At 72.9% G+C, this 56,396-nt stretch carries 54 protein-coding genes (1 of these 54 running past the window's edge); 32 read left to right on the top strand and 22 right to left on the bottom strand.

Annotation, left to right across the window (positions count from 1 at the left end):
* The 5 genes from ABD811_RS21455 to ABD811_RS21435 form a co-directional block, all read right to left on the bottom strand.
* On the bottom strand, positions 1 to 90 hold the start of the coding sequence (locus ABD811_RS21455) for a DinB family protein (protein WP_344950449.1). Its footprint begins 441 nt before the window's first position; 90 of the gene's 531 nt are visible here — the first part of the coding sequence; the start codon lies at positions 88 to 90; its stop codon lies beyond the left edge, outside the window.
* A 92-nt stretch (positions 91 to 182) separates the two neighbouring features.
* On the bottom strand, positions 183 to 830 hold the full coding sequence (locus tag ABD811_RS21450) for a TetR/AcrR family transcriptional regulator (RefSeq protein WP_344950446.1): 648 nt from the start codon (positions 828 to 830) through the stop codon (positions 183 to 185).
* A gap of 107 nt (positions 831 to 937) precedes the next feature.
* Entirely contained in the window at positions 938 to 1,570 is a 633-nt protein-coding gene (locus tag ABD811_RS21445; RefSeq protein WP_344950443.1) for a TetR/AcrR family transcriptional regulator, read from the bottom strand.
* A gap of 41 nt (positions 1,571 to 1,611) precedes the next feature.
* Entirely contained in the window at positions 1,612 to 2,241 is a 630-nt protein-coding gene (locus ABD811_RS21440; protein WP_344950441.1) for an aggregation-promoting factor C-terminal-like domain-containing protein, read from the bottom strand.
* Between the two features lie 351 nt (positions 2,242 to 2,592).
* On the bottom strand, positions 2,593 to 3,108 hold the full coding sequence (locus tag ABD811_RS21435) for a MarR family winged helix-turn-helix transcriptional regulator (RefSeq protein WP_344950438.1): 516 nt from the start codon (positions 3,106 to 3,108) through the stop codon (positions 2,593 to 2,595).
* A 209-nt stretch (positions 3,109 to 3,317) separates the two neighbouring features.
* Here ABD811_RS21435 and ABD811_RS21430 point away from each other — a divergent pair, with 209 nt between their 5' ends.
* The 10 genes from ABD811_RS21430 (at position 3,318) to ABD811_RS21385 (ending at position 13,428) form a co-directional block, all read left to right on the top strand.
* Positions 3,318 to 4,133: an MlaE family ABC transporter permease gene (locus tag ABD811_RS21430; protein ID WP_344950435.1), complete on the top strand. Its 816-nt coding sequence runs from the start codon at positions 3,318 to 3,320 to the stop codon at positions 4,131 to 4,133.
* Positions 4,134 to 4,988: an MlaE family ABC transporter permease gene (locus tag ABD811_RS21425; protein WP_344950432.1), complete on the top strand. Its 855-nt coding sequence runs from the start codon at positions 4,134 to 4,136 to the stop codon at positions 4,986 to 4,988.
* Between the two features lie 43 nt (positions 4,989 to 5,031).
* Complete coding sequence (locus ABD811_RS21420; RefSeq protein WP_344950430.1) at positions 5,032 to 6,096, top strand: MlaD family protein; 1,065 nt, start codon at positions 5,032 to 5,034, stop codon at positions 6,094 to 6,096.
* Complete coding sequence (locus tag ABD811_RS21415; RefSeq protein ID WP_344950428.1) at positions 6,093 to 7,226, top strand: MCE family protein; 1,134 nt, start codon at positions 6,093 to 6,095, stop codon at positions 7,224 to 7,226. The genes ABD811_RS21420 and ABD811_RS21415 overlap by 4 nt, the downstream gene beginning before the upstream one ends.
* Positions 7,226 to 8,281, top strand: a complete 1,056-nt coding sequence (locus ABD811_RS21410; protein ID WP_344950426.1) for an MCE family protein — start codon at positions 7,226 to 7,228, stop codon at positions 8,279 to 8,281. The genes ABD811_RS21415 and ABD811_RS21410 overlap by 1 nt, the downstream gene beginning before the upstream one ends.
* Entirely contained in the window at positions 8,281 to 9,339 is a 1,059-nt protein-coding gene (locus ABD811_RS21405; protein ID WP_344950424.1) for an MCE family protein, read from the top strand. Before ABD811_RS21410 ends, ABD811_RS21405 begins: the two co-directional genes overlap by 1 nt.
* Complete coding sequence (locus ABD811_RS21400) at positions 9,336 to 10,493, top strand: MCE family protein (protein WP_344950422.1); 1,158 nt, start codon at positions 9,336 to 9,338, stop codon at positions 10,491 to 10,493. The genes ABD811_RS21405 and ABD811_RS21400 overlap by 4 nt, the downstream gene beginning before the upstream one ends.
* Complete coding sequence (locus ABD811_RS21395; protein WP_344950419.1) at positions 10,490 to 11,797, top strand: MCE family protein; 1,308 nt, start codon at positions 10,490 to 10,492, stop codon at positions 11,795 to 11,797. Before ABD811_RS21400 ends, ABD811_RS21395 begins: the two co-directional genes overlap by 4 nt.
* 24 nt (positions 11,798 to 11,821) lie before the next feature.
* Positions 11,822 to 12,871 carry a hypothetical protein gene (locus ABD811_RS21390; protein ID WP_344950417.1) on the top strand — a complete coding sequence of 350 codons (1,050 nt, stop codon included), beginning with the start codon at positions 11,822 to 11,824 and terminating at the stop codon, positions 12,869 to 12,871.
* An 89-nt stretch (positions 12,872 to 12,960) separates the two neighbouring features.
* On the top strand, positions 12,961 to 13,428 hold the full coding sequence (locus ABD811_RS21385; protein WP_344950415.1) for a MarR family winged helix-turn-helix transcriptional regulator: 468 nt from the start codon (positions 12,961 to 12,963) through the stop codon (positions 13,426 to 13,428).
* A 10-nt stretch (positions 13,429 to 13,438) separates the two neighbouring features.
* Here ABD811_RS21385 and ABD811_RS21380 read toward each other — a convergent pair whose 3' ends face one another.
* Together ABD811_RS21380 and rpsD are read right to left on the bottom strand one after the other, a co-directional pair.
* Positions 13,439 to 14,326: a TauD/TfdA dioxygenase family protein gene (locus tag ABD811_RS21380; protein WP_344950412.1), complete on the bottom strand. Its 888-nt coding sequence runs from the start codon at positions 14,324 to 14,326 to the stop codon at positions 13,439 to 13,441.
* A 91-nt stretch (positions 14,327 to 14,417) separates the two neighbouring features.
* Entirely contained in the window at positions 14,418 to 15,023 is a 606-nt protein-coding gene (rpsD, locus tag ABD811_RS21375) for a 30S ribosomal protein S4 (protein ID WP_344950409.1), read from the bottom strand.
* A 67-nt stretch (positions 15,024 to 15,090) separates the two neighbouring features.
* On the opposite strand from rpsD, the gene ABD811_RS21370 reads away from it, so the two are divergent.
* Both ABD811_RS21370 and ABD811_RS21365 read left to right on the top strand, forming a co-directional pair.
* Positions 15,091 to 15,969 carry a DUF2470 domain-containing protein gene (locus tag ABD811_RS21370; RefSeq protein ID WP_344950406.1) on the top strand — a complete coding sequence of 293 codons (879 nt, stop codon included), beginning with the start codon at positions 15,091 to 15,093 and terminating at the stop codon, positions 15,967 to 15,969.
* Between the two features lie 330 nt (positions 15,970 to 16,299).
* The gene (locus ABD811_RS21365; protein ID WP_344950403.1) at positions 16,300 to 17,532 is read left to right on the top strand and encodes a trans-sulfuration enzyme family protein; all 1,233 of its coding nucleotides are present in this window, start codon (positions 16,300 to 16,302) and stop codon (positions 17,530 to 17,532) included.
* A gap of 61 nt (positions 17,533 to 17,593) precedes the next feature.
* Here the strand turns inward: ABD811_RS21365 and ABD811_RS21360 are convergent, their stop codons facing one another.
* Complete coding sequence (locus ABD811_RS21360; RefSeq protein ID WP_344950400.1) at positions 17,594 to 18,772, bottom strand: DUF5925 domain-containing protein; 1,179 nt, start codon at positions 18,770 to 18,772, stop codon at positions 17,594 to 17,596.
* 126 nt (positions 18,773 to 18,898) lie between these two features.
* On the opposite strand from ABD811_RS21360, the gene ABD811_RS21355 reads away from it, so the two are divergent.
* Positions 18,899 to 19,756, top strand: coding sequence for a hypothetical protein (locus ABD811_RS21355; protein ID WP_344950397.1), 858 nt, complete (start codon positions 18,899 to 18,901; stop codon positions 19,754 to 19,756).
* 36 nt (positions 19,757 to 19,792) lie between these two features.
* On the opposite strand, the gene ABD811_RS21350 is transcribed toward ABD811_RS21355, so the two are convergent.
* Positions 19,793 to 20,470, bottom strand: a complete 678-nt coding sequence (locus ABD811_RS21350; RefSeq protein ID WP_344950394.1) for a uracil-DNA glycosylase — start codon at positions 20,468 to 20,470, stop codon at positions 19,793 to 19,795.
* A gap of 244 nt (positions 20,471 to 20,714) precedes the next feature.
* Here ABD811_RS21350 and ABD811_RS21345 point away from each other — a divergent pair, with 244 nt between their 5' ends.
* Entirely contained in the window at positions 20,715 to 22,421 is a 1,707-nt protein-coding gene (locus ABD811_RS21345; protein ID WP_344950391.1) for a WS/DGAT/MGAT family O-acyltransferase, read from the top strand.
* Positions 22,422 to 23,227: 806 nt separating this feature from the next.
* Here the strand turns inward: ABD811_RS21345 and ABD811_RS21340 are convergent.
* Complete coding sequence (locus ABD811_RS21340; RefSeq protein ID WP_344950388.1) at positions 23,228 to 24,403, bottom strand: GH12 family glycosyl hydrolase domain-containing protein; 1,176 nt, start codon at positions 24,401 to 24,403, stop codon at positions 23,228 to 23,230.
* 229 nt (positions 24,404 to 24,632) lie between these two features.
* Between ABD811_RS21340 and ABD811_RS21335 the strand changes: the two genes are divergently transcribed.
* Complete coding sequence (locus ABD811_RS21335; protein ID WP_344950386.1) at positions 24,633 to 26,072, top strand: MFS transporter; 1,440 nt, start codon at positions 24,633 to 24,635, stop codon at positions 26,070 to 26,072.
* A gap of 3 nt (positions 26,073 to 26,075) precedes the next feature.
* Here the strand turns inward: ABD811_RS21335 and ddaH are convergent, their stop codons facing one another.
* Entirely contained in the window at positions 26,076 to 26,978 is a 903-nt protein-coding gene (gene ddaH / locus ABD811_RS21330) for a dimethylargininase (protein WP_344950383.1), read from the bottom strand.
* A 232-nt stretch (positions 26,979 to 27,210) separates the two neighbouring features.
* Positions 27,211 to 28,614, bottom strand: coding sequence for a dihydrolipoyl dehydrogenase (gene lpdA / locus ABD811_RS21325; protein WP_344950380.1), 1,404 nt, complete (start codon positions 28,612 to 28,614; stop codon positions 27,211 to 27,213).
* A 577-nt stretch (positions 28,615 to 29,191) separates the two neighbouring features.
* Here lpdA and ABD811_RS21320 point away from each other — a divergent pair.
* Both ABD811_RS21320 and ABD811_RS21315 read left to right on the top strand, forming a co-directional pair.
* A complete protein-coding gene (locus tag ABD811_RS21320) occupies positions 29,192 to 29,653 on the top strand; it encodes a hypothetical protein (protein ID WP_344950377.1) in 462 nt (153 codons plus the stop codon).
* A gap of 66 nt (positions 29,654 to 29,719) precedes the next feature.
* The gene (locus ABD811_RS21315; RefSeq protein ID WP_344950374.1) at positions 29,720 to 31,147 is read left to right on the top strand and encodes an MFS transporter; all 1,428 of its coding nucleotides are present in this window, start codon (positions 29,720 to 29,722) and stop codon (positions 31,145 to 31,147) included.
* Between the two features lie 45 nt (positions 31,148 to 31,192).
* Here the strand turns inward: ABD811_RS21315 and ABD811_RS21310 are convergent, their stop codons facing one another.
* From ABD811_RS21310 to ABD811_RS21300, 3 genes are all read right to left on the bottom strand, one after another.
* Entirely contained in the window at positions 31,193 to 31,795 is a 603-nt protein-coding gene (locus ABD811_RS21310) for a hypothetical protein (RefSeq protein ID WP_344950371.1), read from the bottom strand.
* A gap of 9 nt (positions 31,796 to 31,804) precedes the next feature.
* A complete protein-coding gene (locus tag ABD811_RS21305; protein WP_344950368.1) occupies positions 31,805 to 32,197 on the bottom strand; it encodes a hypothetical protein in 393 nt (130 codons plus the stop codon).
* A 181-nt stretch (positions 32,198 to 32,378) separates the two neighbouring features.
* Positions 32,379 to 33,509 carry an epoxide hydrolase family protein gene (locus ABD811_RS21300; RefSeq protein WP_344950365.1) on the bottom strand — a complete coding sequence of 377 codons (1,131 nt, stop codon included), beginning with the start codon at positions 33,507 to 33,509 and terminating at the stop codon, positions 32,379 to 32,381.
* Positions 33,510 to 33,789: 280 nt separating this feature from the next.
* Here ABD811_RS21300 and ABD811_RS21295 point away from each other — a divergent pair, with 280 nt between their 5' ends.
* The 3 genes from ABD811_RS21295 (at position 33,790) to ABD811_RS21285 (ending at position 37,840) form a co-directional block, all read left to right on the top strand.
* On the top strand, positions 33,790 to 35,181 hold the full coding sequence (locus ABD811_RS21295; RefSeq protein WP_344950363.1) for a family 2B encapsulin nanocompartment shell protein: 1,392 nt from the start codon (positions 33,790 to 33,792) through the stop codon (positions 35,179 to 35,181).
* Between the two features lie 125 nt (positions 35,182 to 35,306).
* Entirely contained in the window at positions 35,307 to 36,677 is a 1,371-nt protein-coding gene (locus tag ABD811_RS21290) for a family 2B encapsulin nanocompartment shell protein (RefSeq protein ID WP_344950360.1), read from the top strand.
* Positions 36,674 to 37,840, top strand: a complete 1,167-nt coding sequence (locus ABD811_RS21285; protein WP_344950357.1) for a polyprenyl synthetase family protein — start codon at positions 36,674 to 36,676, stop codon at positions 37,838 to 37,840. Before ABD811_RS21290 ends, ABD811_RS21285 begins: the two co-directional genes overlap by 4 nt.
* Positions 37,841 to 37,988: 148 nt before the next feature.
* On the opposite strand, the gene ABD811_RS21280 is transcribed toward ABD811_RS21285, so the two are convergent.
* A complete protein-coding gene (locus ABD811_RS21280; RefSeq protein ID WP_344950355.1) occupies positions 37,989 to 38,120 on the bottom strand; it encodes a hypothetical protein in 132 nt (43 codons plus the stop codon).
* 294 nt (positions 38,121 to 38,414) lie between these two features.
* On the opposite strand from ABD811_RS21280, the gene ABD811_RS21275 reads away from it, so the two are divergent.
* Positions 38,415 to 39,200 (top strand): esterase/lipase family protein, encoded by a 786-nt coding sequence (locus ABD811_RS21275; protein WP_344950353.1) that lies wholly within the window; start codon positions 38,415 to 38,417, stop codon positions 39,198 to 39,200.
* A 9-nt stretch (positions 39,201 to 39,209) separates the two neighbouring features.
* Here the strand turns inward: ABD811_RS21275 and ABD811_RS21270 are convergent, their stop codons facing one another.
* The 5 genes from ABD811_RS21270 to ABD811_RS21250 form a co-directional block, all read right to left on the bottom strand.
* Complete coding sequence (locus ABD811_RS21270; protein ID WP_344950350.1) at positions 39,210 to 40,040, bottom strand: ABC transporter permease; 831 nt, start codon at positions 40,038 to 40,040, stop codon at positions 39,210 to 39,212.
* Positions 40,037 to 40,960, bottom strand: coding sequence for an ABC transporter ATP-binding protein (locus ABD811_RS21265; RefSeq protein ID WP_344950347.1), 924 nt, complete (start codon positions 40,958 to 40,960; stop codon positions 40,037 to 40,039). The genes ABD811_RS21270 and ABD811_RS21265 overlap by 4 nt, the downstream gene beginning before the upstream one ends.
* Positions 40,957 to 42,069, bottom strand: coding sequence for a hypothetical protein (locus tag ABD811_RS21260; RefSeq protein WP_344950344.1), 1,113 nt, complete (start codon positions 42,067 to 42,069; stop codon positions 40,957 to 40,959). The genes ABD811_RS21265 and ABD811_RS21260 overlap by 4 nt, the downstream gene beginning before the upstream one ends.
* A 49-nt stretch (positions 42,070 to 42,118) precedes the next feature.
* Complete coding sequence (locus tag ABD811_RS21255) at positions 42,119 to 43,876, bottom strand: glycoside hydrolase family 3 protein (RefSeq protein ID WP_344950341.1); 1,758 nt, start codon at positions 43,874 to 43,876, stop codon at positions 42,119 to 42,121.
* A gap of 96 nt (positions 43,877 to 43,972) precedes the next feature.
* Positions 43,973 to 44,635, bottom strand: coding sequence for a DUF5701 family protein (locus ABD811_RS21250; protein WP_344950339.1), 663 nt, complete (start codon positions 44,633 to 44,635; stop codon positions 43,973 to 43,975).
* A 98-nt stretch (positions 44,636 to 44,733) separates the two neighbouring features.
* On the opposite strand from ABD811_RS21250, the gene ABD811_RS21245 reads away from it, so the two are divergent.
* Positions 44,734 to 44,985 (top strand): hypothetical protein, encoded by a 252-nt coding sequence (locus ABD811_RS21245; protein ID WP_344950336.1) that lies wholly within the window; start codon positions 44,734 to 44,736, stop codon positions 44,983 to 44,985.
* Positions 44,986 to 45,119: 134 nt separating this feature from the next.
* On the opposite strand, the gene ABD811_RS21240 is transcribed toward ABD811_RS21245, so the two are convergent.
* The gene (locus ABD811_RS21240; protein ID WP_344950333.1) at positions 45,120 to 46,304 is read right to left on the bottom strand and encodes a zinc metalloprotease; all 1,185 of its coding nucleotides are present in this window, start codon (positions 46,302 to 46,304) and stop codon (positions 45,120 to 45,122) included.
* Positions 46,305 to 46,680: 376 nt separating this feature from the next.
* Between ABD811_RS21240 and ABD811_RS21235 the strand changes: the two genes are divergently transcribed.
* The 10 genes from ABD811_RS21235 (at position 46,681) to ABD811_RS21190 (ending at position 56,334) form a co-directional block, all read left to right on the top strand.
* The gene (locus tag ABD811_RS21235) at positions 46,681 to 47,442 is read left to right on the top strand and encodes a GntR family transcriptional regulator (protein ID WP_344950330.1); all 762 of its coding nucleotides are present in this window, start codon (positions 46,681 to 46,683) and stop codon (positions 47,440 to 47,442) included.
* Positions 47,443 to 47,531: 89 nt separating this feature from the next.
* Positions 47,532 to 48,935 carry a hypothetical protein gene (locus ABD811_RS21230; RefSeq protein WP_344950327.1) on the top strand — a complete coding sequence of 468 codons (1,404 nt, stop codon included), beginning with the start codon at positions 47,532 to 47,534 and terminating at the stop codon, positions 48,933 to 48,935.
* 8 nt (positions 48,936 to 48,943) lie between these two features.
* Positions 48,944 to 50,398 carry a PTS ascorbate transporter subunit IIC gene (gene ulaA, locus ABD811_RS21225; RefSeq protein WP_344950324.1) on the top strand — a complete coding sequence of 485 codons (1,455 nt, stop codon included), beginning with the start codon at positions 48,944 to 48,946 and terminating at the stop codon, positions 50,396 to 50,398.
* A gap of 29 nt (positions 50,399 to 50,427) precedes the next feature.
* The gene (locus tag ABD811_RS21220; RefSeq protein WP_344950321.1) at positions 50,428 to 50,727 is read left to right on the top strand and encodes a PTS sugar transporter subunit IIB; all 300 of its coding nucleotides are present in this window, start codon (positions 50,428 to 50,430) and stop codon (positions 50,725 to 50,727) included.
* 38 nt (positions 50,728 to 50,765) lie between these two features.
* The gene (locus ABD811_RS21215) at positions 50,766 to 51,500 is read left to right on the top strand and encodes an SIS domain-containing protein (RefSeq protein ID WP_344950317.1); all 735 of its coding nucleotides are present in this window, start codon (positions 50,766 to 50,768) and stop codon (positions 51,498 to 51,500) included.
* Positions 51,501 to 51,524: 24 nt separating this feature from the next.
* Positions 51,525 to 52,121, top strand: a complete 597-nt coding sequence (locus ABD811_RS21210; protein WP_344950314.1) for a TetR/AcrR family transcriptional regulator — start codon at positions 51,525 to 51,527, stop codon at positions 52,119 to 52,121.
* 53 nt (positions 52,122 to 52,174) lie between these two features.
* A complete protein-coding gene (locus ABD811_RS21205) occupies positions 52,175 to 53,374 on the top strand; it encodes a geranylgeranyl reductase family protein (protein WP_344950312.1) in 1,200 nt (399 codons plus the stop codon).
* A gap of 941 nt (positions 53,375 to 54,315) precedes the next feature.
* Complete coding sequence (locus ABD811_RS21200; RefSeq protein ID WP_344950309.1) at positions 54,316 to 55,353, top strand: C2 family cysteine protease; 1,038 nt, start codon at positions 54,316 to 54,318, stop codon at positions 55,351 to 55,353.
* A gap of 2 nt (positions 55,354 to 55,355) precedes the next feature.
* Positions 55,356 to 55,622, top strand: a complete 267-nt coding sequence (locus ABD811_RS21195) for a DUF6406 domain-containing protein (RefSeq protein ID WP_344950306.1) — start codon at positions 55,356 to 55,358, stop codon at positions 55,620 to 55,622.
* A 343-nt stretch (positions 55,623 to 55,965) separates the two neighbouring features.
* Positions 55,966 to 56,334, top strand: coding sequence for a phage holin family protein (locus tag ABD811_RS21190; RefSeq protein WP_344950303.1), 369 nt, complete (start codon positions 55,966 to 55,968; stop codon positions 56,332 to 56,334).
* Positions 56,335 to 56,396 lie beyond the last annotated feature (62 nt).

The raw sequence follows: 56,396 nt of genomic DNA, 5'->3' as shown, positions 1-56,396 counted from the left end.
CGCGTCGTCGAGGTCCTTCAGGTGGTATTCGAACAGCGCCCAGGCGATGTCGAGCTGGCGCAGCAGAAGTTCGGTACGGGGTACGGACATCCGCGCAGTGTTCCATCGCGCCCGTGGGCAGGCGCAACAGGTTTTCGCGGCCCCACACGGGGCGCCACGCGGGGCGCCACCGGAGCGGGGTGCTACTTGAGCGGCGCGAAGACGGGGCGGAGGCCGGAGATGAGGCGGCGGATGATGGCGCGCTGCTCGGCGGGGGTGCGGCCGCGCAGGCCGAGGACGGGGTCGAGTCCGTCGTAGTACGGGGCCAGCGCCAGGTGCGGCAGCGTCATCAGCATGATCGTCGCCAGTACGTCCAGGTCGGCGTCCTCGCGGATGTCGCCGCGCTCCTGCCACAGCTTCAGCACCGGGTGGAGGACCTGGAGGTAGTGCTGGTTGGCGGTGTCGCGCACCACCGAGCGCACCGCGTTGTCGAGCTCGAAGTTGGTGGCCGCCGTGACCGCGCGTTCCAGCGGATGGTCCGCCATGTACTCGGTCCACTCGCACAGGACGTCGAACAGCCAGTCGTCGAAGGGCTGGTCGAAGTCCAGGCGGGCGATGCGGCGTTCCATCTCCTCGCGGATGCGGCGGGACGTCTCGTCGCACACGAACGCGAAGAACTCGAGCTTGTCGGAGAAGTACTGGAACAACGAGCCCTTGGCGATGCCGGCCTCGCGGGCGATGGTGTTCAGGCTGCCGGTCGAGTACCCGTGCTCGCCGAACTCGCGCATCGCCACTTCGAGGACCCGTTCGCGCTTGGCGACGTTGAGCCGGAACCACGTGGAGGTGGGCATGTGGGGTCACGTCTCCTGTCAGCGTGCGCGTGGCCGACGGTCAGGCTATCGGTACGCAGCGGGGTCGGGCAGGCGAATTGGCGGCGGACCCGCGGCCGGAGCGCCGGTCAGCCCGCCAGGCGGATCAGGATGCGGCAGACCTCTTCGATGATCTCGGTGGCGTCCGACTCGTCGTCGGCGAGCGCGATCTCGCGGCCCGCCTCGCCGATCACGGTGGTCAGCACCAGGCTGAGCACCTGCTCGGGACGTCCGGTGCCGGCGATGCCGCGCAGCAGCTTGGTGTTCTGCCCGATCCACTGGCGGGCGCGGGTGCGGCGCATCAGCGAGAAGCCGGACGGGCCCTCGCCGCCGTGGAACAGCCGGGCGGCCTCCCGCCGCTCCCAGCAGACCCGGAGGTAGGCGCGGGCGCCGGCGATGAACAGCGCGATCGGGTCGCGCTCGCCGTCCCTGCGGGCGGTGGCCACCGCCTCGGCGGCGCTGCGCTCCTGCTCGGCGCTGAGGTCCTCCCACAGCGCCAGGTACAGGCCGGCCTTGCCGCCGTAGTGGTGGTAGAGACTGCCCACGCTGATGCCGGACCGCTCGACGATCTCGGCGATGCCGGCGTCGGCGTAGCCCCGGTCGGCGAAGACCTCCAGGGCGGCCGTCAGCAGCGCCTGGCGGGTGGCGTCCGCCCGCGCCCACTGCCGTCCCGTGCCCTCGCCCGCGCCGTTGCCCCCGGTCCGGGCCCTGCTCGTCCGCATGCTCACATGGTGCCTCACGGAGCCGCCGTGAACCGAGCCGTTCAGTACCAGTGGTTGCGCTGCCAGAAGGCCCACGCCCCGCAGGGGTCCTTGTAGCGGGCCTTGATGTAGCCGAGCCCCCAGGCGATCTGGGTGGGGGAGCTGGTGCGCCAGTCCGCGCCCGCGCTGGCCAGCTTGGAGGCGGGCAGCGCCTGGGGGATGCCGTACGCGCCGCTGGACGGGTTCACCGCGCGCTCGTTCCAGCTGCTCTCGTGCGTCCAGAGGGTCTCCAGGGACGGCCAGCAGCGGCCCCAGCCCTTGAGGGCGTTCATCTTCTTGCCGTACGCCTTGTTCTGCGCGGCGCTGGGGTTGGACCGGGCCAGCCGTTCGCGTTCCTGCTCGGCCTTGAGCTTGGCGCGGGCGGCGGCGTCCCGCTCGGCCTTCTCGCGCAACGCCTTCAGGTCGCGCTGGTGCTGCTCGTAGGCCCGCTTCTTGGCCTGGGCGATGGCGTCGGCGGCGATGGGGTCCATGTCGGACGAGGTCATCATCGCCAGCATGTCGTTGGTCGACAGGTCCTCGGTGCCCGGCGGCGGCTCGGGGTCGCCGGCGAAACGGTGCCAGTCGACCGCCACGACGGCCGTCATGATCGCCGCGAGGGCCACGACGGTGATGGTGACGTTGCTGGTCAGCACCCGCAGAAGTCGGCGCCGTCCCCGCCGCCGTGGCGGGGCCGGGGGCTCGGCGTGAACGTCGTGGGGCGGGTGATCGTCGTACGGGCCCGTGCCGTAACCGCCCGTCTCGTACGGGGGCGCGGGCGGGAGCCCGGACTCGCGCTGCGCGCCTCCTGCGCGGCCTGCCGCCCGTCCCGTCCGTCCGCGCCGGGAGCGCCCCTGCGGACGTGACGCGGGAGTACGTCTGCGCGTGCCGTGACTTTGAGGCATGGGAGTACTTTGCCTTATCGCCCGTCGGTTTTGGCCTTCGCTGACCCTGTACGCGTGCGGCGTCCCGTCCGGTTCACGCCATCGCGAGCGGACGGGACGGGGTCACAGGTCGGCGTCCCCGGCCGCCAGGCGGGCCGGCTGCAGGGCGTCGAAGATCTCACGGTGCCGTCCGGCGAACGCGCCGAGGGCGCCGTCGGGCGACTCCAGCGCCTCGTTGGCCGCGGCGGCGCGCTCGCGTCCCTCCTCGGTGATGGACACCAGGGTGGCGCGCCGGTCGGTGGGGTGCGGGCGGCGCGCGACCAGGCCCGCCGCCTCCAGCTGGTCGACGGTCAGCTTGACCGTGGTCGGGTGGAGCATCATCAGCCTGCTGAGCGTGCTGAGCCGGGCCTGGCCCTCGCGGGTCAGCGCCAGCGTGGTCAGCAGGAAGTAGCCGGTACGGCCGAGATCCAGCCGTTTCAGCTCCGCCTCCAGGGCCTTGGTGAGGAGGTGGTGGAGCCGGGCCACCGAGCACATCGCCATGAACGGCCAGGGCGCGCCGGGCAGTCCGCGTTCGGTCCAGCGCTCCTGTACACCGCTGACCAGCGGATCGTCTACGCACCTCGGTGTGGGTGTTCGCACCGGTCGATCGTAGCCGCCGCACATTTCGGATGTAAGTACTCGCTTCTTAGAGCTTTCTGGCATAGAGTGCTCCAGATCACACCGGTGCTTCCAGGGCTTCGTGCGGCGGGAGGGAACCGGGTGAGGTATCGGATGGGCGCCAACGTCCGAGAACGAAGGAGGGCTGGAATGTTCCTTCCCCCCACCCCCGAAGGGAAGGGATCCGGCTGATGGCCCCCTCGGTCGTCACGGGCCTGGCGAGGGCACCCGACCTGGCCCGGCGGCGCGTCGGGCGGGCGCTCGACGAGACCGGGCTGCTGTGCGTGACGTTCCTGGAGGGGCTGCGCCGCACCTGGGACCTGCGTCAGTGGTGGGGCGAGTTCATCGAGCAGTGCTGGTTCCTGGCGCGGGTGACCAGCGTCCCGGTCATGCTGATCGCCATCCCGCTGGGCGCCACCATCTCGCTGCAGGTCGGCGACATCGCCCGGCAGCTCGGCGCGCAGTCGGGCACGGGCGCGCTCCTGGTCGCCGCGATGATCCAGCAGGTCGCGCCGCTGGCCGCGGCGCTGCTGGTGTCGGGGGTGGGCGGCTCGGCCATCACCTCCGACATGGGGGCGCGCAACATCCGCGACGAGCTGGCCGCGCTGGAGGTCATGGGCATCAACCCCGTCCACCGCCTGGTCACGCCGCGGCTGTGGGCGGCCAGCACGGTGTCGGCGCTGCTGTGCTCGGTGGTGATCCTGGCGGGGGTGCTCGGCGGCTACTACTTCAACGTCGTCCAGCAGGGGGTCAGCCCCGGCGCGTTCTTCGACGGCGCCACCACGCTGCTGCAGTTCTCCGACCTGGCGGTCACCCTCTTCAAGGCGTGGATCTTCGGGTTCATCGCCGCGGCGGTGGCCTGCTACATGGGCATGAACTGCGACTACGGGCCGGTCGGCGTGGGCCGCGCGGTCAACCGGGCGGTGGTGGTCACCTCGATCGTGGTGTTCGCCGCCAACTACGTGATCACGATGATCTACCAGGTCCTGTTCCCCCCGAGGTTCTGAATGGTCGCGATCTCCCCCGTACGCAGGCTCGGCCGCGCGGTGCGCGGGCGCACCGCCGGGCTGGGCGCCTCGCTGAACCTGCCGGTGTTCCTCGGCCGGGTGCTGTACCACCTGGTGGTCGACATCGTGCTGCGGCGCAAGTACGGCAGGACGCTGGCCCGGCAGGTCAGCGACATCACCGTCGGCGTGGGCGCGCTGGTGATCGGCGGCGGCATGATCTTCGTGATCGCCACCATGTCGCTGGCCACCGGCGCCATGGTGGGCCTGCAGGGCTATCCGGGGCTGGAGCGCATCGGCGCCGAGGCGTTCACCGGCCTGGTGGCCAGCTACTCCAACGTCCGCGAGGTCACCCCGATCATCGCCGGGGTGGCGCTGGTGGCGCAGGTGGGCACCGGGTTCACCGCCGAGATCGGGGCGATGCGCATCTCCGAGGAGATCGACGCCCTGGAGGTCATGGGCATCAACTCGCTGGCCTACCTGGTGTGCACCCGGGTCGCCGCCGGGGTGATCGCGCTGGTGCCGCTGTACCTGGTGTCGCTGTTCATGGCGTTCGCCGCCACCCGGCTGATCACCATCGAGTACTTCGGGCTGTCGCCCGGCATCTACGACTACTACTTCAACCTCTACCTGCCGCCGATCGACGTGTTCTACAGCGCCATCAAGGTCGCGGTGTTCGCGTTCATCGTGATGTTCGTGCACTGCTACCGCGGCTACTACGCGGCCGGCGGGCCGGTCGGCGTCGGGGTGGCGGCGGGCCGCGCGATCCGGGAGTCGACCATCCTGATGATCCTGACGAACCTCGTCCTGTCCTACATCTTCTGGGGCCACGGCGGCACCGTGAGGCTGACCGGATGAGCGGCGCCCAGACCAGCGGGGCCCCGGCGAGCGGGGGGCGCCGATGAGCGAGGAGACCCTGTCGGGCCGGTCACGGCTGATGTTCGGCCTGGTGGGCGCCGGGGTGCTCGCCGCCGCGGCGGTGGCGGTGGCCGCCGGGTCCCGGGAGGACACCTCCGGCTCGACGTACTACACCGCCTCGTTCGGCCGCGCGGGGCAGGGCCTGGACCCCGGCCGGTCGGACGTGAAGATCCGCGGCATCACCGTCGGCACCGTCGACCGACTCACCCTGGAGCGCGACGGCCGGGTGACGGTGCGGCTGCGGCTCGACGAGGGGGTGCGCGTCCCCGGCACCACCAGCGCCCGCATCGAGCCGGTGTCGGTGTTCGGGCCCAAGGACCTGGCGCTCGACCTCGGCCGGGACGAGGGCAGGGGCCCCTACCTGGCCGACGGCGGACGCATCGCCCGCACCGAGGACCCGCGCGAGCTGTCGGAGACCGCCTGGCCCGCGTACCGGCTGACCCGGGCCATCAACCCCGACGAGGTGACCACGATCCTGCGCACGTTCGGGGCGGGGCTGTCCGGGGAGGGGCCCGCGCTGCGCCGCACCATCGACAACGGCGCCAAGGTGATCGACGCCGCGCACGCCAACCGCGCCGTCATCCGCCAGTTGATCGGCGACCTGGACGGCCTGTCCGGCGAGTTCGCCGACAGGGGCGACACCGTGATCGCACTGTCCCGCGACTTCAACCGGGTGTCGCCCGCGCTCAGCGGCCGCCCCGACAAGGTGTCGCAGCTGCTCGCCCAGTCCTCGGAACTGGCCGCCAAGGTCGGCACGTCCCTCGAAGGCCACGGCGCCAACCTCGGCAAGGTCGTCGACGGGGCGGGCGACACCGCGTCCGTGCTGGCCTCCCGCCGCCGCTACATGCCGCTGATGCTGGACAACCTCAACGGGTTCTTCGGCCTGCTGTCGCAGGTCATCCGCGTGCCCGGCCCGCAGGGGACCATGCTGGGGCAGGTCGTCGACACCCTGCCGCTGGACCTGTGCCAGACGTTCGTCGACCTGTGCCCGACCAGGCCGACGCGCACGGCGTTCGACCAGCCGGTGAAGACGGTGGTGCAGCGGTGAGCGGGCTGGGCGGTGTCGTCCTGCGCGGGCTGGGCATCCGGCGCGGCCGGGGCCGCAGCGCGCGCGGCCCCGCGCCCGGCGTCACGCTGAAGTTCGCGGTGTTCGCCGTGCTGACGGTGCTGCTGACGTTCTTCATCGGCCAGCAGATCCTGGGCGCCAGCCTGCGCTCGCGCTACCAGCTGACCGCGGTGTTCGACGACGTCACCGGCCTGCTGGAGGGCGACGTCGTGAAGATCGCGGGAGCCCCGGTGGGCCGGGTCGAGGACATCAGGGTGCGCGACGGCAAGGCCGTGGTGCGCATGGCGATCGACGACGACGTGCGCGTCCCCGCCGACTCCACCGCCGCGATCCGCTGGCGCAACGTCGCCGGGCAGCGCGTGGTGTACCTGGAGCCCGGTACCAGCCCGGGACGGCTGGGCGACGGGGCGCGGGTGCCGCGCACCCGCTCGGTCGTCGACCTCGGCGAGATCGTCAACAGCCTGGGCCCGCTGACCCGCAACCTGGACCCCGACCAGCTCAACAAGATCCTGTTCGCGCTGGCGCAGGCGCTGGACGGCAACGCGCAGAGCGTCAACCTGATGATCGACAACCTGGACGCGCTGCTGCGTACGTTCGCCGCGCGCCGGCAGACCATCGAGCGGATGATCGACGACTACGAGACCGTCTCCGCGGCCGTCGCCACCCGCGACAGGCAGATCGCGGCCAGCGTCGACAACCTCAGGGAGCTCACCGAGGTCTTCGCGGGCAACCACCGGATGCTGGAGGACGCCGTCGTCCAGATCTCCGGCGTCACCACCGACCTCAACCGGGTGCTCGGCGGCAACGACGCGCAGCTGTCGCGGATCATCCGCAATCTCGGGGTGTTCGCCGACACGTTCCGGCGGAACGTCGACCAGCTGGAGAAGATGGTCCAGCAGCTCCCGCTGACGATGCGGCAGCTGTTCGCCGCCGTCAACGGCGGCCACTTCATGCGCACCAACGCGCTGTGCCTCAACGTCGTTCAGGGGCCGTGCCCGTTCCCCATGGAGCTGCCGGGCGCGCAGGGCCGGGGCGGCGCGTCCGCGACGTCGAACGGGCCGACCAAGGAGGACCTCGAACAGCTCAGGCGCATCCTGCGGGGTGGTCGCTGATGGCGCTGAAGTCCCTGCGCGACGTCAACCAGCGGATCGTGGCGATCGTGACGCTCTCGGCGCTGACGGCGGGCTGCGTGTTCGCCTTCGCCGTCGGGCAGCTGCACCTGTTCGACCGCGGCTACACCATGAGCGGGGTGTTCGCCGACACCGGCGGCCTGAAACCCGGCCAGGACGTGCGGGTCGCCGGGGTCAAGGCCGGGCGCGTCACCGCCGTCGAGCCCGACTTCGGCAGGGGCCGGGTCGTCATCACCTGGCATGTCGACGCCGGGATCGACCTCGGCCCGCAGACCCACGCCGACGTGCAGACCACCACCCTGCTGGGCGGCCGCTACCTGCGCCTGTCCGGCCCGGTGACCGAGCCGAAGATGGCCGACGTGCCCGAGGCGCGGCGGCGCATCCCGCTGGAGCGCACCAGCGTGCCGTTCACCGTGCCGGACGCCATCGAGGGCGCCCAGAACATCGTCGGCCGCCTCGACCAGCGCAGCGTCAACAAGCTGCTGGAGGAGATCAACAAGATCGAGTCGCCGGACGCGCCGAAGCTGCGCCGGATGCTGGTCAACGTGCAGGAGCTGTCGCGCACCTTCAACGACTCCTGGCCCGAGGTGCGCCGGCTGATCGACAACAGCCGTCAGGTCACCGGCACGCTGGCCGCCAAGGACGAGCAGCTCCGCGAGATCATCAACGCCGGCCAGGTGCTGCTGCGGGCGCTGGTGCGGCGGCGCGACGAACTGGCCGCCACCATCGGGCAGGGCAGCCGCACCGTGCGCACCCTGTCCAACGTCATCGAGCGCAACCAGCGGGAGATCAACGCCCTGCTGGACAACCTGCACCTGCTCACCACCCGCCTGGCGCCCAACATGGACGCCCTCAACACCGACTTCGCGCTGATCGGCCCGACGCTGCTGCAGGTCGCGGGCATCAAGGGCAACGGCGACTGGGTCGAGGGCGTGCTGATCGGCCTCGGCCCGCTGCAGCCGCCCGGCCCCATCTCCACGCGGCGCCCGCCCGCCGGGCAGCAGGGCGCCGCCACCGGACGGGAAGGGGGCAACTGATGACACCCGGACGCGCCGCCCTGCGCCGGACGCTCGTGGCGGGGCTGTGCCTGCTGGTGACGGCGTCGCTGGGCGGCTGCTCGCTCGTCCCGCGGCCCGCCGCCGGGCAGCGCACGATGACCGTCTACTTCCCCAAGGCCCGCTCCTTCTACAAGGAGTCCAAGGTCAAGATCATGGGCGTCGACGTGGGCCTGGTGGACCGCGTCGAGACCCAGGCCGACCGCATCAAGGTCACCTTCCACCTGCGCCGCGACATCCGGCTGCCGCGCGGCGTGCGGGCCTCGATCGTCCCGCTCAACCTGGTGGGCGAGCGCAACCTGATCCTGCATCCGCCGTGGAAGCCGGGCGTGCCGGTGGAGACGAGCGACGTGATCCCGATCGACCGCACGCACGTGCCCGTGGAGGTCGACGACGCGCTCACCTCGTTCACCAACCTGGCCACCGCGCTGGACCCCACCAAGACCCGCACCGCCCTCGACCGCACCGCCCGCTCCTTCAAAGGCAACGGCCGCGAGTTCAACGCCACGCTGGAGCAGAGCGCCCGCCTGGTGGAGAACGTCGCCGGGCAGGACAAGGAGCTGATCGAGGTGGCGCGCAACCTCAACCGCCTGGCCGGGGTGGTGCGCGGACGCGAACAGGTGCTCGGCCAGATGATCGGCGACTTCTCCGAGGCCACCCGGGTGCTCAGCGCCGAACGCGGCGACCTGCAGGAACTGGTCCGCGGCATCCTCGCCCTCGCCGACAACGGCGGCAAGCTGCTCGACAAGTACAAGGGGCGGCTGCCGTACGACCTGGCCGTGCTCACCCGCACCGCGCTCATGCTCCGGGGCAACTCCCGGCAGGTCGCCCAGCTGCTCGACGCGCTGCCCGGCATCAACGACGCGCTGATCGGCGGCTACAACCCCGAGAACAAGTCGCTGCAGATCCGCTTCACCACCGACGCGTTCCTGCGCACGTGGCTCAAGGGGCTGCTGGACGACGACGACGTCGCCTGCCCGCTGCCCCCGCCCAACTCCAACTGCCCCTGGCAGAACGGGACGCAGGGAGGCGGCGGATGATCGCCGGGGCGCGGGTGAACGCCGGGGCGTGGACGGTGACGGCCGTGTGCGCGCTGGTCGCCGCGCTGCTCACCGGCTGCTCCATCCAGACGGCGGGCGCGCCCAAGGGCGGGCTGACCCTCACCGCGACGTTCGACGACGTGCAGGGGCTCGTCACCGGGCACAGCGTGCAGATGTCGGACGTCAAGGTCGGCACGGTGACCGGCGTGCGGCTGGACAAGCGCGCCTTCAGGACGACGGTCACCATGTCGATCAGGGACGAGTACCGGATCCCGCGCGGCACCCGCGCCGAGATCAAGGTGACCTCGCTGCTCGGCGAGAACTACGTCGACCTGGTGCTGCCGCCCGGCGGGCGCACCGACCGCGGGCCGTTCCTGGCCGACGGCGCCGCGATCTCCGACACCAGCGTGCAGCCCTCCTTCGAGCAGGTGGTGGGGCAGGCCGGGCCGCTGCTCAAGGCGCTGGCCAGCGACGACGTCGCGGCGGTCGTCAACGCCGGGGCCACCGCCCTGGACGGCAACGGCGGGAAGCTGAACACCGTCGTGGCCAAGAGCGGCGACCTGCTGGCGACCTTCGCCCGGCAGCGGGCCGAGCTCGGCCGGTCGGTCGACCGGCTCGCCCGGCTGGGCCGGTCGCTGGCCAAGGGCAGCGACGAGCTGGAACGCACCCCCGCCGAGCTGGAGAAGACGACGAGGCTGCTCAACGACAACAAGGAGGAGATCCTCACGACGGTGCGGCGGCTCACCCACCTTGCCGTCCAGCTCAACGACAAGGTGCTGGAGGGCCGGATCCAGAAGTTGCGCAAGCTGCTGCGCGACCTGGACCCGGTGCTGGCCACCCTCGCCGGGAACCGGCGGCGCCTCACCGATCTCGTCAACGGCCTGGTGACGTTCACCCAGAAGCTGCCGCTGGCCACCTACGACGGTCAGCTGCTGATCTATCCGCTGGTCAGGGTCGTGTGGCCGGACGGCACCCCGGTCATCCCCGGCCTGTCCGGCAACGGCGGCAACGGCGGGAGCAGGGCGAACGGGAACGGCGACAACGGGACCGCCCGGGACGGGAAGCAGCCCGACAAGCAGCCTGAGAAACAGCCGGAGAAGCCGGAGAACATCTTGCCCGACATCGGCGAGCTGCTGGGGGGACGGCCACGATGACCCGGCGCGTCGCGATCAACCTGGTGGCGTTCGCCGTCCTCGGCGTGGTGATGGTGTTCTGGGCGTTCCGCAACGTCGTCCACTTCGACTTCATCGACCGGCCGTACCACATCACGGTGGAGTTCGAGTCGTCGCCGGGCCTGCATCCGGGCTTCGAGGTGGACTACCTCGGCGTGCGCGTCGGCAAGATCGACTCGGTGCGGCTGGACGGCAGCCGGGTGGTGGTGCGGCTCGACATGGAACGCGGCGTGAAGATCCCGCAGGGCGTGACCGCCGCCGCGGCGCGCAAGTCGGCCGTCGGCGAGCCGGTGGTCGAGCTGACCCCCGGCCCGGGGCGGGGCGACGCGCCGCCGCTGCGTCCGGGCGCGGTGATCCCGGTGTCGAAGACCAAGGTGCCGCCCAAGTACAGCGACCTGTTCGACTCCGTCCTGGACTCGCTGGAGGCCATCGACCCGGACGACGCCCGGATCCTCACCCACGAGCTGGCCGAGGGCTGGTCCGGCCGGGACGGCTCGCTGCGGCAGATCATCCGCGGCTCCGACCAGCTCACCGCCACGTTCGCGAGCAACAGCGAGCTGCTGGACGGGCTCACCAAGGATCTCGGCAAGATCACCGAGGTGCTCAACCGGCACCGCGGCGAGCTCGGCGCGGGCATCGACGACCTGGCCGCGCTGACCGCGGCGCTGCGGCAGGTCCGCGGCGAGCTGACCCGGCTGCGCGACGACGGGCCCGGCCTGCTCGACACCGTCAACGGCCTGCTGGACAAGACCACGCCCGACTTCGAGTGCGCCGTCGACACTCTGGCGAACTGGGGGATCCGGCGGCACAACCCCGACCCGCTGGACGACCTGCGCCGGACGCTGGAGCTGGCGCCGCAGCTGAACGAGGTGCTGCGCAACGTCGTCGGCCGGGACCAGGGCAAGCCGGTGCTGAACGTGGTATTCCTGGTGACCCTTCAGAAGCAGGCCGCGCTGGAGTACCGCTATCCGCTGCCGCAGCCGGGCGTGTCGGAGATCCCCGACTGCCCGGACGGCCGGCAGCCCGGCGTGACCGAGCAGAAGCCCTACAAGGCCAAGGACCCCGGGGAGACCATCCCCACGCACGACCCGTCCGTCCAGCGGGCCGACGACGAGCTGCGGGCGCGCAACGCCGCCGGACGGTCCGCGGACGAGGGATCCGGGGGCCCGCCCGGGTGGCTGCTGTACCTGCCGCCACTGCTGGCCGTGCTGGTGCTGATCAGGGTGATGGCGGGCTCGGTCCCCGTCCTGTCCCGCCTGTCCCGCCTGCGGCGCGGCAGGAGATGACCCCGACTCCGAGGAGCATCTGAAGTGACAGACAGCGAGAAGACGGCCGCGGAGCGCCCGGGCGGCGACGGAGCCGCGCCTCCCGACCGGCCGCGCCGCAGGCGCCGCGTGCGCGTCATCGAGGTGCTCGACGACGAGGACCTCGACGAGGTCCTGGACGCCATCGAGGCCGAGGAGGAGCAGGACGCCGAGCCCGCCCCGAGGCCCGTGAACGGCACCAAGGCCCGTCCGGCGAAGAAGGCTCCCCCTGCCGACCAGGCCGCCGAGGACGACGAGGACGACGGGGAAGAGGGGGCCGCGGAGGACGCCGAGGACGCCGCGACGCCCCGCAGGCCGGCGCGCAAGACCACCGCCTCGCCCGCGACAGCGTCCGCCGACACGTCCGCGGACGCGGACGCCGACACGTCCGCCGACGCGCCCGCCCCGAAGGACGAGCGGCCGGCGCGCCAGACCTTCCTCGGGCTCGGAACGGGACAGGCCGTGGCCGTGGTGCTGCTGGTCGCCGTGCTGGCGACCCTGGCCGTCTGGCAGTGGCGCAGCGCGTCCGCCCGGTCGTCCACCGAGGACGCGCGCGACGAGGTGGCCAGGGTCGCCTCCGCCTACGGCGACGCGGCGCTGACCTACAACGCGTCCAACTACCGGCAGAACATGGCGCAGGCGCAGCGGCTGATGGGCGGCGACCTGCTGGAGTACACCAAGAGCACCCTGCTGTCCAACCTGGACAGCCTCTTCAAGAACAGCCCCAACGGCGAGTTCCGCTCCAGGACCAGCCAGGTGTTCGTGGGCACCGTGGACGAGCGGTTCGCCACCGCCGTCATCTCGGTCGACATCACGGTCAGCAACGCGGGGCAGTCCGCCGAGGAGCCCGCCACGCTGCTCCGCCTGGCGCTGTCCAAGATCGACGGTGAGTGGAAGGTGACCCGGCAGTACGCCTCGGGCGTCAACGACCAGAACCGCGACGGCGGCACGCTCGGCAACGTGCCGGGCGGCACGCCGTCCCCGTCGCCCAGCGCGACCTCTACCGGCAAGGACGCCAAGTCCGGCAAGGACGATAAGTCCGGCGACGGCAACTGAGCCGGCGCTGTGGCAGTGTGCGCCCCGTGCGGGAAGCCGTACGGGGCGCACGCGCGTTGTCAGCGGGCAGGACGGGGGAGGAGGCGGGGATGGGGACGACCGCGGAGAGGGACGGGGTGGTCCGCGAGTTCGGCGCGCTGCTGGGCGCGGCGGCGCTGCTGGAGCGCATCGCGGGCCGGGAGCTGGAACGCCGCTGCGGCATCCGGCACGTGGCGTTCGAGGTGCTGCTGCGGCTGTCGGAGGCCGACGGCCCGCTCACCATGGGCGGCCTGGCCGAGCAGATGATCCTCACCAGCGGCGGCATGACCCGGCTGGTCGACCGGATGGAGGCGGCCGGGTACGTGCGGCGGCACGCCGCGCCCGGCGACCGGCGGCGGCAGCTGGTGGAGCTGACCGACGCCGGCCGCGCCAAGCTGGCCGAGGCGCTCCGGGTGCACGCCGCGACCCTGGACCGCCACTTCGCCGGGCCGCTCGCGCCCGAGCGGCGGCGTCAGCTCGTCGAGGCGCTCGCCGTCCTGCGCGAGCACGCCCGCCGCGAACTCGGCAGCCTCGGCTGAGGCCGCCGGGTCACAGGTAGCGGGCGGCTGCGGTCTCGGCGGGGGCGTCGGCGCCGGTGACGCCGCCGGGGCCCTTGGGCACGCCGTCGTCGATCTCGGCGGGCGCGTTGATGGTGACGCGGTGCATCTTGCGGCGCTGGGTGTAGTCGGCCACGGCGTAGTGCTGGGTGGGGCGGTTGTCCCAGAACGCCAGGGTGCCGACGCGCCAGCGCAGCCGCACCTGGAACTGGGGGTCGCGGACGGCGTCGAACAGCAGCGGCAGGATCTGCTCGTTCTCCCGGCGGGACAGGCCGACCAGCCGGGTGACCGACGAGCGGTTGACGTACAGCGCCTTGCGGCCGGTCTCGGGGTGCACCCGCACCACCGGGTGCACCACCGGCGGGTTCTTCTCCTGCATGTCGCGCAGGTCCAGCCGGTGGCCCTTGTCGATCGCCTTGGTGACCGACATGGTCAGGTCGTGCTCGGCGTACAGCTCGTCGCACAGGCGCCGCAGCCAGGGCGCCAGCGACTCGTACACCAGGTACATGTTGGCCCACAGGGTGTCGCCGCCGACCTCGGGCAGGATGACCGCGCGCAGCAGCGAGCCCATGGGCGGGGTCTTCATGAACGTGTTGTCGCTGTGCCAGGAGTCGCCGCCCTCGCCCTTGGGGTCGGTCTGGTCCAGGACGTGCACCGCGCTGCCGGAGACGTCCATGGGCGGCAGGTTGGCGGTGCCGAACCGCTTGGCGAACGCCACGTGCTGCTCGTCGGTGATGTGCTGGTCGCGGAAGAACAGCACCATGTGGTCGAGCAGGCCCTGCCGGATCGTCCGCACCTGCTCCTCGTCGAGCGGCTTTGCGATGTCGACGCCGGTGACCTCGGCGCCGATGTTCCGGGTCATGGGGTGGAATTCGATCATGTCCTGGCCTCCATCGATCACCAAGCAATCGCTAGGTTGATGCTAACCGATGGAGGCGGACGCCTGTCCAGTCCCGGGGCCGGCCGGTGGCTCAGCGGGAGTAGTGCTCGACGACGAGCTGCTCGTCGCAGATGACCGGGATCTCCGCGCGCTCGGGCAGCCGCGCCAGGCGGGCGACGAGCGCCTCGTGCCGCACCTCCAGGTACGGCGGAACGCCGTCGGCGTGCGCGCCCGCCGCCGCCTCGGCGAACGGCACCATGTCGCGGCTGCGCGGCGCGATGGAGATCACGTCGCCGGGCCGGACGCGGAACGACGGCCGGTCCACGCGCCGTCCGTTCACCAGCACGTGCCGGTGCACGACGAACTGCCGGGCCTGGTAGATGGTGCGGGCGAACCCGGCGCGCAGGACGAGCGCGTCCAGGCGGCGCTCCAGGTCCACCAGCAGCGCCTCGCCGGTCTTGCCCTCGACCTTGGCGGCCTTGGCGAAGGCGTTGCGCAGCTGGGTCTCGCGGATGTTGTACTGCGCGCGCAGCCGCTGCTTCTCGCGCAGTCTCAGCTTGTAGTCCGACTCCTGCTTGCGGCCGCGGCCGTGCTCGCCGGGCGGGTAGGGGCGGGCCTCGAAGTACCTGACGCTCTTGGGGGTCAGCGGAATGCCGAGCGCCCGGGACAGCTTGATCTTGGGCCGGGGGTTGTTCACGGTGCTCCTCGGGTGCTTAGGTAAGCCTTACTTAGGTAACCCTAACTTACAGCGTCAAGGAGGGGCCGTGAGCGAGCAGCCACACGACCGGGCGGACGCGCACCCCAGGCGGCGGGACCGGACGCCCCGTCCGACGGCGGGGGAGCGGGCCCGCACCCTGGCCTACGGGATCGCCGACGGCGTCCTGACGGTGCCGGACGTGCCGTACGCCCCCGTGCCCGCGCACGCCACCGACCACGACGGCCGCCCGCTGCTGCTCGTCGAGACCGGATCGCCCGTCGTCGCCGCCCTGCGCGGCGAGCCCGACCTGCCCGCCATCCTGCAGATCGGCGACGTGGCGCCGGTGCCGTTCCCCGACCGGGTGCGCGGGCGCGCCTGGCTGCACGGCTGGGTCACCGAGGTCCCCGCCGCCGAGCGCCCGCACGCGGCGGCGGTGCTGGCGCGCCTGCACCCGCGACCCGAGGTCCTCGGCATCCGGTCCGGCGACCGGGGCGTGGACGGGGCCGAGCCGTGGACGCTGCTGGCGCTGGAGGTCGCCGAGGTCGAGATCGCGGACGCCTGGGGCGGCGCCGCCGTCGAACCGGAGGTCTACGCCGACGCCGCGCCCGACCCGTTCGTGGCCGTCGAGGCGGGCGTGCTGTCCCACCTCGACGCCTTCCACCGCGACGAGCTGGCGACGCTGCTGCGCGGACTGGTCGCCACCCGGGCGGCGCCCCGGCACGAGGCGCCCTGGAACGAGGGGCTCGCGGCCGTCGGGCGCGCCGCGACCGTGCGGCCGCTGGCCCTGGACCGGCACGGCATGTGGCTGCGCTGCGCTCACCCCGGGGAGGGGGACGGCGCGGCGCCGTGGACGACGGACGTGCGGATGGTGTTCCCCGAACCGGTCAGTGATCTCCCCGGTCTGCGGTGCGCGTACCGGCGGCTGTTCGCCGCCGCGTCCCGCTGAGTCCCACCACCTACGTGGACGAGATCCGGCCACCTCGTAGAGGAATCCGGGTCGGTTGCCGGTGTTGTCCCGGATGTGGAAACGCCCGCCGCCGGGTGATGCTCGGTACTCCGGCCGTGGGCGGCCCGCGGCGTCCGGCTCGGCCGGCTCCGGGGAGTCTTCGCGGGGTTGGCGATCCGGAGCGGGATCGGGGACGGGCCTCTCCGGGCGTCCGGGGCGTCCCGGCCGGTGACGGTGGCCCGGCGCCGCGATGTTCACGGGGACGCGGCCCGGGCCACTCTTCGCGATTGGATCTGTCGACGCCGCGCGTCCCGCCCGCACCCTGGTGACATGAGCGACGTACACCCGACGAACGCACAGTCATCGAACGCGCAGTCATCGAACGCGCAGCGTCCGCAGACGCGGGCCGTCCACCCGACCGTCGAAACACCCGTCGGGAGCCGGCCGTTGAACGTCCCCCTCTACCAGGGGCACCTGTTCGCCTTCGACGACGCCGACGCCTTGGCGGCGGCGTTCGACGGCCCGCGCGCCGCGTACCTGTACGGACGCATGGGCAACCCCACCGTGCGCGCCTTGGAGAACGCCGTGGCCGAGCTGGAGGGCGGCACCGGCGCGTACGCGACCGCCTCCGGGATGGGCGCGATCAGCGCCGTGCTGCTGGCGCTGCTGCGCACCGGCGACCACGTGATCGCCCAGTCCGGCCTGTACGGCGGGACGTGGGCGCTGCTGCACGACCTGCGCGAGCGCTGGGGCGTCGAGGTCAGCGAGGTCTCCGGCGACGACGCCGGCGAGGTGCGCGCCGCGCTGCGCCCCACCACCCGCCTGCTGTACCTGGAGACCATCGCCAACCCCATGACGCAGGTGGCCGACATCCCCGCGCTGGCCGCCGTCGCCCGCGAGGCCGGGGTCACCACCGTCGTGGACAACACCTTCGCGCCGCTGCTGTGCCGTCCGCTCGACCACGGCGCCGACATCGTGGTGCACTCGGCCACCAAGTACATGGGCGGGCACGGCGACATCGTCGGCGGGGTCGCGGTGTTCGCCGACCCCGCCGTGCACCGCCGCGTGTGGGACCACGCCGTCGAGCTGGGCGCCACCGCCGACCCGTTCGCCGCCTGGCTGGTGCTGCGCGGCCTGGTCACGATGCCGATGCGCGTCGAGCGGCAGAGCGCCACCGCGCTGGAGCTGGCCCGGCGCCTGGCCGCCCACCCGTCCGTCGAGGGCGTCCACCACCCGGGGCTGCCCGGCCATCCGCAGCACGAGCTGGCGGGCCGGCTGCTGTCCGGCGGCTACGGCGGCGTGCTGTCGTTCGACCTGGCGGGCGGACGCGACGCCGGGCGCGTGTTCGTCGAGTCGGTGCGCGTGGCGTCGCTGGCACCGTCGCTGGGCGACGCCGCGACACTGGTGATGCACCCGGCCAGCACCTCGCACCGGCAGCTCGACGCCGCCGCGCTCGCCGCCGCCGGGATCGGGGAGGGCACCGTCCGCGTCGCCGTCGGCCTGGAGGACCCGGACGACCTGTGGGCCGACATCGAGCAGGCCCTTGCCAAGGCCGCGGGCTGACCCCGGGCACCCCCACCCGGCCCAAGCCCATCGCCGCGTCGCGGCCGGGCCCGCGCGGGCTCTACAGGTAGAAGCCGGTCGCCGTTCCGGAGGGGGCGTCCCCGTCGCGGGGGCGTCCGTCGCCCCGGAGCAGTGCCGCCAGCTCCGCCAGCGTCGCCCCCTCGGCGGGGACGGCGGCGCCGGCGGGCGCGTCGTCGCCCAGCCACGTCAGCGCCTCCGGCCGGGTGAGCGGCCCCACCTCGATCTGGGCCAGGCAGCGTCCCGGCCGCACCACCGCGGGGTGCAGGCGCGCGATGTCCTCATTGGTGGTTATCGCCACCAGCACGTTGCGGCCCTGCCCGAGCATCCCGTCGGTCAGGTTGAGCAGCCGTGACAGGCCCTGGCCCGTCGACTGCTTGGCCTCGCCGCGGATCAGCTCGTCGCAGTCCTCCAGGATGAGCAGCCGCCAGCGGCCCTCGTCGTCGTCATCGTCGCCGATGGTGACGCGCATCAGGTAGCTGGGCGTGCCGAACAGCGCCTCGGGGTCGAGCACGCAGTCGGCCTGGCACCACGAGCTCCACGCGCGGGCCAGCGCACGCAGCGCGGTGGTCTTGCCGGTGCCCGGCGGGCCGTGCAGCAGCAGGAGCCGCCCGTGCGCCTCGTCGCGGCCGAGGCCCATCACCCGGTCCAGCTCGCGGGCGACGCGCGCGGTGTAGTTGCCGCGGATGTCCGCCCAGGCGTCCGCGGTGATCGTCCGCTCGGTGCGCTGCGGGCCGTGGCCCAGATGCCAGAAGCCCATCTGCACCGCGGACTCGTCGACCTTCGGCGGCTCGACGGCGTCGCGGACGCACTCGTCCATGACCGAGTCGGCCAGCTCCTCGCTGACCGCCGACACCTCCACGTACGCCGAGCCGGTGTTCCAGCGGATCGTGAGCAGGCTCCAGCCGTCGCCCTCGGCCAGTTCCGCCACCCGTGACTTCTCCCGCGACACCCGCACCACCCGGGCGGTCGGCGGGCGCAGCGGCGCGTCGGCGCGCACGTGGTCCAGGTGGGTGGAACGCCCCCACGGGTGCTCCCCGGTGGCGAACGGACGCAGCGCCATGACCTGCATCACGTCGGCGTGGCCGTTGTTCTCGTCCAGGTTGAACACCACAGGCAGCCCCAGCTCGCCCTGGAACACGGGCTCCCGGGCGGGGGCGGGCTGCTGCCGGGCCTGGGGGAGACGGACGACCTCCCGGGGCCCTTCCTTGGACGCGGACATGTTTCGATCATCAGGCGTGACGGCCGCAGCCGTCCAACGAATTACCGATGATTCACCGAGGGATCGCCGTGTACGCCCCATCTCTGCCATGGTGGGAGGGACGTGATCCTGTGAAGGGGGATGAGCATGGAACCGTTGGACGCGGCGGCGGACGCGCACGCGCTCATCCGGGACCTGCTCCCGGTGCTGGCGCCCACCGCCTGGTTCGACGGCGGAACCTCGGAGGTCGTGGTGCCGGTGGGCCGGTCCGAGGCCCGCGCCTCCACCTGGACGCTGCTGGAACGGTGCGCGCGGGCGCCGCGCCCGGCCTGGCCGCGGCTGGTGGACGAGTGGTTGCGCGAGGCCCGCGACCGCGCCTTCCTGGCGATCGGCGAGATGGAGCTGTTCGGCGACCTGCGGGAACTGCTGCGGCTGCGGATCGTGCCCAAGCTGGATCCGCGCGACCGGGAGGGCCTGGTGGTGGTCCCGGCCGGGGACCATTTCGACGCCATGGTGATGATCGAGCACCCCCGGTACGGCGGCCCGCTGACCAAGGCGCGGGCCGGGCTGCTCGGGCTGCGCCGCCTCGGCTACGTGGTGACCAACACCCACGACCGGGAGCTGGCGGACGTGGCGGCCCGCGAGCAGCCGCTGCTGCTCGGCGAGAACGTGCGCGTCGTCACCAAGCCCGGCAGCCGGTACGTGTCGGCGCTGCTGGGCGAGATCGACCAGTTCCTGCCCCGGCACAACCCGTACGGCGCGCTGGTGGGCGTGCCGAGCCACAGCACGCTGCTGCTCTACCCGATCACGTCGACGGCGGTGCGCCGGGTGCTGCCCGTCTTCGCCGACGTGGTCCGCGAGATGCACGACGACGCCGACGACCCGTGCGCGCCCGGCGTGTACTGGAGCCACGGCGAGCGCCGCCTCACCCCGCTGCGGCCGCCCGCCGACCTGGAAGGCTCCACCGAGTTCGCCGCCCTGCTCCGCCGCCTCCCCGACGCGTAGTCACGGGGGCTTGCGCGGGTCACGGGAGCCTGCGGGCTACGGCAGCTTCCAGTCGAGCGGCTGGGCGCCCTGGCGTTCGAGGAGCTGGTTGGCGCGGCTGAACGGGCGGGAGCCGAAGAAGCCGCGGTCGGCCGACATCGGGCTGGGGTGGGCCGACTCGATGCACGGGACGGCGCCGAGCAGCGGCTTGAGGTCGCGGGCGTTGCGTCCCCACAGGATCGCCACCAGGGGACGGCCACGCGCGGCCAGGGCGCGGATGGCCTGCTCGGTGACCTCCTCCCAGCCCTTGCCGCGGTGGGAGTTGGGCCTGCCGGGCATCACCGTCAGGGATCTGTTGAGCAGCAGCACCCCCTGCTCGGCCCAGGGCGTCAGGTCGCCGGTGGACGGCTGGGGGTGTCCGAGGTCGTCGCAGTATTCGCGGAAGATGTTGATCAGGCTGCCGGGCAACGGCCGCACGTCCGGCGCCACCGAGAAGCTCAGGCCCACCGGGTGACCCGGGGTCGGGTACGGGTCCTGGCCGACGATCAGCACTTTGACCTCGTCGAACGGCTGGGTGAAGGCGCGCAGGATGAGGTTTCCGGCGGGCAGGTAGCGGCGGCCGGCCGCCACCTCGGCGCGCAGGAAGTCGCCCATGGCGGCGATCCGTCCGGCCACCGGCTCCAGCGCCCGGGCCCAGCCCGCCTCCATGATCTCGGTGAGTGGTCGTGCCGTCATGACCGACCAGCGTAACGGCGTGATCTCGGGCCCGTTCGCCGAACGAGCGTTTGATATCCCAGTAAGATCTCTTGACCTCATGCGGTCAGAAAAATTGCTCGTTTTCTATGCTTCAGGCCGGTGAACTGCGACGAATGCCCTGTTAAGTCCGCGTTACTTTCTGAGGTGGCGCATTGACGTACCGTCCCGTACCGGCATACCTCTCGGAAGAGCAGCAGACTTCGACAGGGACGGGACGACGAGCATGAGCCAGCTGACCGCCGTGGACGCCGCGTTCCTCAACGCCGAGACGGACACGACGCACGCGCACATCGCCGGGGTCGGGATCCTGGACCCGGCCGCCTGCCCGGGCGGCAGGCTCACCGTGGAGGACGTGGCGGACGTGGTCCGGCGGCGCGCCCACCTGGCCCGGCCGCTGCGGCAGCGGCTCGCCCAGGTCCCGCTCGGGCTCGACCTGCCCTACTGGGAGGACGACCCGGACTTCGACCCCCGCCGGCACATCCTGGAGATCGCCCTGCCCGCCCCCGGCGGTCCCGCCCAGCTCAGCGAGGCCGTCGCGATGCTGCACGAACGCCCGCTCGACCGGGCCCACCCGCTGTGGGAGCTGGTGCTGATCCAGGGACTGGCGGGCGGGCGCGTGGCCGTCTACCTCAAGGTGCACCACGCCGCCATCGACGGCGTCATGGCCGCCGAGACCCTCGCCGCCTTCCTGGACCTGTCCCCCGTGCCGCGCGAGGTGCCGGCCGACGACGCCGAGCCCCGGCGCGCTCCCGGCCCGCTGCGCATGCTCCGCTCCGGGCTGCTCAAGACGGCGCTGCACCCGGTTCGCAGCGCCGTGACCATGGCCAGGACCGCGCCTTACCTGGACGAGATCCCCGTGCTCTCCCAGCTCCCCGGCGCTGGGCTGATGTCGCAGGTCGCGCAGGCGCTCGGCCGTGAGGAGATGCCGCGCGCGCCCCGCGTCAACGCCCCGCCCACCCCGTTCAACCGCCCGATCGGCCGCCGCCGCTCGGTCGCCTGCGGGGAGCTGTCGCTGGCGGAGATCAAGCAGGTGCGGCAGGCGCTGGGCGGCAGCGTCAACGACGTCGTCATGGCGATGTGCGCCAGCGCGCTGCGCATGTGGCTCGACAAGCGCGGCGAGCTGCCCGACCGTCCCCTGGTGGTGGGCGTGCCGGTGTCGCTGCGCCGCGGCGACGGCGCCGGCGAGGCGGGCAACCAATTGTCGATCATGTCCGCTCCGCTGGCCACCCACATCGCCGACCCGGCCGACCGCTACGCCGCCGTCCGCGCCGACATGGACGCCGCCAAGCGCCGCTTCGTGGCCTCCGACGGCGCCTGGGTGCGGCAGGTCAGCAGGCTCCTGCCCGCGCCCCTGGCCGGACCCGTCACCCGCATGGCCCTGCAGGCGCTGCCCACCCTGCGCGCCGTCCCGGCCCCGGCGCTGCGGCCCATCAACCTGATCATCTCCAACGTGCCCGGCCCGCAGTTCCCCCTGTACCTGTGCGGCGCCCGGGTGCTCGGCTACTACCCGATCTCCGTGGTCACCGACATCAGCGGCGGCCTCAACATCACCGTCTTCTCCTACGACGGCCAGGTCGACGTGGGCATCGTCGCCGCCCGCGACCTCGTCCCCGACCCCGCCGAGATCGTCGACCACCTGCGCGACGCCCTCAACGAGCTCAAGGACCTGGCCGACGCCGGCCGCGACGGCCTACCCGAGGAGGGAGGCGCGGTGGTGCCACGCCAGGCGAAGGGCGGCGGCGCCGGCGGGCTGCATGGGGGACGGGACGGTGCCGTCGAAGGCGGCCGGCCGCACGTCGCCCTCGGCGTTGACGGTGACCAGGCCGCCGAAGACCTCGGCGAACAGCGCGTCGTCGAAGACGGCCACGGTGAGGACGTCGACGGCCAGGGTGAGCGGGTCCACGCCCAGTCCGAGGCAGTGCACGCGTAGGCGGCCCTCCGCGCGGGCGCGGGTGAGGGTCCGGTGGAACGGCCATGACTCCTGGTCGAAGCCGGGGCCGTAGTCCTCGGGCGTGCCGAGCAGTTCCTCGCTGAACTCGCGCACCATGCAGCGCCACAGGTCCAGGTCGGCGCGCTCGTCGGTGAGGGGCTGGAACACGCCGACCGGCATGACCTGGTGCAGCCCCCCGGCGTGGGCGACCTTCTCGGGGTCGCGCCAGTGCAGCACGTACGAGCCGGACCGCGTCAGCGTCAGCGTGGTGATGGCGACCAGGGCCGGGCGGCGCGTCAGGTCGCAGGGGTCGCCGATGCGTGTTCGCAGGGGCAGGCCCGGGGACGAGGCGGCCAGTTCATGGGCGACGGCCTCGCCGACGTTCACGCCGTCGAAGTACTGCGCCGGCCCCAGCCGCAGTACGGGGTCGCCCTCCAGGGCGGCGTGCAGGAGCCGGTAGCTGAGGCGGTTCTCGAACACCTTGGGAGAAGCCAGGGCGGCCATCGCCTCCGCGTAGGTGCGGAAGCCCGGCGGCAGCCCGTCGGAAGGTTCCGCCACGGCGGGCGGGGCCGGGTGCGCGTCCCACACCAGCCGTAGGTCTTCCAGGGGGATCGGCGTGGCGGGCACCCATTCCGGGCGGCACAGCAACGAGGTGCCCGCGACGCGCGGTATGTCGTCGGGGTACCAGTCGTCGGCCAGACGGCCGAGTTCGTGACGGCTGCGGTTGAGGCGCGCGCGGACCTGTTCCCACACGCGCCTCAGCCTAGATCGTCCGGCGGGGCGTACGGCTCAGCCGCACGTGCCGCTCAGTTGGGCGTGCAGCGCAGCGACGCGGTGCCCGGGTTGCTCCCGGTGCCCTGGAAGCCGAAGCTCGTCGCGCCGTTGGCGGCGACCGCGCCGTTGTACGCCGCGTTGACGGCGCGCACCGACTGCCCGCTCTGCGTGACGGTGGCGTTCCAGGCGTTCTGCACGCGCTGGCCGCCGGGGAACGACCATTCGACGGTCCAGCCGTTCAGCGGCTGGGCGCCGGAGTTGGCGACCGTCACCGTCGCTGTGAACCCGCTGCCCCAGGAGTTGTCGACGCGCAGGTTCGCCGTGCACGCCCGGTCGCCCGTCGGCGGGTCCGTGGGCGGATCGGTGGGCGGGGTCGTGCCGCCGACGCTGACGGAGAACGAGTTCGTGGCCAGGCCCGCGCCGCCCTGCCAGATCTCGAAGCCCGCCTCCACGTCGATCAGGTACCAGGAGTTCTGGATCTGGCCGCGGCCGACGGCGTCGCGTGTGAAGGCGCGCAGGTCCAGGTCGGAGACGGACGAGGTGCCGGACGTGCGGACGTAGGCGATGTACTTCCAGTCCATCTGTGCCGTCCACACGTCCCAGGTGGCGCCGGCGATCTGCACGCCGGTCGCGACGCGCGACCCGGCCGGCTGCACGCCGCCGTTGTGGTTGAGCCAGATCATCACCTCGGCGCCGTCGGGTGCGCCGGTGGTGGTCGGCGTGGTGTTGTACCAGAGGTCGTAGGAGACGTTGTACGCGCCGCTGCCGGTCTGCGTCGTGCTCCAGCTGCTGGTCACCGCGGGCATGGACCCGACCTGCACCGGCAGCCCGCTGTTGGACGTGCACTGGCCCCAGTGGCATCCCTTGAACAGGGACGGGTACGCAGCGGGCGCGCCGCTGGTGCTGTTCTGGTGGCCGGAGGAGTCGACGCGGAACGACGTGCCGTCCACGGTGATGCACTGCGGGGTGGACGCGCCCCAGATGTTGTTCTGGGCGACGTACTGCCCGCCGCTGACGGAAAGGGTGTCGGTGGCGCCGCACAGTTGTGTCGCCGCGTGCGCGGGGAGCGCGACGCGCACCGCCAGGCCGGCGGCCAGCACCAGCAGGCCGAGCGCGACGGCGACGGCGGCGGCCGCTCTCCTGAGCGGCGTCCCGCCGAGGGACGCCGTGCTGGGTGGGGGCGGCGAGGTTCTCAGGGGTGAGGACATCGTGGGATCGCTCACTCTCCGGGCCGGACGGGGACCGGCCCTCCAGGGGTGGGAGCGCTCCCAAATTCGGCGAACGGGTCTCCGGGTGTCAAGCGGACGCGCACGTCCCGCGCCCCGTCCGGCCCGCTGACCGGTGGCTCCGCCGCGCACGCCGGTGAAAGGCCGGTGAAAGGCGACCGGAACACGCCGTTCACCGAGCAGGCGAAAGGCTGCCTTATCGTGAGTAAACGTGCAAAACGAAAAAACCCTTACGCGTGCCCCGTCCCCGACCCTGCCGCCGACCTCCCCGCTCACCTCCAGGGACACCCGCGTACCCGCCCTCGCGTGGACGCTCTGGGCGGTCGGCGTGGCCGCGTACGTGGTGGCCGTTTTGCACCGCACCTCCTTCGGCGTGGCCGGGCTGGACGCCGTCCACCGCTTCGACACCTCCGCCGGGATGCTGGCCTCGTTCACCGTCCTGCAACTGGTCGTGTACGCGGGGCTGCAGATTCCCGTCGGGCTGATGCTCGACCGCCTCGGCCCGCGCCGCATGATCGCGGGCGGCGCGCTGGCGATGGCCGCCGGGCAGGCGCTGCTGGCGTTCACCACCGACATCGGCACCGCCGTCGTGGCGCGCGTGCTGGTGGGCGCGGGCGACGCCATGACGTTCATCAGCGTGCTCAGCCTGGTGACGGTGTGGTTCCCCGCGCGGCGCATCCCGGTCGTCACCCAGCTCACCGGCCTGCTCGGGCAGACCGGGCAGGTGCTCAGCGCCGTCCCGCTGGTGGCGTTGCTGCACGGCCCCGGCTGGAGCGCCGCGTTCGGCTCCGCCGCCGGGCTGGGCGTGCTGGTCGGCGTGCTGGCGCTGGCGGTGCTGCGCGACGCCCCGCCCGGAAAGGAACGCGCCAAGGCGCCCGGCCTGGCCGAGGTCGGCGGCAACCTCGTCGCCGCCTGGCGGCACCCCGGCACCCGTCTGGGCCTGTGGACGCACTTCGTCACCCAGTTCTCGGGCACCGTCTTCGCGCTGATGTGGGGCTACCCGTACCTGGTGTCCGGGCAGGGCATGGCGCCGTCGTCGGCCAGCACGCTGCTGACGGTGTTCGTGCTGGCCACCATGGTGTCCGGCCCGTACGTCGGGCGGCTGGTGGCCCGGCACCCGCTGCACCGCTCCTGGCTGGTGCTGGGCGTCGTCGCCCTCAACGCCGGCGCGTGGGCGGCGGTGCTGGCCTGGCCGCCGCCCGCGCCCGCCTGGCTGCTGGTGGTCCTGGTGCTGTGCGTGGCGCTCGGCGGCCCCGGCTCGATGATCGGGTTCGACTTCGCCCGCACGTTCAACCCGCCGACCCGGCAGGGCGCCGCCACCGGCATCGTCAACATGGGCGGGTTCTGCGCCGCGCTGGTGACGATCCTGCTGATCGGGTTCGTGCTGGACGCGCTGTCGCCGGGCCGCGAGTTCACGCCCGAGGCGTTCCGCGTCGCGTGGATGGTGCAGCTGCCGATCTGGATCATCGGCGTGACCTGCCTGCTGCGCAGCCGCACCCTGGCCCGCCGCCGCCTGGCCGAGGAGGGCGTCACGGTGCCGTACCTGCGCCACACCGTGCGCCGCACCGTGCGCGCCGCCGTCCGCCGCTCCCCGGGCCGCCGTTCATCGGAGCGCCGTTCCCCGGAGCGCCGTTCGCCGGGGCGCCGCTGAGCGCTACGGCGCCGCCTGCCCCGCCCGCAGTTCCAGCGTGCAGCACTTGGGGCCGCCGCCGGCCTTGCGCAGCTCCGACAGGTCGACCGGGACGGGCTCGTACCCGTGCCGCCGCAGCGTCGCGATCAGCCCCGTGGCCTCGGCGTTGATCACCACGTTGCGGCCGTCGCAGACCGCGTTGAGGCCCAGCACGGCCGCGTCCCGCTCGTCGGCGACGATCGCGTCCGGGAACAGCCGCTCCAGCACGGCGCGGCTGCCGGGGGAGAACGCGCCCGGGTAGTAGGCCACGTTGTCGTCGCCGAGCGGGAACAACGCCGTGTCCAGATGGTAGAAGCGGGGGTCGACCAGCCGCAGCGTCACCACGGGCACGCCGAGGAACTCCTGCGCCTCCTGGTGGGCCGCCACCTCGGTGCGGAACCCCGTGCCGGCCAGGATGAGGCGGTCCAGCGTCAGGAAGTCGCCCTCGCCCTCGTTGGTGTGGACGGGCTCGCGCACCTCCGGGAAGCCGTTGGCGCGCAGCCACGCGGCGTACGCGGGGCCCTCGGCCGCCCGCTGGGGGTGGGCGAACCGCGCCCCGTACGCCCGGCCGTTCACCACCAGAGCCCCGTTGGCGGCGAACACCATGTCGGGCAGGCCCTCGACCGGGTCGATCACGCTGACCCGGTGCCCCAGGCCCAGGTAGGCGGCGCGCAGCGCCTCCCACTGCGCCACGGCGCGGGCCGCGTCGGCGCCCGCCGCCGGGTCCATCCAGGGGTTGATGGAGTAGGTGACGGCGAAGTGCTCCGGGCGGCACATCAGGAAGTGCCGCGGCCGCGCGACGCGTGCGCCGCGCTCCGGTTGCTCGCCGCGCTCCACGCTTTCCGGCAGTGGCGAGGACGCCGGTTCCATCGCCGGGGACAGGGTCATGCGGGTCTCCCGAAAGGCTTCCCAGAGGGGGATCAGATGATCGAAAGCCTAGGAATCGCAGGGGCCCCGAACCAAGCCGCCGACCTTGCGTTGACCTGCGCGTTCGTTGCGTCTTACGGCCCCGCGGCGGCGATTCGTTGCACCGTCGCCGCGCCGGAACCGGCGGGTGACACGGCGGCGCCCGGTGCGCCGGGACGGACGCACCGGGCGCACCGGGCGGACGGCGTGGTGATCAGAGGTTGATCATGTGCCCGGCGGCGCCGTGCACCGCCTCCTTGATCGCCTCGCTGAGGGTGGGGTGGGCGTGCACGTTGCGGGCGACCTCGTGCACGGTCAGGTCCCAGCGCTGGGCCAGGGTCAGCTCGGGCAGCAGCTCGGTGACGTCCGGGCCGATCATGTGGGCGCCCAGGATCTCGCCGTACCGGGCGTCGCTGACCACCTTGACGAACCCGTCGGAGTCGCCGAGGCCGAGGGCCTTGCCGTTGGCGCTGAAGGGGAACTTGGCCACCTTGACGTCGTAGCCCTCCTCGCGCGCCTGCGCCTCGGTCAGCCCGAAGCTGGCGACCTGCGGCTGGCAGTACGTGGCCCGCGGGATCATCACGTACTCCAGCTCCATGGTCTCGGCGTCGGCGATGGTCTCGGCCGCGACGACGCCCATGGCCTCGGCGGTGTGCGCCAGCATCAGCTTGGCGGTCACGTCGCCGATGGCGAAGATGTGCGGCACCGAGGTGCGGCAGCGGCCGTCCACCGCGATGGCGCCCCGGTCGGTCAGCGCCACGCCGGTCTTCTCCAGGCCGTAGCCCTCCACGTTGGGCTGGAACCCGATGGCCTGCAGGACCTTGTCGGCCTCCAGCACCTGCTGCGTGCCGTCCTTGCCGGTGACGGTGACCTTGACGATGTCGCCGGAGTCGTCGATGGCGTCCACGCGGGTGGACGTCAGCACGTCGATGCCGAGCTTGCGGTAGCGGCGCTGCAGCTCCTTGGACACCTCGGCGTCCTCGTTGGGCACCATCCGGTCGAGGAACTCGACGATGGTCACCTTCACGCCGTAGTTGTGCAGCACGTAGGCGAACTCGACGCCGATCGCGCCCGCGCCCGCGATGACGATGCTGCGGGGCAGCTCGGAGGTGAGGATCTGCTCCTCGTAGGTCACCACCCGCTCCGACAGCGACGTGCCGGGGAGCAGCTTGGTGTGCGCGCCGGTGGCGATGATGCAGTGGCCGAAGGTGACCGTCTCCGAGGAGCCGTCGCTCAGGGCCACCTGCAGGGTGTTGGGGTCGGTGAACGTGCCGCGTCCCTCGAAGGAGGTGATCTTGTTCTTCTTCATGAGGAACTGCACGCCCTTGACCAGGCGGTCCGACACCTGGCGGCTGCGCCGGAACGCCTCGCCGTAGTCGAAGGTGACCTGGCCGTCGACCTTGATCCCGTACGTCTTCGCCTCGTGGGTGAAGATGTGCGCCAGCTCGGCGTTGCGCAGCAGGGCCTTGGAGGGGATGCAGCCGACGTTGAGGCAGACCCCGCCCCAGTACTTCTCCTCGATGATCGCCGTCTTCAGCCCGAGCTGTGCCGACCGGATCGCGGCGACATAACCACCCGGGCCGGCGCCCAGGACCACGACGTCAAAGTGATTGCTCATTCTTGTGACGATATTCGGCCGCGGCGGGTCCTCGCATCCCGACCCGGCACCTGTGTGACCTGCGTCCCGGCGGCCGTCGCGCGGTGCGGCCCGCTGGTGCGGGACGGGCCGTGCCGCGGCGGTCCGGCCGGGGCGCGCGGGGACGGGTCGGCGGGGCGCCGTGCGCGCGGGCGGGGGACGCCTGTTAGTGTTTCGAGCGGCCCCACGTGGTCACGACTCTTCTGCGTAGCGCGGGGGCGCGTGAGCGACGCGACCTTCGACCTGACCTGGAACCTCTCGCGTCGGCCGCATCGTTGTCGCCTCATCGGCCCGCCGGACGTAGCGTGCCCGATCCTCGCCGTCCGGCCCGCCCGGGGCACGCCGCGGCCGCGCCCACGGCCCCGCCCCGGCGCCCGGACACCATCCGGCGCGGGCGCGGCCGGCCGGTCCCCGCCGGGACGACACCCGGCGCGCCGGCGCACCCGGGGCGCCGACGCCCGGGACGTCGCCCCGGCCCGGCGGTCGAGGGCGGCGAGGGGACGCGGCGCGCGGGGTACCGGGCGGATCACGGAGCGGCAGAACCGGAGGAGAGAGCCGAGTGAGGATTCCCAAGCGCGTCAACGCCGTCCTGGACCGGGCGGAACAGCACTTTGGCGCTCTTGCGGCCGTCGTGGCGCTGGCGGCCGCGGCCGCCGCGGCGATGTGGATCCCCCTGCTCGCCGGCTTCATCCTCGGCGTCGCCGTCGGCGGCTTCCTGGTGCATCTGCGCAAGGCCCGCCGGATGGCCCGGCTGCGCGCCGAGATCGACGACCTGCTGCGCCAGAACGGCGCGCTGCGGCACCGCAACAACGTGCTGGCCAGCGGTGTGATCACCAAGGAGTCCCAGGTCACCCAGGCGCTGCTGCAGATCCCCGAGGACGGGCTGCTGAAGATCGAGAGCGACCCCGGACGCACCCAGCGGCTGCCCGAGCTGCCCGACGACCTCGACGTCTCCGGCTCCCCGGAGGACACCCTGGAGGAGGGCGCGGGCGGCGACGCCAACGGCAGATCGTCCGGCTAGCCCGGATATGGCGGGGTAGATCCGCCGCGTGCCGGGGATGTGTACCGGCCGGAGGTGATCGCGTCGATGTCCATGAGCAAACCGCCGTCGCACGGACCCGCCGGCCCCGCCGGGCCGGGCGACCCGCCGGCACCGGACGAGGGACGGGGCGCCGACCCGGCCGCGGTGAAGAAGGCCGTGGTCGCGTCGGCCATGGGCAACTGCATCGAGTGGTTCGACTTCGGGGTGTTCACCGCCGGGGTGATGACCTCGATCATCGGCACGGTGTTCTTCCCGCACGACGCCGCGGGCAGCGCCACCCTGCGCTCCTTCGCGTTGATCGCGGCGGCGTTCGTGGCGCGCCCGTTCGGCGGGCTGTTCTTCGGGCCGCTCGGCGACCGGCTGGGCCGCAAGCGGGTCCTGGCCGCCACGATCCTGCTGATGTCCGGCTCGACGTTCTGCATCGGCATCCTGCCCGGCTACGCCACGATCGGCGTCGCGGCGCCGATCCTGCTGCTGCTCGTCCGGCTGGTCCAGGGGTTCTCCACGGGCGGCGAGTACGGCGGCGCCGCCACCGTCATCGCCGAGTACGCGCCGACCCGCAGACGCGGCTTCTTCGGCAGTTTCCTGGAGCTTGGGACGCTGGCCGGCTACGCCTCCGGCGCCGGGCTGGTGCTCGCCGTCGACCTGCTGCTCAGCCGGCAGGCCATGCACTCCTGGGGCTGGCGCATCCCGTTCCTGATCGCGCTGCCGCTCGGCCTGGTCGGCCTGTACGTGCGCAGCCGCATCGAGGACACCCCCGCGTTCCGGCAGATGGAGCGGGCCGGGGCCAAGGCGCGCTCGCCGCTGCGCGAGACGCTGGCGCACAACTGGCGCATGATCCTCAACCTGATCGGCATCGTGTTCCTGCTGAACGTGGCCGTCTACACGCTGCTGACGTTCATGCCGTCCTACCTGACCGACAACCTGGCGACCGGCGAGGTCACCGCGCAGCTGATCACCATCGGCGTGGAGCTGGCGATGATCGCGGTGATCGTGCCGCTGGGCGCGCTGTCGGACCGGATCGGGCGCAAGCCCCTGCTGCTGGCCGCGGCCGTCGGGTTCCTGGTGCTGTCCTGGCCCGCGTTCGCGCTGATGCAGACGGAGCGGGCGCTGGGCGTCGCCGCCGGGTACGCGATCATCGGCGGGCTGCTGGTGCCGATCCAGGCGGTGATCGGGGCGACGTTCCCGGCGATGTTCCCGACGCGGGTGCGCTACGGCGCGTTCGCCATCGGCTACAACGTCTCCACGTCGCTGTTCGGCGGGACGTGCGCGGTGCTCGTCGGTTCGCTGATCAAGGCGACCGGCACCAACTACATCCCGGCGTTCTACCTGATGCTTGCGGCGCTGGTGGCGCTGGCGCCGATCCTGCTGATCCCCGAGACGGCGGGCGTGCCCATCCAGCGCGTCGGACGGCCCCGGCCGCGCCGCGCCGCCGCGGCCCGGTCCCGCCGCCTCGACCTCGGCACCCGCTAGGCCGGGGACGGGGGCGCCGGGGAAGGGGGCGCGGGGGAAGGGGGCTCAGTCCCAGTCGGCGTCCGTCCAGAAGCGGGCGCGCCGCCACGCCTCCTCGAACTCGGCGGCGTCGATCACCTTGGAGAGCAGGGCCGGGTTGTACAGGTCGACCGGCGGGTTCAGGGGCCACACCGTCTCGTCGGAGGCCACGGCCTCGCCGTCCGGGCGGATCTCCACCTGCCGGATGCGGCGCCCGTCCGGGCCGTGCTCGGTGAGGAAGACGTAGTCGGCGAACCCGTCGTCGCCGGCGCCGTCCGGGGCGCCGTCGGGGTCCTCGGAGTCCAGATCCCAGTCGCCGGGGGCGCGCAGGTGGACGCGGTCCCGGCCGGCCAGGGCGCCGAAGCCCGGCAGGCGGCGCTGCCGGTTCCGCCTGGCGCGCAGGCTCTCCAGCGAGACGTCGTCCCTCGCCGGATCGTCGACGTCGGCCTCGTCCAGGTCCCAGTCCTCGGCCTTGGCGACCTGCTCGGGGTCGGTCACCACCTCCGTCTCGGCGAAGGTGGTGACGACCTCCTCAGGGGACACCGCCCAGATCCACCACCACACCCCGCCCATGCCGTAGTCGTGGCAGACCAGATACCGCGTCTTCCCGTTCCGGGTGCTCATGGTCATGACGCCCGATTATCCGGTGGCCGTCAGGCGCTCCAGGGCGCCGTCCAGCAACTCCCAGCCGTCGATCTCGACCGGCCCGGCGTCGAACCCGTGGCCGCGGTGCGACGCCTCGTCCAGCAGCGCCCGCACCACCCCGGGACGATGCAGGTTCAGGTAGGCGTCGTCGTCGCCGCGTACGACGCCGCCGTCGTGCAGCAGACCGTCGGCGACGAGACGGCCGGGACCCGCGCGAAAGACGATGTTCAGCAGCCCGGACGAACCCTCCCGGCGGACGGTGAGCACCTCCCGGCAATCGATGGTCTGAGGGCGACCCGTGTCGTCCTGCCCGCGAACATGAGCGTGGCCCGCCCCCCAGTAGTAGACGTCCGCCCCCACCAGGAGGCGTCGGTATCGGCGCCGCATGCCCCGCATGCAACCAGCCATCTCCAGGCGTGCGCGACAGGTTTTCGGCCCGTGTTCCCCCGGGAGCCTGGCTTCGACGGGCCGCGCCCGGCGCGCCCGGGGGCCTGTGTGCGCGTGCGCAGGCCCCACGTCGGCGGCCGGGCGGGGGCCGTCTTTCGTCAGACGGATACGCCCGGAACGGTCAGCGCAGCGGGCGGAAGAACGCCCGGATGAGGGACGTCAGCAGTTCCGGGGCCTCCAGGGCGGCGAAGTGGCCGGCCTCGTCGTGCTCGGTCCAGTGGGTGATCTCGTTGTCGCGTTCGGCGAAGCGGCGGACGGTGGAGTCCCCGCGGAACACCGCTACGCCGGTGGGGACGGGGGAGCGCGGGACGGGCTTGCCCCAGGAGTCGCTCGCCTCCCGGTAGAGGCGGATCGCCGACCCGGCCGTGCCGGTGAACCAGTAGACGCTCACGTTGGTCAGGACGGCGTCGCGGTCGAGATCGTCCACCTTGGCGCCGTGGTCGTCATACCAGTCGGCGTACCAGGCCAGCTGCCCGGCGGGCGAGTCGGCCAGGGCGTAGGCCAGGGTCTGCGGACGGGTGCTCTGCACCACCGCGTAACCCGAGTACTCGTCGAACCGCTCCAGCAGCGCCAGGCGGGCCTGGTCGGACTCCGACAGGTCCTCCAGCTCGGCGGGATCTCCCGAGGGCACCGTCACCAGCGCGTTGACGTGCACGCCCACCACCCTGTCCGGGGCGGTGCGGCCGAGTTCGGGCGCCAGCAGCGAGCCGAAGTCGTTGCCCTGCGCGCCGTACCGCTCGTACCCCAGGCGCCGCATCAGCTCCGCCCAGGCCCGTGCCACGCGCTCCAGTCCCCAGCCGCGCTCGCGCGTCGGCCCGGAGAACGCGAAGCCGGGAATGGACGGCGCGACGACATGGAAGGCGTCCCCGGGGTCGCCGCCGTGCGCACGCGGGTCGGTCAGCGGACCGACCATCCGGCTGAAGTCGGCGAACGTGCTCGGCCAGCCGTGGGTGAGGATGAGCGGCAGCGCGTCCGGTTCCGGCGAACGGGCGTGCAGGAAATGCACCCGCTGGCCGTCGATCTCGGTGGTGAACTGCGGAAATTCGTTCAACCGCGCCTCGTGCCGCCGCCAGTCGTATTCGGTGCGCCAGTATTCGGCCAGCTCTTTCACCCGTTCCAGCGGGATCCCGTACGACCAGCCCACCCCGGGGAGCTGGTCGGGCCAGCGGGTGCGGGCCAGCCGGTCGCGGAGGTCGTCCAGATCGCCCTGCGGTACGGCGATGCGGAACGGTCGGATCTCGGTGTCTTCCATGGCCGAAACGCTAGGCGGGGTGGCGGTCACGGGACGTCCGCGATGGTCGGCGGGATGCCGTCCGCGGCGGATGCCGCCATCGCGGCGCAGGTAAAGCAGGGGTAAGAGAAGTGTCCCGTTGCGTTTGAATGATTACGATGGGTAGCGTCGCTGGCGGATGCGGGCCGCGCATTCCGAAAGCAGCGTCCGCGGCAATTTCCACGCGTTTTCCGTGGGGCTGTCGTGTGCGTTCCGACGATTCGCGGTTCCCGTGACGGCGACAACGGATCGGTGGTGGACCGTGACCGAACAGCAGTTCAGCCTCGCCACAACGGCTGCGCGCAACCTGGCGACGACGACCAAGTCCGTCCCGCAGATGCAGAACATCACCTCGCGGTGGCTGCTGAAGCTGCTGCCGTGGGTGCAGGCGTCCGGCGGGGCGTACCGGGTGAACCGGCGCCTCACCTACACCGTGGGCGACGGCGTCGTGACCTTCGTCATCGAGGGGTCGAACGTGCGGGTCATCCCGCAGGAGCTGGGCGAGCTGCCGCCGCTGCGCGGCTACGAGGACGAGGAGGTGCTGCGGGCGCTGGCCGGCCGTTTCACCCAGCGCGAGTACGCCCCCGGCGAGACGATCGCCGAGGCGGGGCAGCCCGTCGACCAGGTGTTCCTGATCGCGCACGGCAAGGTCAACGAGATCGGCGCCGGCGAGTACGGCGGCGAGGCGGTGCTCGGCGTGCGCGGCGACGGCCGGTACTTCGGCCACACCGCGCTGCTGGACGAGCAGGGCCACTGGGAGCACACCTACCGCGCCCTGACCCCGTGCACGGTGCTGGCGCTCAGCACCGACGAGTTCCGGCAGGTGCGCGAGAACGCCGAGTCGCTGCGCGACCATCTGGCGCAGACGAGCGACGGGTCCGAGCCGGCGCGCAACGAGTACGGCGAGGCCGCCATCGAGCTGGCGTCCGGCCACGAGGGCGAGCCGGTGCTGCCGGGCACGTTCGTCGACTACGAGCTCGCGCCGCGCGAGTACGAGCTGAGCGTGGCGCAGACCGTGCTGCGCGTGCACACCCGCGTCGCCGACCTCTACAACAAGCCGATGGACCAGGTCGAGCAGCAGCTGCGGCTGACCATCGAGGCGCTGCGCGAGCGGCAGGAGCACGAGCTGATCAACAACCGGGACTTCGGCCTGCTCGCCAACGCCGACCTGCGCCAGCGCGTCCCCACCCGCAGCGGCCCGCCCACCCCCGACGACATGGACGAGCTGCTGACGCTGGTGTGGAAGGAACCGGCGTTCTTCCTGGCCCACCCGCGTGCGATCGCCGCGTTCGGCCGCGAGTGCAGCAGGCGCGGGCTCTACCCCGACACCGTCGACATGGGCGGCCACAAGATCCCGGCCTGGCGCGGCGTGCCGATCTACCCCTGCAACAAGATCCCGGTCAGCGCCACCCGGACCAGCTCGATCCTGCTGATGCGCACCGGCGAGGCGGCGCAGGGCGTGGTCGGCCTGCACCAGACCGGAATCCCCGACGAGTACCAGCCGGGCCTGTCGGTGCGGTTCATGGGGATCGACGAACGGGCGATCATCTCCTACCTGGTCAGCGCCTACTACTCGGCGGCGATCCTGGTGCCCGACGCGCTGGGCGTGCTGGACAGCGTGGAGGTCGCGCACGGCGACGGCGCGGCCGCCTGAACCGTCCGTGCCCTTGCAGGAAGCGGCCCGGCGGGCCGGGGCGCGGGCGGGCGCACCGGGCCCGCCGTGCCCGCCCGGCCCGCCGGGCCGGGATCGTCCATCCGTGATGGCGGGAGGAGCAGGTCGTGACGGTCGAGCAGTTGAGCCTGAGCACGGCGGCGGCGCGCAATCTGGCGACCACCACCAAGTCCAGGCCGCAGATGCAGGGCATCACGCCGCGGTGGCTGCTGCGCGTGCTGCCGTGGGTGCAGGCGCCCGGCGGCGCCTACCGGGTGAACCGCCGCCTGACCTACCGGGTGGGCGACGGCCGGGTGACGTTCGTGGTCAGCGCCGGGCAGGTGCGGGTGGTGCCGCCCGAGCTGGCCGAGCTTCCGGCGCTGCGCGGCCTGGACGACGGCGAGGTCCTGGAGGGCCTGGCCGGACGGTTCGCGCAGCGCGTGTACGAGCCCGGCGACACGATCGTCGAGGCCGGGCGGCCGGTCGACCGGGTCGTGCTGATCGCGCACGGCAAGGCCGTCAAGCTCGGCGCGGGGGAGTACGGGGGCCTCACCCGGCTCGGGGTGCTGGCCGACGGCGAGTTCTTCGGCGACCGCGCGCTGCTGGGCGGGGACGAGCGCTGGGAGTTCACCGTCCGGGCGCTCACCCCCTGCACGGTGCTGACGCTGCCGCGCGCCGACATCGACGAGCTGACCGGCCGGTTCGACGCGCTGCGCGCCCACCTGGAGGAGCATCGGTCGGCGGCCCTTCCCCCGCACAACCGGCACGGCGAGGCCGCCATCGAGCTGGCGTCCGGTCACGAGGGCGAGCCGGTGCTGCCGGGCACGTTCGTCGACTACGAGCTCGCGCCGCGCGAGTACGAGCTGGCCGTGGCGCAGACGCTGCTGCGCGTGCACACCCGCGTCGCAGACCTCTACAACAGCCCGTACGACCAGGTGGGCGAGCAGCTGCGGCTGACCATCGAGGCGCTGCGCGAGCAGCAGGAACGCGAGATGGTCAACAACCGTGACTTCGGGCTGCTGCACAACGTGGACCTGCGTCAGCGCGTCCAGACCGACGGCGGGCCGCCCACGCCCGACGATCTGGACGAGCTGCTGAGCCGCCGCCGGGGCACCCGGGTGTTCCTGGCGCATCCGCGTGCGATCGCCGCGTTCGGCCGCGAGTGCAACCGGCGCGGCGTGTACCCGCGTCCGGTCGAGCTGGACGGGGCCCGCGTGCACGCCTGGCGCGGGGTGCCGCTGCTGCCGTGCGACAAGATCCCGGTCAGCCGCCGGGGCACCAGCGCGATCCTGGCGATGCGGCTCGGCGAGGACAAGCAGGGGGTGGTCGGCCTGCGGCAGACCGGCATCCCCGACGAGGTGTCGCCCGGCCTGTCGGTGCGCTTCACTGGCATAGACGAGCGGGGAATTCTGTCGTACCTGGTCAGCACCTACTTCTCGGCCGCGGTGCTGGTGCCCGACGCGCTGGGCATGCTGGAGAACGTGGAGGTCGGCCGGTGAGCGCCGCCATGCCGGCCGCCGAGCCCCCGGCCGTCGAGCCCGCTGCCGCCGAACCCCCGGCCGCCGAGCACCAGGGGGGCGCGCCGCGCTCGGCGGCGGAGGTGCTGGCCTGGAGCCGCGCCCTGGTCGACCCGGGCCTGCGCGCGGTCGTCGACGGCATGCCCGACGAGGTGCGGGCCGTCACCGCCTACCACTTCGGCTGGCTGGACGAGCGCGGGCGGCCCGTCGCCGGCGGCGGCGCGGGCAAGGCGCTGCGCCCCGCGCTGGCGCTGCTGTCGGCGGAGGCCGTCGGCGGCGCCGCCGCCGACGGACTGCCCGCCGCGCTCGCCGTCGAGCTGACGCACAACTTCTCGCTGCTGCACGACGACGTGATGGACCGCGACCGCACCCGCCGCCACCGGCCCACGGCGTGGAGCGTGTTCGGCGCCAACCCGGCGATCCTGGCCGGGGACGCCCTGCTGGCCTGCGCCTTCGAGAGCCTGGCGGGCGCCCCGTCCGCATGGCCGCCCGCCGGGCACGCGCCGGCCGAGCACGGGGTGGCGAAACGCGTGCCGGTCGAGGGCGTGCTGGCCGAGGGCGTGCGGACGCTCAGCCGCGCCGTGCTGGACCTGGTGGAGGGCCAGTGCGCCGACGTGTCGTTCGAGACGCGCACCGACGTGGACGTGCCCGAATGCCTGCGCATGGCCGAGCACAAGACCGGTGCGCTGCTGGCCGCCTCGTGCGCGCTCGGCGCCGCGTACGGGGGTGGGACGCCGCCGCAGATCGGGGGGCTGCGGCGGTTCGGCGCACGCATCGGCCTGGCGTTCCAGCTCGTCGACGACCTGCTGGGCATCTGGGGCGATCCGGCCGTCACCGGCAAGCCCGTCCACGCCGATCTGCGCCGCCGCAAGAAGTCGCTGCCCGTGGTGGCCGCGCTGGCGTCGGGCACCGCGGCGGGCGGCGAGCTGGCCCGCCTCTACCTGCGCGACGGCCCGCTGCCCGAGGGCGACGCCGCCCGCGCCGCCCGGCTGGTCGAGGAGGCGGGCGGCCGGGCCTGGGCACGGCAGCGGGCCCGCCGCCTGAAGGCCGAAGCCCTCGCCGAGCTCGACGCCGCCGCCCCGGTCGAGCGTCCCCGCGCCGAGCTGCGCGCCCTGGCGCACCTGGTCCTCGACCGCGACCACTGAGCCGTTTATCCGCCGCCTCGGGCACCAGCGCCGCCTCAGTCCCCCACGGGCGGCGCTGGGGCGGCGGCGGGTTCGATCGTATGTTCGAGTAGGGTTGCGGTGTGCGTGCGACCGGCCGTGACCATGTCCCGTTCCTGTGTCCCCAGGGTCATCCGCTGGGCCCCGGACGGGTGATCGTCGGCTGGTCGCCGTGCATCTGCCCGCCGTGCGTGCGGCGCGGGCCCGGGTTGCGCGGCCACCGCACGTACCTGTGCCTGGCCTGCAAGGACGAGCGGGTCACGTCGATGTGCTACCTGCCGTACCACGTGGGCGGGTCACCCGGCGCGCGGCCGGGTCCCCGACCTCGCGGGGGAGCGCCCGCGCGGCCGTCAGCGTCGGCAGCAGATCCGGTTCGAGGGTGAGCGCGCCGGTCCCGTCACCGGCTGCTTGTCGATGCCTGTCGTCCCGCCCTTCCAAGGGCCGCGTCCTGCCGACGTTGACCGAGAGCACGATCCCCATGAGCCGACGCTGAGCACGTGCCTTCTGGATGTCGAACGGCTTCCTGACGCGTTGGAGGGTGGGGAAGGGAGGCGCGATGTGGGTGCTGGGCGGGTTGAGCCCCCGGCGGCGGGCCCTGGTCGTCGGAGTGGCCGTGCTGGTGGCCGTGGTCGTCGCGGTGGTCGCGGTGCGGGTCGTCGGCGGCGGCGGTGACGGCGACGCGCCGCCGCAGGACCGGCCGGGGCCGGTGGTGCTGGTCCCCGGGTACGGGGGCGGTGCGGGCGGGCTGCGCGTGCTGGCCGACCGGCTGCGGCGGGACGGACGGCAGGCGTTCGTCCTGGACCTCCCCGGCGACGGCACCGGCGACCTGCGCGAACAGGCCCGCGCCCTGGACCGCCGGGTCGGCGAGGCGCTGCGCGGCGGCGCGCCGTCGGTGGACGTGGTGGGGCACTCGGCGGGCGGGGTCGTGGCGCGTTTGTGGGCGGCGGAGCACGACGGGGCGCGCAAGGCACGGCGGATCGTCTCGCTGGGCTCCCCGCACCGGGGCGCCCAGCTCGCGGCGGCCGGGACGGCGTTCGGCGCGGCGGCGTGCCCCGCCGCGTGCCGGCAGCTCGCGCCCGGCAGCGACCTGCTGCGCGACCTGGGCGGCCGGGTACCCGGCCGGCCCGCCTGGATGTCGGTGTGGACGAGCCTGGACGAGACGGTGACGCCGCCGGAGTCGGCACGGCTGGGCGGGGCGGTCAACGTCGTCGTCCAGGACGTGTGCCCGAACGCGCGCACCGGCCACGCCGACCTCCCGTCCGACCCCTACGTCATGGGGATCGTGCTGCGCGCGCTCGGCACCGCGCCGCTGACCGAGCCGAGCGGATGCGCACCCGCGTGAGCGGCCGCGTCAGGTGGTGACGTCGCGGGTGGCGAAGTTGGCCCACGCGGCGGCCAGCAGCAGGCCCACGTACACGGCCTGCAGGGCGACTCCGCGTTGGACGTCGTGCCACAGGATCGGATCGCGGAAGAAGTCGATCCAGCTCAGCCAGTAGCGCGTGACCAGGTACGGGTGGACGGACGCGGCGGCGTCCACCGTCACAAGCACCTGGCTGGTCACCAGTGCGGCCAGCGCCCCGAGCGCGGCGCCCAGCGGTGAGTCGGTGACCGTGGACAGGAACAGCGCGATCGCGCCCACCCCCAGCATCGACCAGCCGATGTAGAGGACGGCCAGGGCGATCCGCACGACGACCTGCCGCGTCGACAGGCCCGTCCCCGACACGGAGGTCACCAGGTCCGCGCCCGCCAGGGACGTGGCGGGCTCGTTGCCGAACACCGCGACGCCGATGCCGTAGGAGGTGAGCGCGACCGCCACCACGGCCAGCAGCACGTACGCGACGAGCGCGACCAGCTTGGCCACCAGCAGCCGGGTGCGTCCCACCGGACGCACCAGCAGGTAGCGCAGCATGCCCGACCCCGCCTCGCCGGCGATGGCGTCGCCGCCGACCACCGCCACCGACACCGGCAGGAACAACGGCAGCACCATGGCCAGCGCGGCGGCCGGGTAGAGCATGCCGTTCGACAGCACCGCCGACAGGAACGCGGGCCCCTGGCCGGGCGCCGGGGCGACCTCGGTGACGCCGAGGAACACCGCGACGACGGCGGGCAGCCCGCACAGCAGCGCCAGCGACACCCAGGTGCGGGGGCGGCGCAGCATTTTCACCAGCTCCGTGCCGATCATCGGCGGTCCCGGCCCTCCCGGTCGACGCGGTCGGCGCCGGGGCCGGTGACGTCCAGCACGACCTCCTCCAGCGAGCGGTGCCGCACCCGCATCTCGCTGACGCGCAGGCCCTCGCCGACCAGGCGCGCGTTCAGCTCGGCGGGGTCGGCGGCGCGCACCACGAGACGGTCGCCGTCGCGTTCCTCGACGCGGCCGTCCAGCAGGGCGACGACCCGGTCGGCGTCGGGGGTGCGGACCGTCACCCGGCCGGTGGGCGCGCGGATCGCCGCCATCGACTCCTCCAGGACCAGGCGGCCGCGGTCCATCACGCCGACGCGGGTGCAGAACTGCTCGACCTCGGACAGCAGGTGGCTGCACAGCAGCACGGTGGTGCCCGCCGCGTTCAGTTCCTCCAGCAGTGCGCGCACCTCCCGGATGCCGCGCGGGTCGAGCCCGTTGGTGGGCTCGTCCAGGATCAGCAGGCGGGGTTCGCGCAGCAGCGCGGCGGCCATGCCGAGACGCTGCCGCATGCCCAGCGAGTACGTCCTGACCGGCCGGTCGTCGACGCCGCCGAGCCCCACGCGTTCCAGGGCGGCGTCGATACGGCGCCGCCGCCCCGAGCGGCCGCCGCCCGGCCCCGCCGCGTCCAGCAGCCGCAGGTTGGCCCGTCCGGACAGGTGACCGTACGCGCCCGGCCCCTCGACCAGCGCGCCGACCTGCGGCAGCACCTCGCGGGCGCGGCGCGGCATCGGCCGCCCCAGCACCTCGATCTCACCGGACGTGGCGAACACCAGCGCCAGCAGCATCCGCACGAGCGTGGTCTTGCCCGACCCGTTGGGGCCGAGCAGGCCGTAGCGGTCGCCCTCCCGCACGTTCAGGTCGACCCCGTCGACGGCGGTGATCCGGCCGAACCGCTTCGTCAGCGCCCGTGTGACGATCATGCGCCCAGCTCTCTGGCGGCGTCCCGCAGCAGCTCCGGCCGTACCGCGCCGACCAGCAGGAACGTGCGGACGTCGGCGTACGGCCGCAGCAGCATCGCGGTGGCCACCGACGACCGCACCATCAGCGCGTCGGCGCCCGGCCCGACGTCCACCCGTCCCGCCCCGGCGCTCTCGGCGGTCTCGAACACGCGGCGCCCGTACCGGCCCGGCAGCGGCGCCACGACCAGCGAGGAGAAGCCGCCGTCGTACGCGCGGACGGCGGCGACCGACGGCGTCGAGTCCAGGACGGGGCGCCCGGCGAGCCGCGGCGGGAGGCTCTCGGCCGTCCGCGACGCCAGCCGCGCCAGCAGGTCGAGCGTGTCGACCTGCGCGGTGGCGACCCCGGGCGCGGGCCGCGGCGCGACGGCCGACGCGGCGGGCCTGCGCTGCCGCAGGTCCAGGAAGCGGGTGTGCAGGGCGGTGCGTCCGGTGTCGCGCGCGGTGACCCGCACCTCGACGGCCAGGCCGCTGCGCGGGTCGGCCCACACGTCGACGTGACCGACCGTGGTGTCGCGGTCGGCGGGCACGACGCGCAGGCCGGACGCCGAGCGGCCCGCCACCCGCCGCGCCGGCAGCGCGGTGACGCGGTCACCGGGCGCGGCCAGGCGCAGCAGGCGGCGGGCCAGGTCGGGCGGCATCAGGTCGGCGGCCCCGGGCAGCTGCACGGCGGGCCGGCCGGTGGCGCGCACGAGCAGGTCGCGTTCGTAGTCCCAGGTCGCCGTCTGGTGGCCGGAACGCAGGTAGTCGCGTTCGCCGGTCGCGGTGAGCAGGGCGATGCGCCAGCGCCGCGGCCCGTCGTACCAGGCCCGCATGCGGGACGTGCCGCCGAGCAGCCCGGTGACGTCCTCCAGCCCGGGCAGCCGGGGCAGGCCGAGCGAGCCGTGGCTTTCCACCAGCCCCTCATAGGGCAGCCCGGCCGAGCCCTGGATGAGCCGCCGGAGCCCGGCGGTGCCGGGACCGCCGGACTCGGCGGGGTAGGCCGCGACCGCGAACGGCGTCGCGCCGAGCATCGTCGCCAGCCCGGCGACGACGAACCACCGGCGCCGCGCCTCCCGCCGGACCACACTCACCTTTGCCACGGTACGTCCCGGCCGCCCGTTTCATGACCATGCTCGGCGATCAGTAACGCAGGCCGTGCCCGTACGGGTAGAGCCCGGCGATGGACACCGGCAGCCGTCCGCCCGGCTGCCTGCCGAACACCACCTCGGCCGCGGCCCGGTGCATCGTCATGTCGACCCGCTGCGTGCGGGCGGTGGTGGCGTAGCTCGCGACGTACGCCCGGACGTCGGGGTAGGACTCGATGTCGTACGGCAGCCCGGTCGCGAGCGCCGCGACCGGCTTGCCGGTGGCCTGCAACGCGCGCACCAGCTCGGCCTGGCCCTCCGGCAGGGTCTTGGACGAGTACGTGGCGACCAGCACCCGGTCGGCGTCGCGCGCCCGCCGCACCGCCTCGGCGATCTCGGCGTCGGTCGGGTCGGTCGTGGCGGCCTGCCAGGACGTCACCGGCCCGGCGGCGACGGCGTCCACGGCCCGCGCGAGCTGCTCGGTCTGCACCACCCCGGCGACGAGCGTGCGCTCGCGCGCCCGCCGGTCGAACGGCAGCACGCCCCCGTCGTTGCGCACCAGCGTCGTCGCGGCGACGCCCATCTCCAGGGCGCGCCGCTGGAACGCCGCGTTGCCCGCCACCTTCTCGGCGGCCCGCGGACTGACGTACCTGCGCTGGAACGCGCCGTACTTGCACTTGAGCTCCAGCACGCGGCGCACCGACTCGTCCACCCGCGTACGCGGCAGCTCACCCGAGCGCACCGCGTCCAGCAGCGCGCCGACGGCGTCCACGTGGGTGGCGTACTCGCCGGTCGACATGATGACGTCCGCCCCGGCCTTGACGGCCATGACCGTGGCCTCGCGGGTGCCCCAGTTCTCGTCGATGGCGTCCATGTCCATGCCGTCGGTGACGATCAGCCCGCGGTAGCCCAGTTCGCCGCGCAGCAGCCCGGTCAGCACCTTCGGCGACAGCGTGGCGGGCAGCGTGGGGTCGACGGCCTTGACGACCACGTGCGCGGTCATGATCGCGTCGGCGCCGGCGTCGATCGCGGCGCGGAAGGGCGGCAGGTGCACGCGGTCCAGCGTCGCGCGGTCGTAGGCGACGGTGGGCAGCCCGAGATGGCTGTCGTGCTCGGTGTCGCCGTGCCCGGGGAAGTGCTTGGGCGTCGCGACGACCCCGGCGGCCCGGTACGCGCGCACCTGAGCCTGCGTCAACCGGCTGACCAGGCCGGTGTCCTCGCCGAACGACCGGACGCCGATGATCGGGTTGCGCGGGTTGGTGTTGACGTCGGCGACCGGCGCGTAGTTCCAGTGGAACCCCATCGCGCGCGCCTCGGCCGCCGTGATGACCGCGGCGGCGCGCGCGTGCTGTGGGTCGCGCGCGGCGCCGAGGCCCATCGCGTTCGGCAGCGGCGTGGTGCCCTCGCGCACGTTGTGCGTGGTGCCGAACTCGAAGTCGCCGGACACCAGCAGCGGCAGCCCGAGCCGCGTGCCGGCCGCCCACCGCTGCACCTGGTTGGAGTAGCGGGCGGCCAGCTCCGGGGTGCGCGGCTCGGAGGTGATGACGGACCCGATGTTCAGTTCCTGGATCGAACGCCGGGTCTGCTCGTCGGGCATGCCGTCGGGCCCGTCGTGCGTGATGGCCATGACCATCTGCCCGACCTTCTCGGCGTCGGTCATCCGGCCGAGGACGGCCGCCGGATCACACGAGCCCGCGGGGGCGCCCCTGCCCGCGTCCGCGTGCGCGTGCGCGGGCAGGGGGGAGGCCAGCGTGAGGCCGGCGGCGGTGGTCAGGACGGTGGCGAGCATGCGGTGTCGGCTGTTGGGGGGCATCCCGCTCCTTCCGGGGCGAAGATCGAACTGCCGGTCCTTACCGGTCTAGACCGCTATGGACCGGCCGTCAACACCCCGGCCGCCGACGCCCCGGCTTCAGGTTCCGGCGGCGGCGCGCCCGGCGGCGGAGGCCATCCCGAGCCAGCTGTGCGGGTTGCCCGCCCAGCACCAGCCGAGCTTGGGCGCGTTCTGGCTGATCCAGATCGCGGGGACGCGGCGGTCGCCGCAGCGCGAGCCGCCCAGGGAGAAGCACTTGTTCTTGGCCAGCGCCGCCGGGTACTGCGTCACCAGCGCGATGCCCTCCTCGATCGTCAGTGGCGTGCGTCCGCGGTCGGCGATCGCGGCCATGGCGTCCTCGGGGACGGCCCCGCAGAACTCCTCGCCGCGCTCCACGTCGAACAGCACGTAGGCGTGCGCGTCGGGAAGCTCCACCTCCTTGGTCGGCGTGAAACGGATGAGATCGCCGTCGGCGAAGTGGCGATCGACGACACCGGGCTTGGTACGGCCCGCCAGCGTGGTGAGCGCGACAGCCCGCTCGACCGGCACCACCTCCCTGGTCACCACCAGGACGAACGGAACGCGCCCCTCCTCCGGCGCCACCGCCACCGCCGCCCCGCCCCGTTCCGTCACGGTCTCCCGCAGCGGTGCGAGCAGGGCGCCGAACTCGGCGGCGGTCAGGCCAGCGGCCTCGGGGTGGCCGCGGTCCAGCAACGTCCGGACCTGGCGATCGAACTCGGCGGCTGCGTCAAAGGCGGTCATGGGCTCTCCTCCCGATCGGGCGACAACTCCGTACAACATACAGAGAAAAGCCCCCTATTCCCCGGCATGCCCGCGTCCCGCACGGGAAGGGCGACGCCATGACCGAACAGCCGAGGGAACGTCCCGCCGAGGAACCGGGCGAGCCGCCCGTCGAGCGCCCCGCCGAGCCGGAGGACGCGACCGGCCCGCCCCGCAGCATCCAGGGCGAGGAGATGGACGCCGACGTCCCGGAGCAGACCGCCGAACCCGAGGAGGACGGCACGACCTCCGGACGCACCGAAGACCTGGACGACGACTACCTGGCCGAGGACGGCTACACCCCGGGAACGGCCGAACGCCCCCTGGACTGAGCACCGGGCGGGCTCATCTCGCGATCACCAGCGCGCCGGCCGTGCGGGAGACGACGGTGATGGCCTGCCGCGCCCCGGCGGGAAGGTGAGGTCGGGCGTCGCATCGACGCTTCTCCCGCGACGAGCCCGGCCGGTCACCCGCCGGTGCCGCGGGCGACGACGCCCAGCATGTCGCGGATCTCGCCGAGCAGCTCGGTGGTCAGCCGCTCGGTGTCGTGGAGCATCCGCTCCACCTCGCCGTCGGGCCTGGCGCCGGGCTTCACCATGCCGGCCGTCGCCGCCGTGGGCTGCACCGCTGCGGGCTGCGCTGCCGCCGCGGGCTGTGCGGCGGGGGCGGGGGCGGCGGGGGCGCGCCGCATCTGCGCGACCAGGAACGCGGCCCGGGCGCCTTCGAGGCAGGCGTCCATGCGCTCCTTCTGGCCCACCGTGAACATGAACATGGCGCGGTCGTCGACGTAGTCCATGTAGTTCATGAACATGTCGCCGTTGGGCCCGTTGTCGCAGGTGATGTGCGGGAAGGCGGGCACCCCGCGGTTGGCGTCGGCCTGGTTGGGCGTGTCGGACACCCGGTCGTCGTTGCTGCACGCGCCGTCGTCGTCCCCCCAGATGTGGAACAGGTCCAGCCAGTGGCCGATCTCGTGGGTCGCGGTGCGGCCCCCGTCGAAGGGGAACGCCGCGGTGCCGGTGTTCCCGAAGGCCGAGTTCAGGATCACCACGCCGTCGGTCTGCGGGGGGCCGCCGGGGAACTGGGCGTAGCCCAGCAGGCCGTCGCCGAGCTGGCAGACCCACATGTTGAGGTACTGGTCGGTCGGCCAGGGGTCGGCGCCGCCGGTGGCGCTCGCCTTCACCGGGTCGCGCACCGGAGGGGAGACCGAGTCGTCGACCGCCGGGAAGAACTCCCGGCCGGTCTCGACCCGGATGATCCCGTCGGTCGGATTGCCGAGCGGGTCCTGCGTGGCGAGCCGGAACTCGATCTGGGTATCGGCGACCAGCGGCCGCCACACCTCCGGCACCTGCGACACGTCGGGATTGGCGGCCCGGTAGTCCAGGTTGAGGACGTCGATCTGGCTGTGGATCTGCCGGTCGTCGATGTTCTGTTCCGGGTTGGTGGGGTTGTGCACGACGTGGACGACCACGGGGATGGTCACCACGCCCCGGTGCACCGGGCTGCGCCGGCCGGTCCTGTACTGGAGCGCCCGGTTCTCGATCCGCGCGCGCTGCGCGCGATAGGTCGTGCTCTCGTTGAGCAGATGGCGATGGATGTGCATCGCGCCGCACAGGTCCCGGCTGGGCGGCGGGAAATGCGGGGTCTCGGTCATGGGAATTACCTCCAGGGCGAGCGGGAGCGGCCCGCATCAGGTGCGAGACGCGATCCCGGCTCGATGAGGGGCTTCTACCCGACGCCTCCCGCGACCGAGCGAAAGAGAGCCTAAACATGCTCAATATAAGCATTTGCCCGTTATGACCAATATAGTCAAAATGTCAATATTCGCGAGGGGAATGATCGACGGCGGCGAAACGCGGGCGTTGCGGTCCGCGGACCGGCTCGCGGGGTGATCGACGCGGGCCGGTCCGCTCAGGGGGGCGGCGCCTGACCTGAAGAAACGCCTCGTCGGCGGCCGGGGGGCGGCTGAGCCGGGCCCGGCGGAAAAGTGGTATTGACCACTTGGGTGGCCGACCGTACCGTGGGTGGCGATGGGAACGACGGCGAGAGGCGCGGACGGCCTGCGATCCGGTGACGGGGGGCAGCCGGCACCGACGAAACGGCGGGCGGTGCGGCGGGAGTTGCTGGCGATGCTGGACGCGCTGGAGGTCGGTGACGCGCTGCCGTCCGAACGGCGCCTGGCCGAGGAGCTGGGCGTGTCGCGGCCGACGCTGCGCGCGGCGATCGACGGGCTGGTCGCCGAGGGGCGGCTGGAGCGGCGGCACGGGAGCGGCACGTACGTCGCCGAGCCCCGGATCGCGGTGCCGCTGACGATGACGTCCTTCACCGAGGACATGATCCGGCGCGGGATGCGGCCCGGCGGGCGGGTGCTGTCGTTCCGGGTCGAGGCGGCGGGCGCCAAGATCGGCCGCAGGCTGTCGCTGTCGCCGGTGGAGGAGGTCTTCACCATCCGGCGGCTGCGGCTGGCCGACGGTTCCCCGATGGCCATCGAGACGCTGCACATGGCCCGGGCGCTGCTGCCCGGCCTGCGCCGGGAGGACCTCGAAGGCCGGTCGTTCTATGAGCTGCTGCGGGAGCACGGCGTCGTGCTCGGCGCGGGGGTGGAGACGATCGAGCCGACCGTCACCACGCCGGAGGAGGCGGAGGTCCTGGGCGTGCCGGTGCACGCCCCTGCGTTCCTGTTCGAGCGGCTGACCCGCGACGACCGGGGGAGTCCGGTGGAGTTCGTCCGCTCGGTGTACCGCGGGGACCGGTACCGGCTGGAGCTGGAGCTCAGACCGCCCGGCGACTGATCCCAATTGGTCAATACCAGTCGATTCGTCCGCGCCGACCCGGGAGGCGCAGCGCCCGAGGAGAGGGAGGGCACCCCTTGAGGAGATGCTTGAAGGTCACCATGGCGGCCGCGGGGGCGACCGCCATGGCGGCCGCCTCCGCCGCGCGGCCGGTCGCCGCGGAGTCCGCGTCCGGGGCCGCCGCGAGGGGGGCCGGCGGCGCCGGACGCAAGGGCTGGACGCTGGTCGCCCGGGAGGGCTTCGACCGGCCGCTGACCGTCGACGGCGCGCCGTGGCGGCTGGACCCGCACGGACCGCGCAGCCCCTGGCACGTCGACGCGTTCGACGACGACGGCGAGGCGTGGAGAAAGATCAGCGGACCCGCGTTCGAGCGGCAGCTCGCCACGCTCAACGTGTTCCGCAAGCGCGTCGCGTTCGGCCGGAACGGCTGGCTCACCGCCGAGATCGCCGCCGTCGACAAGGACCGCGACAACCGTCCCGACTCCCGGCCGGGCCTGGCGAACGCCACGCTGCCGGACGGGCAGCGGGTCGGGCGCATCTCCGAGCCGAGCTGGGACGCCGGGGTGCTGATCCGTCCCACCCGCCCCCTGCCCCGGCACTACCGCGTGGAGATGACGCTGCGCGGCATCGACTTCGGCGGCAAGCGCGGCGGCACGTTCGACTACGACGGCAAGCACAACGGCTACACCAGGGAGCCCTGCAAGACCCGCTTCCCGTGGACGTTCTGGGGCGCGCTGGACGGCAAGACCAGGTGCGAATACCCCGACGTCACGCGAGAGAACGGGTTCTACTACCTGACGATCCTCGACTACGCGACCCCGGCGCCGCACGGCAACCCCGGCATCCACTTCCGGCGCAAGGTCATCATGGACGGCTACTACAGCGACGACGACCGCTGGAAGAACGCCGGGACCTGCGACCCCAAGACGCGGCAGATCTACCGCACCTTCGACGGCACCTTCAACGGCGTCAACGCCCTGTTCGTTCGCGGCGACAAGTTCCGCGAGGCCGCCAACAACAACGTCAGCAACGAGTACTACATCAAGACCCCGTGCGGGAACGTCTCGATGGACCGGCCGTACGGGCCGGGCGGCCGTTTCCAGGGCCACCTCACCAGCGTCGAGCTGCGCCCGGAACTGCTGCCCCAGGCCGCCTACCGGTTCGCGGTGGAGCGTGACGACTCCGGCTACACGCTGGAGATGAGCGGCCCGTTCCGGCACACCGGCCAGACCACGCTGCGCGTCCGCCACCAGTTCGTGGAGGACGGCCGCCCGATCTGGCACTACAACCAGACGCCCGGCGAGTACGACGGGCGCTTCGACCGAAGGCTCGTCCACACCGGCCCCGCCGGCACCCACACCACCGAGCACACCTGGCCCAAGGGCTCGGCCTACCCCGACTCGTTCATCATCGGCGACCCCCACCTGAACTACTACGAGGGGTCGGCGCTGGTCGACGACATTCGCCTCTACGTCCCCGACAACGCGAGGTGACACCCCCCATGGACATCGTGAAGGACGTCCTCACCTTCCTGGCGGACAACGTGTTCGGCCAGGTGCCCATCCTCATCGGGCTGATCACGCTGATCGGCCTGCTCCTGCAGCGCAAGCGCCTGGAGGACGTGCTGGCGGGCGCGCTGCGCGCCACGATCGGCGTCGTCATCCTGTTCATCGGCGTGGAGGTGTTCACCGGCGGCCTGACCAGCTTCCAGACGGTGCTGGCCAGCGCCATGGGCACCGAGCCGCCCAAGGCCGACCACACGCTGGCCGAGTTCCTGTCCCGCCAGGGCGGCACGGTCGCGCTGGTGATCACCGTGGCGTTCCTGGTGCACGTGGTGATCGTCCGGCTGTTCCCGGCGGCCCGGTACCTGTACCTGACCGGGCACCTGATGTTCTGGATCAGCACCGTCACGGTGGCGGCGCTGGTCACCATCGCACCGGACGCCGACCAGCTCACCCTCGTGCTGTGCGGCGCCGGGTTCGTGGCCGCCTACTGGACGCTGCAGCCGCTGTGGATGCGGCCGCTGATGCGCCGCGCCATGCCGGACGACCGGTTCGGGTTCGCCCACACCAGCTCGCTGGCCGCGCTCGTCACCGGGTACGTGGCCCGGCCCTTCGGGGACCGCGAACGGCACGACACCGAGAAGCTGAAGCTGCCGCGCCAGCTGTCGTTCTTCAAGGACATCAACGTCAGCACCGCCCTGATCATCTCGGTGATCATGCTGGCGGCGGTGGCGTTCGCCGACGACGCGGTGGTGACCAAGCTGGCCGCCGAGATGGACGAGAAGCTGTCGCCGTGGGTGTGGGGCCTGCTGGTGGGCCTGCGCTTCGCGGGCGGCATCGCGATCCTGCTGTTCGGCGTGCGGATGTTCCTGGCCGAGATCGTGCCCGCGTTCAAGGGTTTCAGCGACCGGGTGATCCCCGGCACCCGGCCCGCGCTGGACGCCCCGACCGTCTTCCCCGTGGCGCCCACCGCCGTCATGATCGGGTTCGTGTCCGCGCTGGCGGTGTTCCTGGCCTGCCTGGCGGGGTTCGCCGCGGCCGGCTGGTTCACCCTGGCCCCGCCGATGATCATGCTGTTCTTCGTGGGCGGCGCGGCCGCGCTGTTCGGCAACGCGGTGGCGGGCTGGCGCGGCGCGGTCATCGGCGGCGTGATCAGCGGCCTGACGCTGGCCGTCGGGCAGGCCGTCACCTGGGACCTGTTCGACCGCACCGCGCCCGAGCTGGCCACCCTCGCCGACCCCGACTGGTACGCGATCGCCTGGCTGCTCAAGGCCGCCGACCCGCTGGTGGGCGGCGCCGCCGTCTGGGCCGTCCCGGTGGTGGCGCTCGCCGCGACCGTCGTCACCCTGGTCGTCCTCGGCCGCCGGGAGAGCCGCCGTGAGGCGGTGGCGGGGGACGCCGCCGGCAAGGACGCCGGTTCGGGCAAGGACGCCGAGGCCGTCTCCGGCGCGTAACTGGCACCGACGAGAAGGAGAGAGAGAACATGGCACTGGACCGCAGGCTCGAAGTGCTCGCCGTCTGCGGCGTCGGCATGGGGTCGAGCCTCATGCTCAAGATGACCGCCGAGGACGCGCTGCGCTCGCTCGACGTGGACGCCCGGGTGGAGAACACCGACATCTCCACCGCCCGGGGGATGACCCCCGACGTCGTCATCGGCCAGGGCATGCACACCGCCGAGATCGCCGACCTGGCGCCCGTCGTCATCACGGTCACCGACTTCCTCGACCGGGACGGTCTGGAGAAGCGGCTGCGCGAGGCGTTCACCGCGCAGGGCTGGCTCTGACCCCCACCGATCACACCCCCCGAAGGAGGCTGCGCCCGATGCCTGAAGGGCATCCCGCCCTGGTCCGCGCCCTGCTCGACGACCTCGACGAACGATCCGCCAAGCCGATCGGCGACGCCGCCGCGCTGGTGCTGGAGGCCATCGCCGCCGACGGCCTGGTGCACGTCGGCGGTGCCGGGCACTCCCTGGCCCTGGTGTGCGAGACGTTCTACCGCGCCGGGGGCCTGGCGTGCGTGCGGCCGCTGTGGGACCCGTCCGTCCTGCCGCTGAACGACGCCCTGGCCAGCACCGACGCCGAACGCCGTCCCGGCCTCGGCCTGTCGGTGGTGCGGGCGGCCGACCCGTCGCCCCCGGACGTGGCGGTGGTGTTCTCCACCAGCGGGCGCAACCCCTACCCCGTGGAGATCGCCCGCGAGTGCGCCGCGCGCGGCGTCCCGGTCATCGCCGTGACGTCGCCCGAGGCGTCCCGGCACGCCGCGGCGCGGGCGGAGAGCCGGCTCACCGACCACGCCACGGTCGTCGTCGACACCGCCGTGCCGCCCGGCGACGTCGTCCACCCGCCGGGCGCGGCCCGCACCGCCGCCGCCTCCACCATCCTGGCCGCCTACGCGTGGACGCGGCTGCTGGCCGAGTTGCACGACCTGGCCGCCGGACGCGGCCTGGACCTGCCGTGCTGGACCAGCGCCAACGTCCCCGGCGGGGACGAACGCAACCGGCACCTGCTGGAGCGCTACCGCCACCGCGTCCCCGAGCTGGGCGGCCCGCCGGACTGACCGGCCGGTTATACGCTCGTCGGCATGGGACGACCGCCGCGCCATGACGCCGACCGGTTGCTCGACGCCGCCGCCGACCTGGTGGCGGAGTCCGGGCCGCGCAACGTCACGGTCGCCGCGGTCGCCCGTACCGCCGGAGCCCCCAGCGGCTCGGTGTACCACCGCTTCCCGGGGCTGCCCGCGCTGCTGGCGGCCCTGTGGGTGCGCACCGTCGAACGCTTCCAGGAGGGGCTGTACGACGCGCTGCGGCTCGACCCGCCGTGCCGGGCGGTCATCGCCGCGTCCCGGCACACGCTGGTGTGGAGCCGCGAGCACCCGCGCGACGCGCGCATCCTGCTCTACAGGCCCGCCGACTTCGACGAGCCGAACTGGCCGCCGGAGACCCGCGAGCGCCTGCGCGCCGCCAACCGCCGCGTCCTGGCCGAGGTGCGGGCCCTCGGCGGCCGGCTGGGCCTGGACACCCCCGAGGGCCTGGAACGCCTGTACCAGATCGTCGCGGACCTGCCGCTCGCGGTCGCCCGGCGGCACCTGTCGACGTCCCGCACCATCCCCGAGTACGCCGAGACGATGCTGGTGGCCAACCTGGAGGCGCTGCTGGCGGGCGATCCAGCGGCACAGTGACCGCATGTGGTCACTTCGTCACTCAACGGTCGTCCGCCGGGAACGATCGGGCCGTGACCGATGTGATCGTGGTCGGCGCGGGACCCGCGGGCTCGGCGGCGGCCTGCCACCTGGCCCGCGCGGGCCTGGACGTCCTGCTGCTGGAGAAGGCCGCGTTTCCGCGCGAGAAGGTCTGCGGTGACGGCCTGACACCCCGCGCGGTCCGCGAGCTGATCACCCTCGGCGTCGACCTGGACCGCCCCGGCTGGGCGCGCAACCGCGGCGTCCGCCTGGTCGCTGAGGGACGCGCACTCGACCTGCCCTGGCCCGACGGCACCGCGTTCCCCGCCTTCGGCCTGCTGCGCACCCGCCGCGACTTCGACGAACTGCTGGCCCGCCGCGCCGTGGCCTGCGGCGCCGTGCTGCGCGAACGCACCCGGGTGACCGGCCCGCTGCTGGACGACCGCACCGGCCGCGTCGTCGGCGTCACCACCGACGCCGGCGCCCTCGAGGCGCGTCTCGTCGTCGCCGCCGACGGCGCCTCGTCCCGCCTCGCCGTCGCGCTCGGCCTGCGCCCCCGCGCCGACCGTCCCGTCGGCGTGGCGGTGCGCCGCTACTTCCGCAGCCCGCGCCACGACGACGACATGCTCGAATGCCACCTCGACGTCGTGCCCGCCGGCTACGGCTGGGTGTTCGGCATGGGCGACGGCACCTGCAACGTCGGCGTCGCCCTGCTGCGCCGCACCCACCACGACCCGCGCCGCCTGATGGACTCCTGGACGGCCGCGCTCCCGCCCGCATGGGGCCTGACTCCCGAGAACGCCACCGGCCCCGTCCGCGGCGCCGCGATCCCGACGGGCTTCGCCCGGCTGCCGCACTACCGCCCCGGCCTGCTGCTGGTCGGCGACTCGGGCGGCATGGCGAACCCGATGAACGGCGAGGGCATCACCTACGCCCTCGAATCCGCCCGCATCGCCGCCGACGTGATCGTCCAGGCCCTGGCCCGCCCGACGGCGTCCCAACGCGAACGCGTCCTCTACACCTACCCGCAGGCCCTGAGATCGTCCCTCGGCGGCCCCTTCACCCTGGGTCGCTGGTTCGTCAACGCGATCGAGAACCCCCACATCATGCGCCTGGCCACCCGCCAGGGCCTGACGCACCCCTCTCTCATGCGCCTGGCCATCCGCATCCTGGCCAACCTCACCGACCCGTCCCCCCGCACCCCCACCGACCACCTGGCCCAAGCCCTAACCCACCTAACCCCCGCCCCCTGACGAACCCGTTCGCTCTCGTCACCCCGCTGGAGCACGACGGCTGACAGCAAAGGGGCCACCGAGGCGGGTCGCGGGGTCCGCCCTACCGCAGCTGCGGGGCCACAAAGACGACGCCCAATCCGCCTGGCCGTGAATGGCGAAGATCCATCTATAGCCGCTTGGGTAATCTGTGGCACGCGTCCCTCCGCAGTCGCCCGGAGGTATCCGGGATGGGGCATGGTCCCCGGCCGGCATTCGAAAGGACCGACGACGTGGCCGTCGATCGCCCGGGTAAAGACACTGACACTCGCGTCGAGCCGGTCCAGAATCCGCAACTGGACAAACCGCCGCCGCCCCCGCCCGACCAACCGGATTCTCCCAGCCGGCCCTCCCGCGCCGAAAGCAGGGCCGCCGCCCAAGCTCCCCCCGGGGATCGTGCTGGCACGAGCACCAGCCAGAGGGCTTCCAAGGTGGAACACCTCAAGAAGCCGTCGGCTTCGGACAAGCCGTCCGCGCTTCCTCCTGACCGGCCAGGGGCACCAGGGCAGCCCTCCCGCGCCGAAAGCAGGGCCGCCGCCCAAGCACCTCCGGAGAATCCGGAAGACGCAGGGACGTTCAGGCGAGACACCAAGGCAGCGCCCGCCGGAAAGCGGCCGGCCTCGGATAGGGGGTCCGCGCTCCCAGCTGCGCGTCCCGGTGCGCCAGGGGACGGGTCACAGGCAACCGACGAATCGTCCGATCTAAATGACGAGGCAGCGCTCAAGAATGAGGGCGATGCACCCGGCCAGGCACACGGAACCGGGGAAGCACGCGGACCTCGAGACGGTGCCTCCCGCACCGAAAACCGCGACGCCCGCCAAGCCGCCCCCCAGGGGGATCGCCAAGGCGATCAGGCGCGACCGGAGGCCGGTACAGAAGCGGAAGGCGACCAGCCGCCCCGAAGGGAGATGTCCGGTGAAGGCATGCCTGATGATGATGCCCGGACAGCCGATGGGGACGAGCATGACGTGGAGGGCAGCCTATCCGACCGGTTCAATCGAGTTTTCGGCAGGAAGATTCTCGGGAGGTCGGAGCATGCCGACGACCCCCGAGAGCTGACTGACACGATCGACCGGCCGGCCTTTCAGGATCCCAGAGAGAAACCTGAGAAGGTGCCGGATCGGTACGGGACTCCACTGGAACGGCCTGACGGAACGCGGACTCCGCTGTTCGACGGTGAGCCGGTGCGCGAGCAGGCCAAACAGGGCAGGCTCAACGATTGCGGCATCATCGCCGCTCTCGGTGCGGTAGCCGGACATCGTCCCGAAGCGATCCGGGACTGCGTTCGGGAAACCGATGACGGCAACTACGAGGTGCGCCTCCACGAGACGCGGTTCTCTCCCTCGAAGAGGCGCTACGAACCCACCGGGCGGTCCATCGTGCTGACCGTCACTCCGGAACTCCCGGTCTTCGACGCCAAGCCGCACATGCCGGCCTTCGCGGATTCGGTCGAGACCAAGGCCGCGTGGGCGCCTGTGCTGGAGAAGGCCATCGCCGGAAGCGATCGGACGTGGCACGACGAGCGACGTGCCATGGAGAACCGTCTGTGGGAAGCCAAGGGGAAAACCGGAGAGCCGCCGACCGGGTATGTCCGGCTGAATCAGGGCAGCAAGCCCCGCGATCGCGCCGAGCTGCTCACCCAGCTCACCGGTCGGCCGGCCCGGAGCGTGGAGTTTCCCGAGTACGACAGCCAGGGGCGAACTCCCGACAAGCAGTTGCTTGAGGACTTCCGTCGGCGACTGGCCGACCGCAAGCCGGTACTGGTCGGTACGCGTGACAAACGGCCGGACGAGTCATTTCTCCCCAACAATCTGGCGGATGGTCATGCCTATGAGGTGACCAAGGTCGACGAGCGCGGCATGATTCATCTCCGCAACCCCTGGAACGCACACCATCCCCGTCCGATGGGGATCAGGGATTTCAAGGCCTACTTCAAACCTCGCTACATCACTCTGGAGTAATCGTGGCTCGTGAAGAGATATGGCTCGGCCCCCACCTGCAGGCCAACACCGAGGTCGCGGGAAAGCCCGCCAGCTTCGGGGTTATCGGCGTTGATGCGCGGGAGGGGCATCCCCTCACCGTTCGCCTTGGAGCCGCCACCGACGAGGAGCATGTTCTCGACCTGCGCCCCGGCGACACGTTCCCCGTCTATGACCAGACGTGGAAGATCGACCGTGTCGAGGACGCCGGCAGCCCCGACTGGTCCGTAGTGCTGGTCAGGGTGAAATAGCGTCGTGCAGGCTTGATCCGCGGACCCCGGTTCGCCGGGGCCGGGCGAGCGCTGATTGCACCCGCGTGGGCCGGCCGTGCGCAGCCTGCGGACCGCCTTGGCCAGGGCCGCCGCCGTCGACGGGCTTGCGCACCACGTCGTCAACGACGCCATCGGCGTACGGCCCAGCAGATCACTGCTGCGAGACCGGCCGGGGTGTTGTCGGCCTGGAAGGCGTCGTGGTGTCGGCAGTACGGCCGCTTGGGGGGATGGTGGGCCTGGCCGCGGCGGATTGGTGGGGGGTTGGTGGGGGTGGGTTGGGGTGGGGATGCTTAGGGGCGTGGGGGTGGGTAAGGGAAAGGGCATGGCAAAGCAGGCCCCGCAGGAGGTGCTCGTACAGAGCATGGAGATCACGCGGGACGTGGCCGAAGCGGCGCAGCGGGAGATGTGGGACAAGGCGCAGCGCCGGCTGCCGGCCGTGCAGATGGGCATGGTGGCGGGGACCCTCGGCGCGCTGGCGACCGCGGCCTCGTATCGGCTGAGCGTTCTGCTGCTGGAGAAGAAGCTGCGGCCCGAACTCGCCGCGGCCGTGGCGGCCGCCGCGTACGGCGGCGGGGCGGGGGCGGCGGCGATGGTGGCGGCGCGACGCTGGCGGGGGCACCCGGTGCCGCTGCCGACCGAGACCGCCCGCAAGGTCGCCGAGATCCTCGCGGACGCGGCGGGCGGCGACTAGGGCCTGTTCGTGGTCCAGATCAGTCACAGTCGAGTGACTCTGCCCGCGCCGGAGCGGGAGCA

Source organism: Actinomadura miaoliensis, assembly GCF_039536785.1.
Taxonomy (GTDB): Bacteria; Actinomycetota; Actinomycetes; order Streptosporangiales; family Streptosporangiaceae; genus Spirillospora; species Spirillospora miaoliensis.
The sequence above is the reverse complement of the archived record's forward strand: the minus strand, read 5'-3'. Positions and strand labels throughout refer to the sequence as shown.

Coding starts and splice junctions, on each gene's coding strand:
- ABD811_RS21450 (WP_344950446.1), bottom strand. CDS start 830: ATGCCCACCTCCACGTGGTTCCGGCTCAACGTCGCCAAGCGCGAACGG.
- ABD811_RS21445 (WP_344950443.1), bottom strand. CDS start 1,570: ATGCGGACGAGCAGGGCCCGGACCGGGGGCAACGGCGCGGGCGAGGGC.
- ABD811_RS21430 (WP_344950435.1), top strand. CDS start 3,318: ATGGCCCCCTCGGTCGTCACGGGCCTGGCGAGGGCACCCGACCTGGCC.
- ABD811_RS21425 (WP_344950432.1), top strand. CDS start 4,134: ATGGTCGCGATCTCCCCCGTACGCAGGCTCGGCCGCGCGGTGCGCGGG.
- ABD811_RS21420 (WP_344950430.1), top strand. CDS start 5,032: ATGAGCGAGGAGACCCTGTCGGGCCGGTCACGGCTGATGTTCGGCCTG.
- ABD811_RS21410 (WP_344950426.1), top strand. CDS start 7,226: ATGGCGCTGAAGTCCCTGCGCGACGTCAACCAGCGGATCGTGGCGATC.
- ABD811_RS21405 (WP_344950424.1), top strand. CDS start 8,281: ATGACACCCGGACGCGCCGCCCTGCGCCGGACGCTCGTGGCGGGGCTG.
- ABD811_RS21400 (WP_344950422.1), top strand. CDS start 9,336: ATGATCGCCGGGGCGCGGGTGAACGCCGGGGCGTGGACGGTGACGGCC.
- ABD811_RS21395 (WP_344950419.1), top strand. CDS start 10,490: ATGACCCGGCGCGTCGCGATCAACCTGGTGGCGTTCGCCGTCCTCGGC.
- ABD811_RS21385 (WP_344950415.1), top strand. CDS start 12,961: ATGGGGACGACCGCGGAGAGGGACGGGGTGGTCCGCGAGTTCGGCGCG.
- ABD811_RS21380 (WP_344950412.1), bottom strand. CDS start 14,326: ATGATCGAATTCCACCCCATGACCCGGAACATCGGCGCCGAGGTCACC.
- ABD811_RS21365 (WP_344950403.1), top strand. CDS start 16,300: ATGAGCGACGTACACCCGACGAACGCACAGTCATCGAACGCGCAGTCA.
- ABD811_RS21360 (WP_344950400.1), bottom strand. CDS start 18,772: ATGTCCGCGTCCAAGGAAGGGCCCCGGGAGGTCGTCCGTCTCCCCCAG.
- ABD811_RS21355 (WP_344950397.1), top strand. CDS start 18,899: ATGGAACCGTTGGACGCGGCGGCGGACGCGCACGCGCTCATCCGGGAC.
- ABD811_RS21350 (WP_344950394.1), bottom strand. CDS start 20,470: ATGACGGCACGACCACTCACCGAGATCATGGAGGCGGGCTGGGCCCGG.
- ABD811_RS21345 (WP_344950391.1), top strand. CDS start 20,715: ATGAGCCAGCTGACCGCCGTGGACGCCGCGTTCCTCAACGCCGAGACG.
- ABD811_RS21340 (WP_344950388.1), bottom strand. CDS start 24,403: ATGTCCTCACCCCTGAGAACCTCGCCGCCCCCACCCAGCACGGCGTCC.
- ddaH (WP_344950383.1), bottom strand. CDS start 26,978: ATGACCCTGTCCCCGGCGATGGAACCGGCGTCCTCGCCACTGCCGGAA.
- lpdA (WP_344950380.1), bottom strand. CDS start 28,614: ATGAGCAATCACTTTGACGTCGTGGTCCTGGGCGCCGGCCCGGGTGGT.
- ABD811_RS21315 (WP_344950374.1), top strand. CDS start 29,720: ATGTCCATGAGCAAACCGCCGTCGCACGGACCCGCCGGCCCCGCCGGG.
- ABD811_RS21310 (WP_344950371.1), bottom strand. CDS start 31,795: ATGACCATGAGCACCCGGAACGGGAAGACGCGGTATCTGGTCTGCCAC.
- ABD811_RS21305 (WP_344950368.1), bottom strand. CDS start 32,197: ATGCGGCGCCGATACCGACGCCTCCTGGTGGGGGCGGACGTCTACTAC.
- ABD811_RS21300 (WP_344950365.1), bottom strand. CDS start 33,509: ATGGAAGACACCGAGATCCGACCGTTCCGCATCGCCGTACCGCAGGGC.
- ABD811_RS21275 (WP_344950353.1), top strand. CDS start 38,415: ATGTGGGTGCTGGGCGGGTTGAGCCCCCGGCGGCGGGCCCTGGTCGTC.
- ABD811_RS21270 (WP_344950350.1), bottom strand. CDS start 40,040: ATGATCGGCACGGAGCTGGTGAAAATGCTGCGCCGCCCCCGCACCTGG.
- ABD811_RS21265 (WP_344950347.1), bottom strand. CDS start 40,960: ATGATCGTCACACGGGCGCTGACGAAGCGGTTCGGCCGGATCACCGCC.
- ABD811_RS21255 (WP_344950341.1), bottom strand. CDS start 43,876: ATGCCCCCCAACAGCCGACACCGCATGCTCGCCACCGTCCTGACCACC.
- ABD811_RS21250 (WP_344950339.1), bottom strand. CDS start 44,635: ATGACCGCCTTTGACGCAGCCGCCGAGTTCGATCGCCAGGTCCGGACG.
- ABD811_RS21245 (WP_344950336.1), top strand. CDS start 44,734: ATGACCGAACAGCCGAGGGAACGTCCCGCCGAGGAACCGGGCGAGCCG.
- ABD811_RS21240 (WP_344950333.1), bottom strand. CDS start 46,304: ATGACCGAGACCCCGCATTTCCCGCCGCCCAGCCGGGACCTGTGCGGC.
- ABD811_RS21235 (WP_344950330.1), top strand. CDS start 46,681: ATGGGAACGACGGCGAGAGGCGCGGACGGCCTGCGATCCGGTGACGGG.
- ulaA (WP_344950324.1), top strand. CDS start 48,944: ATGGACATCGTGAAGGACGTCCTCACCTTCCTGGCGGACAACGTGTTC.
- ABD811_RS21220 (WP_344950321.1), top strand. CDS start 50,428: ATGGCACTGGACCGCAGGCTCGAAGTGCTCGCCGTCTGCGGCGTCGGC.
- ABD811_RS21215 (WP_344950317.1), top strand. CDS start 50,766: ATGCCTGAAGGGCATCCCGCCCTGGTCCGCGCCCTGCTCGACGACCTC.
- ABD811_RS21210 (WP_344950314.1), top strand. CDS start 51,525: ATGGGACGACCGCCGCGCCATGACGCCGACCGGTTGCTCGACGCCGCC.
- ABD811_RS21200 (WP_344950309.1), top strand. CDS start 54,316: ATGCCTGATGATGATGCCCGGACAGCCGATGGGGACGAGCATGACGTG.
- ABD811_RS21190 (WP_344950303.1), top strand. CDS start 55,966: ATGGCAAAGCAGGCCCCGCAGGAGGTGCTCGTACAGAGCATGGAGATC.